This is a genomic window from Rhizobium sp. N731, from assembly GCF_001664145.1.
GTDB lineage: Bacteria > Pseudomonadota > Alphaproteobacteria > Rhizobiales > Rhizobiaceae > Rhizobium > Rhizobium esperanzae.
The window spans coordinates 3,211,867-3,268,838 of record NZ_CP013601.1 but is presented as its reverse complement, the minus strand read 5'-3'; the positions used below and the strand labels follow the sequence as shown (position 1 = coordinate 3,268,838).

General features: G+C 61.7%; 52 protein-coding genes (2 of these 52 only partly in view). 27 read left to right on the top strand and 25 right to left on the bottom strand.

Annotated elements, in window-relative coordinates; genetic code table 11:
- The 3 genes from AMK02_RS16045 to xylF all read right to left on the bottom strand — a co-directional run.
- On the bottom strand, positions 1–141 hold the beginning of the coding sequence (locus tag AMK02_RS16045; RefSeq protein WP_064804315.1) for an ATP-binding cassette domain-containing protein. It extends 642 nt beyond the left edge of the window; only the first 141 of its 783 coding nucleotides appear in the window; the start codon lies at positions 139–141; the stop codon falls past the left edge of the window.
- 14 nt (positions 142–155) lie between these two features.
- Positions 156–1,469 carry a sugar ABC transporter permease gene (locus AMK02_RS16040; RefSeq protein WP_064804314.1) on the bottom strand — a complete coding sequence of 438 codons (1,314 nt, stop codon included), beginning with the start codon at positions 1,467–1,469 and terminating at the stop codon, positions 156–158.
- Between the two features lie 261 nt (positions 1,470–1,730).
- The gene (xylF, locus tag AMK02_RS16035; RefSeq protein ID WP_064804312.1) at positions 1,731–2,771 is read right to left on the bottom strand and encodes a D-xylose ABC transporter substrate-binding protein; all 1,041 of its coding nucleotides are present in this window, start codon (positions 2,769–2,771) and stop codon (positions 1,731–1,733) included.
- Between the two features lie 272 nt (positions 2,772–3,043).
- Between xylF and AMK02_RS16030 the strand changes: the two genes are divergently transcribed.
- Complete coding sequence (locus tag AMK02_RS16030; RefSeq protein WP_064804310.1) at positions 3,044–4,267, top strand: ROK family transcriptional regulator; 1,224 nt, start codon at positions 3,044–3,046, stop codon at positions 4,265–4,267.
- A gap of 356 nt (positions 4,268–4,623) precedes the next feature.
- Positions 4,624–5,574 carry an IS110 family transposase gene (locus AMK02_RS16025; protein WP_064800413.1) on the top strand — a complete coding sequence of 317 codons (951 nt, stop codon included), beginning with the start codon at positions 4,624–4,626 and terminating at the stop codon, positions 5,572–5,574.
- 155 nt (positions 5,575–5,729) lie between these two features.
- Here AMK02_RS16025 and iolG read toward each other — a convergent pair whose 3' ends face one another.
- Positions 5,730–6,722 (bottom strand): inositol 2-dehydrogenase, encoded by a 993-nt coding sequence (gene iolG, locus AMK02_RS16020; RefSeq protein WP_064804308.1) that lies wholly within the window; start codon positions 6,720–6,722, stop codon positions 5,730–5,732.
- A 157-nt stretch (positions 6,723–6,879) separates the two neighbouring features.
- Here iolG and AMK02_RS16015 point away from each other — a divergent pair, with 157 nt between their 5' ends.
- Positions 6,880–7,155, top strand: coding sequence for a hypothetical protein (locus tag AMK02_RS16015; protein ID WP_064804307.1), 276 nt, complete (start codon positions 6,880–6,882; stop codon positions 7,153–7,155).
- 188 nt (positions 7,156–7,343) lie between these two features.
- Here the strand turns inward: AMK02_RS16015 and AMK02_RS16010 are convergent, their stop codons facing one another.
- The 3 genes from AMK02_RS16010 to AMK02_RS16000 all read right to left on the bottom strand — a co-directional run bounded on the left by AMK02_RS16010 (position 7,344) and on the right by AMK02_RS16000 (position 10,084).
- A complete protein-coding gene (locus AMK02_RS16010) occupies positions 7,344–8,213 on the bottom strand; it encodes a Hint domain-containing protein (protein WP_064804305.1) in 870 nt (289 codons plus the stop codon).
- A 304-nt stretch (positions 8,214–8,517) separates the two neighbouring features.
- A complete protein-coding gene (locus AMK02_RS16005; protein WP_064804303.1) occupies positions 8,518–8,979 on the bottom strand; it encodes a hypothetical protein in 462 nt (153 codons plus the stop codon).
- A gap of 97 nt (positions 8,980–9,076) precedes the next feature.
- Positions 9,077–10,084 carry a LysR family transcriptional regulator gene (locus tag AMK02_RS16000; protein WP_064804301.1) on the bottom strand — a complete coding sequence of 336 codons (1,008 nt, stop codon included), beginning with the start codon at positions 10,082–10,084 and terminating at the stop codon, positions 9,077–9,079.
- A 271-nt stretch (positions 10,085–10,355) separates the two neighbouring features.
- Between AMK02_RS16000 and chvE the strand changes: the two genes are divergently transcribed.
- The 8 genes from chvE (at position 10,356) to AMK02_RS15960 (ending at position 19,471) form a co-directional block, all read left to right on the top strand.
- Positions 10,356–11,420, top strand: a complete 1,065-nt coding sequence (chvE, locus tag AMK02_RS15995; RefSeq protein ID WP_004668889.1) for a multiple monosaccharide ABC transporter substrate-binding protein — start codon at positions 10,356–10,358, stop codon at positions 11,418–11,420.
- 96 nt (positions 11,421–11,516) lie between these two features.
- Complete coding sequence (mmsA, locus tag AMK02_RS15990; RefSeq protein ID WP_064804299.1) at positions 11,517–13,055, top strand: multiple monosaccharide ABC transporter ATP-binding protein; 1,539 nt, start codon at positions 11,517–11,519, stop codon at positions 13,053–13,055.
- Positions 13,052–14,263, top strand: a complete 1,212-nt coding sequence (mmsB, locus tag AMK02_RS15985) for a multiple monosaccharide ABC transporter permease (protein WP_064804297.1) — start codon at positions 13,052–13,054, stop codon at positions 14,261–14,263. Before mmsA ends, mmsB begins: the two co-directional genes overlap by 4 nt.
- Positions 14,264–14,378: 115 nt before the next feature.
- Positions 14,379–15,374: an AraD1 family protein gene (gene araD1, locus AMK02_RS15980; RefSeq protein WP_064806272.1), complete on the top strand. Its 996-nt coding sequence runs from the start codon at positions 14,379–14,381 to the stop codon at positions 15,372–15,374.
- 66 nt (positions 15,375–15,440) lie between these two features.
- On the top strand, positions 15,441–16,874 hold the full coding sequence (locus AMK02_RS15975) for an aldehyde dehydrogenase family protein (RefSeq protein ID WP_064804295.1): 1,434 nt from the start codon (positions 15,441–15,443) through the stop codon (positions 16,872–16,874).
- Positions 16,875–16,935: 61 nt separating this feature from the next.
- On the top strand, positions 16,936–18,675 hold the full coding sequence (gene araD, locus AMK02_RS15970; RefSeq protein WP_064804293.1) for an L-arabinonate dehydratase: 1,740 nt from the start codon (positions 16,936–16,938) through the stop codon (positions 18,673–18,675).
- 146 nt (positions 18,676–18,821) lie between these two features.
- Positions 18,822–19,064 (top strand): type II toxin-antitoxin system Phd/YefM family antitoxin, encoded by a 243-nt coding sequence (locus AMK02_RS15965; RefSeq protein WP_170965846.1) that lies wholly within the window; start codon positions 18,822–18,824, stop codon positions 19,062–19,064.
- The gene (locus AMK02_RS15960) at positions 19,061–19,471 is read left to right on the top strand and encodes a type II toxin-antitoxin system VapC family toxin (RefSeq protein ID WP_064804290.1); all 411 of its coding nucleotides are present in this window, start codon (positions 19,061–19,063) and stop codon (positions 19,469–19,471) included. Before AMK02_RS15965 ends, AMK02_RS15960 begins: the two co-directional genes overlap by 4 nt.
- Before the next feature lie 20 nt (positions 19,472–19,491).
- Here AMK02_RS15960 and AMK02_RS15955 read toward each other — a convergent pair whose 3' ends face one another.
- From AMK02_RS15955 to AMK02_RS15945, 3 genes are read right to left on the bottom strand one after another with little or no spacing between them, the layout of a single operon-like run.
- Positions 19,492–20,316 (bottom strand): transglutaminase family protein, encoded by an 825-nt coding sequence (locus AMK02_RS15955; RefSeq protein WP_064804289.1) that lies wholly within the window; start codon positions 20,314–20,316, stop codon positions 19,492–19,494.
- A 12-nt stretch (positions 20,317–20,328) separates the two neighbouring features.
- On the bottom strand, positions 20,329–21,270 hold the full coding sequence (locus AMK02_RS15950; protein ID WP_064804287.1) for an alpha-E domain-containing protein: 942 nt from the start codon (positions 21,268–21,270) through the stop codon (positions 20,329–20,331).
- Positions 21,270–22,679, bottom strand: a complete 1,410-nt coding sequence (locus AMK02_RS15945) for a circularly permuted type 2 ATP-grasp protein (RefSeq protein ID WP_064804285.1) — start codon at positions 22,677–22,679, stop codon at positions 21,270–21,272. Before AMK02_RS15945 ends, AMK02_RS15950 begins: the two co-directional genes overlap by 1 nt.
- 428 nt (positions 22,680–23,107) lie before the next feature.
- Between AMK02_RS15945 and AMK02_RS15940 the strand changes: the two genes are divergently transcribed.
- Positions 23,108–24,007, top strand: a complete 900-nt coding sequence (locus AMK02_RS15940; protein ID WP_064804283.1) for a DMT family transporter — start codon at positions 23,108–23,110, stop codon at positions 24,005–24,007.
- 133 nt (positions 24,008–24,140) lie between these two features.
- Here the strand turns inward: AMK02_RS15940 and AMK02_RS15935 are convergent, their stop codons facing one another.
- The 5 genes from AMK02_RS15935 to AMK02_RS15915 all read right to left on the bottom strand — a co-directional run bounded on the left by AMK02_RS15935 (position 24,141) and on the right by AMK02_RS15915 (position 31,117).
- Positions 24,141–25,349: an MFS transporter gene (locus AMK02_RS15935; protein ID WP_064804281.1), complete on the bottom strand. Its 1,209-nt coding sequence runs from the start codon at positions 25,347–25,349 to the stop codon at positions 24,141–24,143.
- A 58-nt stretch (positions 25,350–25,407) separates the two neighbouring features.
- Positions 25,408–26,397, bottom strand: coding sequence for an AraC family transcriptional regulator (locus tag AMK02_RS15930; protein ID WP_064939111.1), 990 nt, complete (start codon positions 26,395–26,397; stop codon positions 25,408–25,410).
- Positions 26,398–26,975: 578 nt separating this feature from the next.
- A complete protein-coding gene (locus AMK02_RS15925; RefSeq protein WP_064804279.1) occupies positions 26,976–28,706 on the bottom strand; it encodes a DEAD/DEAH box helicase in 1,731 nt (576 codons plus the stop codon).
- Between the two features lie 246 nt (positions 28,707–28,952).
- Positions 28,953–30,068, bottom strand: a complete 1,116-nt coding sequence (locus AMK02_RS15920) for a DNA alkylation repair protein (protein ID WP_064804277.1) — start codon at positions 30,066–30,068, stop codon at positions 28,953–28,955.
- Positions 30,069–30,088: 20 nt separating this feature from the next.
- Positions 30,089–31,117, bottom strand: coding sequence for a LacI family DNA-binding transcriptional regulator (locus AMK02_RS15915; RefSeq protein WP_064804275.1), 1,029 nt, complete (start codon positions 31,115–31,117; stop codon positions 30,089–30,091).
- A gap of 162 nt (positions 31,118–31,279) precedes the next feature.
- Between AMK02_RS15915 and AMK02_RS15910 the strand changes: the two genes are divergently transcribed.
- On the top strand, positions 31,280–32,227 hold the full coding sequence (locus AMK02_RS15910; protein ID WP_064804273.1) for a dihydrodipicolinate synthase family protein: 948 nt from the start codon (positions 31,280–31,282) through the stop codon (positions 32,225–32,227).
- Between the two features lie 182 nt (positions 32,228–32,409).
- Positions 32,410–33,795, top strand: coding sequence for an MFS transporter (locus tag AMK02_RS15905; RefSeq protein ID WP_064804271.1), 1,386 nt, complete (start codon positions 32,410–32,412; stop codon positions 33,793–33,795).
- 107 nt (positions 33,796–33,902) lie between these two features.
- On the opposite strand, the gene AMK02_RS15900 is transcribed toward AMK02_RS15905, so the two are convergent.
- Positions 33,903–34,211: a hypothetical protein gene (locus tag AMK02_RS15900; protein WP_064804269.1), complete on the bottom strand. Its 309-nt coding sequence runs from the start codon at positions 34,209–34,211 to the stop codon at positions 33,903–33,905.
- A gap of 337 nt (positions 34,212–34,548) precedes the next feature.
- On the opposite strand from AMK02_RS15900, the gene AMK02_RS15895 reads away from it, so the two are divergent.
- The gene (locus tag AMK02_RS15895; protein ID WP_064804267.1) at positions 34,549–37,968 is read left to right on the top strand and encodes a response regulator; all 3,420 of its coding nucleotides are present in this window, start codon (positions 34,549–34,551) and stop codon (positions 37,966–37,968) included.
- Between the two features lie 26 nt (positions 37,969–37,994).
- Here AMK02_RS15895 and mnmD read toward each other — a convergent pair whose 3' ends face one another.
- Positions 37,995–38,723, bottom strand: a complete 729-nt coding sequence (gene mnmD / locus AMK02_RS15890; RefSeq protein ID WP_064804265.1) for a tRNA (5-methylaminomethyl-2-thiouridine)(34)-methyltransferase MnmD — start codon at positions 38,721–38,723, stop codon at positions 37,995–37,997.
- On the opposite strand from mnmD, the gene AMK02_RS15885 reads away from it, so the two are divergent.
- From AMK02_RS15885 to AMK02_RS15850, 8 genes are all read left to right on the top strand, one after another.
- On the top strand, positions 38,722–39,900 hold the full coding sequence (locus AMK02_RS15885) for an NAD(P)/FAD-dependent oxidoreductase (protein ID WP_064804263.1): 1,179 nt from the start codon (positions 38,722–38,724) through the stop codon (positions 39,898–39,900). The two genes, mnmD and AMK02_RS15885, sit on opposite strands and share 2 nt — an antisense overlap.
- Before the next feature lie 114 nt (positions 39,901–40,014).
- Positions 40,015–40,722 carry a DUF1045 domain-containing protein gene (locus tag AMK02_RS15880; protein WP_064804262.1) on the top strand — a complete coding sequence of 236 codons (708 nt, stop codon included), beginning with the start codon at positions 40,015–40,017 and terminating at the stop codon, positions 40,720–40,722.
- Between the two features lie 113 nt (positions 40,723–40,835).
- The gene (gene puuE, locus AMK02_RS15875) at positions 40,836–41,759 is read left to right on the top strand and encodes an allantoinase PuuE (protein ID WP_064804260.1); all 924 of its coding nucleotides are present in this window, start codon (positions 40,836–40,838) and stop codon (positions 41,757–41,759) included.
- Positions 41,759–42,259 carry a 2-oxo-4-hydroxy-4-carboxy-5-ureidoimidazoline decarboxylase gene (gene uraD, locus AMK02_RS15870; protein WP_064804258.1) on the top strand — a complete coding sequence of 167 codons (501 nt, stop codon included), beginning with the start codon at positions 41,759–41,761 and terminating at the stop codon, positions 42,257–42,259. Before puuE ends, uraD begins: the two co-directional genes overlap by 1 nt.
- Entirely contained in the window at positions 42,256–42,618 is a 363-nt protein-coding gene (locus tag AMK02_RS15865) for a HepT-like ribonuclease domain-containing protein (protein WP_064804256.1), read from the top strand. The genes uraD and AMK02_RS15865 overlap by 4 nt, the downstream gene beginning before the upstream one ends.
- Positions 42,602–43,123 (top strand): ureidoglycolate lyase, encoded by a 522-nt coding sequence (locus AMK02_RS15860; RefSeq protein WP_189636974.1) that lies wholly within the window; start codon positions 42,602–42,604, stop codon positions 43,121–43,123. Before AMK02_RS15865 ends, AMK02_RS15860 begins: the two co-directional genes overlap by 17 nt.
- Positions 43,120–43,476 carry a hydroxyisourate hydrolase gene (gene uraH / locus AMK02_RS15855; protein ID WP_064804252.1) on the top strand — a complete coding sequence of 119 codons (357 nt, stop codon included), beginning with the start codon at positions 43,120–43,122 and terminating at the stop codon, positions 43,474–43,476. Before AMK02_RS15860 ends, uraH begins: the two co-directional genes overlap by 4 nt.
- Entirely contained in the window at positions 43,477–44,217 is a 741-nt protein-coding gene (locus AMK02_RS15850) for a metallophosphoesterase family protein (protein WP_064804250.1), read from the top strand.
- 21 nt (positions 44,218–44,238) lie between these two features.
- Here the strand turns inward: AMK02_RS15850 and AMK02_RS15845 are convergent, their stop codons facing one another.
- The 4 genes from AMK02_RS15845 to AMK02_RS15830 all read right to left on the bottom strand — a co-directional run bounded on the left by AMK02_RS15845 (position 44,239) and on the right by AMK02_RS15830 (position 48,601).
- Complete coding sequence (locus AMK02_RS15845) at positions 44,239–46,005, bottom strand: flotillin family protein (protein ID WP_064804248.1); 1,767 nt, start codon at positions 46,003–46,005, stop codon at positions 44,239–44,241.
- On the bottom strand, positions 46,002–46,649 hold the full coding sequence (locus AMK02_RS15840) for an OB-fold-containig protein (RefSeq protein ID WP_064804246.1): 648 nt from the start codon (positions 46,647–46,649) through the stop codon (positions 46,002–46,004). Before AMK02_RS15840 ends, AMK02_RS15845 begins: the two co-directional genes overlap by 4 nt.
- A gap of 5 nt (positions 46,650–46,654) precedes the next feature.
- A complete protein-coding gene (locus tag AMK02_RS15835; RefSeq protein WP_145924233.1) occupies positions 46,655–47,794 on the bottom strand; it encodes a PspA/IM30 family protein in 1,140 nt (379 codons plus the stop codon).
- A gap of 195 nt (positions 47,795–47,989) precedes the next feature.
- Complete coding sequence (locus AMK02_RS15830; protein ID WP_064804242.1) at positions 47,990–48,601, bottom strand: CDP-alcohol phosphatidyltransferase family protein; 612 nt, start codon at positions 48,599–48,601, stop codon at positions 47,990–47,992.
- A gap of 195 nt (positions 48,602–48,796) precedes the next feature.
- Between AMK02_RS15830 and AMK02_RS15825 the strand changes: the two genes are divergently transcribed.
- From AMK02_RS15825 to AMK02_RS15815, 3 genes are read left to right on the top strand one after another with little or no spacing between them, the layout of a single operon-like run.
- Positions 48,797–50,581, top strand: coding sequence for a bifunctional alpha/beta hydrolase/class I SAM-dependent methyltransferase (locus tag AMK02_RS15825; protein ID WP_064804240.1), 1,785 nt, complete (start codon positions 48,797–48,799; stop codon positions 50,579–50,581).
- A 10-nt stretch (positions 50,582–50,591) separates the two neighbouring features.
- Positions 50,592–51,920, top strand: coding sequence for a phosphatase PAP2/dual specificity phosphatase family protein (locus AMK02_RS15820; RefSeq protein ID WP_064804238.1), 1,329 nt, complete (start codon positions 50,592–50,594; stop codon positions 51,918–51,920).
- Positions 51,917–52,381 carry a hypothetical protein gene (locus AMK02_RS15815; RefSeq protein ID WP_064804236.1) on the top strand — a complete coding sequence of 155 codons (465 nt, stop codon included), beginning with the start codon at positions 51,917–51,919 and terminating at the stop codon, positions 52,379–52,381. The genes AMK02_RS15820 and AMK02_RS15815 overlap by 4 nt, the downstream gene beginning before the upstream one ends.
- Here AMK02_RS15815 and AMK02_RS15810 read toward each other — a convergent pair.
- From AMK02_RS15810 to AMK02_RS15800, 3 genes are all read right to left on the bottom strand, one after another.
- On the bottom strand, positions 52,362–53,504 hold the full coding sequence (locus tag AMK02_RS15810; RefSeq protein WP_064804234.1) for an alpha-hydroxy acid oxidase: 1,143 nt from the start codon (positions 53,502–53,504) through the stop codon (positions 52,362–52,364). The two genes, AMK02_RS15815 and AMK02_RS15810, sit on opposite strands and share 20 nt — an antisense overlap.
- 102 nt (positions 53,505–53,606) lie before the next feature.
- Entirely contained in the window at positions 53,607–54,917 is a 1,311-nt protein-coding gene (gene guaD / locus AMK02_RS15805) for a guanine deaminase (RefSeq protein ID WP_064804232.1), read from the bottom strand.
- Complete coding sequence (locus AMK02_RS15800; RefSeq protein WP_064804230.1) at positions 54,914–56,152, bottom strand: urate hydroxylase PuuD; 1,239 nt, start codon at positions 56,150–56,152, stop codon at positions 54,914–54,916. The genes guaD and AMK02_RS15800 overlap by 4 nt, the downstream gene beginning before the upstream one ends.
- A gap of 336 nt (positions 56,153–56,488) precedes the next feature.
- Here AMK02_RS15800 and AMK02_RS15795 point away from each other — a divergent pair, with 336 nt between their 5' ends.
- On the top strand, positions 56,489–56,821 hold the full coding sequence (locus AMK02_RS15795) for a hypothetical protein (protein WP_011426364.1): 333 nt from the start codon (positions 56,489–56,491) through the stop codon (positions 56,819–56,821).
- Between the two features lie 43 nt (positions 56,822–56,864).
- Here the strand turns inward: AMK02_RS15795 and AMK02_RS15790 are convergent, their stop codons facing one another.
- On the bottom strand, positions 56,865–56,972 hold the 3' end of the coding sequence (locus tag AMK02_RS15790; protein ID WP_064804228.1) for a LysR substrate-binding domain-containing protein. It continues 789 nt past the right edge of the window; the window shows 108 of its 897 coding nt (coding positions 790–897); the start codon falls outside the window, past its right edge; its stop codon occupies positions 56,865–56,867.

Genomic DNA, 56,972 nt, shown 5'->3' with positions numbered 1-56,972 from the left:
TTTGCCGGCGCCGTTGTGGCCGAGCAGGGCGACGACTTCGCCGGGGTAGAGATCGACCGAGGCATTGTCCACGGCATGGATGCCGCCGAACGAGATCGAGATGTTTTTCAGTTCCACGAGGGGAGTGCGTTGATCAGCCATATCTGGAGCTCCTCTCACTTGGCACGGGCGCGGTAGACGGTGTCGAGCCAGACCGCCACGACAAGGACGGTGCCGACGACGACGCTCTGCAGCGGTGTGTCGACATGCGCCAGCACCATGCCGGATTGCAGCGACTGCATGACGAGCGCGCCGAGCATGGCGCCGGCGATCGTGCCGGTGCCGCCGGCCAGCGACGTCCCGCCGATCACGGCGGCGGCGATGGTGTAGAGCTCGTCGAGCGTGCCCTGCGAGTTCGTTGCGGCGTTGAGGCGGGCGGTTGATATCGCGGCTGCGATTGCGGCCAGAATGCCCATCAGCGCGAAGATGCGCACCGTCACCCAGCGGGTCTTGATACCGGCGAGTTCGGCCGCCTCGGGGTTGCCGCCGATCGCGAAAACATAACGGCCGAAGCGCAGGCGGGTGGCGATGAAGGTCATGATGATGCCGACGACGATGGCGATCAGCACCGGCACGGCGATGCCATAGGGAATATCGAGGCCGGTCTCGGGCCAGGGGATATTGTTGGTCTCGGCATATTTCTTGGCGATGTTGATCGGCCAGTAATAGCTGTTGGCGATCGAGACGGCCCCGAGGATCAGGAAGCAGCTGAGGATCGCGAGAAAATATTCCGCCCAGATCGGCCGGCGCGGAAAGCCGAAGCGGCGGCGCTGATGGCGCGAGCCGATGATGCTGGCGATGACGAAGAGGCAGGCGGCGATGCCGACGATCCAGCTCCAGGTGGCGCCGATCGAGCCCTCCGCGCCCCCGCCCATGATGCGGAAGGTCTGGTCCATGGGGGCAACCGTCTGGCCGCTGGTTACAAGCCAGGTCGCGCCGCGCCAGACGAGCAGGCCGCCGAGGGTGACGATGAAGGAGGGAACGTTGAGGAAGGCGATGATCATGCCCTGGAAGGTGCCGATCAGGCCGCCGGCGATGAGGCCGACGAGCAGCGTGATCACCCAGGTGAGGGGGCTGTCGAAGCCGATATATTCCGGCAGGATCTTCGCCTGCGTCACGCCCATGATCATGCCGCAGAGGCCGAGCACGGAACCGACCGAAAGGTCGATGTTGCGGGTGACGATGATCAGCACCATGCCCGTCGTCATGATCGCGATGTCGGTCGTCTGGACCGAGAGGTTCCAGAGATTGCGCGGGGTCAGGAACAGGCCGCCGGTGATGATGTGGAAACCGATCCAGATGATGATGAGCGCGCCGATCATGCCGAGCAGGCGTGTGTCGATCTCGGTTGCGCGGAAGAAGCGGGTCACCGCATTGGCTTCCGCCGTTCGCGGCCCGCTTGATGTCGTTGATTTTACCATTTCGGCCATGGGTTTTGCCGTTCCCCCATTGTGTTTGGACGGCTGCGCCGGGGTGCCTGAAATTGTCGGCGGCGTCATCGTCTGTTCTTCAACTGACCATCGCGATGCTTCCGGAAACCGTGGCGTGGCGACGCGACATCCTTCCGGCAGGGAATGCAAATCCGCGATGGTGCGGCGAGGCGGAGAAAACTTCGTCGTTGGAATTCCCGTCCGCATCCGGCGCCGCAGCGGTTTCCGCTGCGGCGCCGGTTATTCTAATTCAAAGTTCACTTATTTGCAGGCAGCAACCGTGCCGGCCTTCACACCCTGGCAGGCTTCAGCCTTGGAAATCCAGCCGGCGTCGATGACGACGTTCAGATTGTCCTTGGTGATCGCGAGCGGCTTCAGGAAGACAGACTGCATTTCCACGCCCTTCGGGCCGCCCTTGAAGGCCTGTGCGCCGTCGATCTTGCTCATGTCCTTGCCGCCGGCGAGGTCGAGAGCGATTTCGGCGGCGCGCTTGCCGAGTTCGCGGCTGTCCTTCCAGACGGAAACCGTCTGCGTGCCGAGAGCGATGCGGTTCAAGGCCGCCTTGTCGCCGTCCTGGCCGGAAACCGGAACGGAGCCGGCGAGGCCCTGGGCGTCGAGCGCTGCGATCGCGCCGCCGGCCGTCCCGTCGTTGGAGGCGACGACAGCGTCAACCTTGTTGTTGTTGGCGGTCAGGAACTGCTCCATGTTGCGCTGGGCGTTCTCCGGCAGCCAGCCGTCCGTATAGGCTTCGCCGACATTCTTGATCTTGCCGGCGTCGATCGCGGCCTTCAGCACTTCCTGCTGGCCCGAGAACAGGAAATCGGCGTTCGGGTCGGAGGACGAGCCCTTGATAAAGACGTAGTTGCCTTCCGGCTTCGCCTTGAAGACGCCCTGAGCCTGCAGGCGGCCGACTTCCTTGTTGTCGAAGGTGATGTAGAAGGCGGCCGGATTTTCGATCAGGCGGTCGTAACCGACGACCGGGATGCCTTCAGCGGCGGCCTTTTCGATTGCCGGGCCGATCGCGTCGGAGTCCTGGGCAAGGATGATCAGCGCGTTGGCGCCCTGCGAGATCAACGATTCAACGTCGGTCAGCTGCTTGGCGGCAGAAGACTGCGCGTCAGCGGAAATATACTTGGCGCCCTTGGCTTCGAGAGCCTTCTTGATGGCGGCTTCGTCGGTCTTCCAGCGCTCTTCCTGGAAATTCGACCAGGAAACGCCGACGACGAGATCGGCAGCCATGGCGGCAGTATGCACGGAAACGAGAATGGCAGCCCCTGCCATCAGTTTCATAATAGACTTCATAATTGTCCTCCCGAGTGAGTTGCGACCGGCCCAGCCCATGCTTCCTCCGGCCACCGCGAAAGCTGCCGAGATTTTTTTCTCGACAGTCGAGAAATTAACTGTCAGAGATTTTTTCAACTGTCAACTCTGCATCGCCGGCTTAATTGGCTTGCGCAAAAGCGACCGGAGATGCAGGGGAAGGTGAGGGCGATGAAGAGCATGATGCCGAAAACCGTGAACGGTTTTCGGGCGGCGTCATGGTCTCACGAGAGCAGGAGGAGAGGGCGGCATCCATGCTGACCAAGTCGAGCACGGAGCTGGTCCGGCAGAGAAACAGCGTGCTCGTGCTGTCCGTGCTGCGGCGCCACGGCGCGCTCGCCCATACCGAAATATCCGATTTCACCGGCCTGTCCTCGGCCACCATTTCGGCGATCACCGCCGATCTGGAACGCGCCCACATCATCGAAAAATCCGAACAGCAGGCGGCAAGCGGCCGCGGCCGGCCGCGCGTGCTTTTGCGCCAGCGGCGCGATTGCGGCTATCTGATCGTCGTCATCATCTCTTCGGATGCGGTGCAATATTCGCTTGTAGATTATGCCGGCAAGCTGATCGACCGTTTCAGCGAGGAGCGCTCGCATGATCCGGCGGGTGCCACCCGCTTCGTCGCCGCGGTGCAGGCCGGGCTTTCGCGCATTCTCGATCGTTCCCGGATCTCCCAGGACAAGGTGCTGCTGATCTCGATCAGTTCCAAGGGCCTCGTCCATTCCGCCGAGCCGGTCCTTCTGTGGTCGCCGATCTTCGGCAGCGACCAGATCGATTTCGAATCGGCGTTGCGGCCGGACTGGCAGGCCAAGGTCATTCTCGACAACGAGACGCTGCTCGTTGCCGCCGCGCTCGGTGCCCGCGAGGAGATCGCCAAGGGCGCCGATTTCCGTTCGCTCGCCGCACTTTCGCTCGGGCACAGCATCGGGCTCGGAATCGTCCGGCGCGGCGGCCAGACCGGCCAGGAGATCTCGGCTCCTAATTTCGGCCATATGCTGCACATGGCGGGTGGCGGTCTCTGTCGCTGCGGCACCCGCGGCTGCATCGAGGCGTATGCCGGCTTCTACGCCATCCTGCGCAGCGCCTTCGAAGTGCCGCTCGATACGATCCCGGCGAAATTCGTCCCCGTCGCCGAACTCGACAAGATCGCCGCCCGCGCCCGCCAGGGCCACCGCACCTCCACCTTCGCCTTCCGCCAGGCGGGGCTGGCGCTCGGCAACGGCCTGTCGCGCATGCTGAGCCTCACCGAACGCATGCCCATCGCCATCACCGGCCCCGGCACCCGCTACTACGACCTGCTGCGCCAGGGCATCGAAGAGGGCCTCGGCCAGTCGCATATCGTGCGCATGGAAGGCATGCCTGAGATCCGCGTCGTCCCCGAAGAACCCATCCTCGTCTTCGAAGGTCATCTCAACCGGGCGCTCTCGGTGATCGACCAGGATATCGTGGTCTCGGGCGTTCAGGGCGGGGAGTAGTGGTTCCCCCTTCGCCCCAGCGGGGAGAAGGTGCCCGAAGGGCGGTTGAGGGGGCCACAACCGCCGACAGAGATTTCTTTAAGTCTCTGTCATAATATTGCTTTGGGCCTTGGAGCAGCTGGCAGCCTTGTGTCCGCGGCCCCCTCATCCGACCCTTCGGGCCACCTTCTTGGATGAGCAAAATGTAGGATACTGATGCCTGCCGGGCGGGTGGCCGCCCGCCCGGCAGCTGGTTGTCGGATCGTCACCTTCTTAGCCGTTAGGGGCTGTGGGGAGCAGGATCGCAACCGGCTCTTCATCTGGCCCGTGTGGTTGCAGGAACCTTGGGGTTCGTATCCAAGACAGGGACGACGAAGATGACCGATAATAGCATGATTTGTGCCGGAATCGATGTCGGCAAAAGCCATCTCGACATTGCCCTCCATCCCGGCCGCGCAAGGCTGAGGGTCACTTATGACGCTGCTGGCCTGAAGGCGCTTGACGCCTTTCTTCAAGAGCATGACGTCAGCCGCATCGGCTTCGAAGCCTCCGGCGGCTATGAATGGCGGTTGCTGGCGCATCTGCGGGCCGGCAAGCGGCCGGCGGCGCGTCTGCAGCCGGCGCAATTGCGCTTCTTTGCCAAGAGCCGGCTCAAGCGAGCCAAGAACGATCGCCTCGATGCCGTGCTGATTGCGCTCTTCACGGCAAGTCTCGAGCAGTTGCCGGCGCTGCCGGATGCACGCCTCGACAAACTGGCGGCCGAACTGACCTATCTGGAACAGATCGAGCAGCAGATCGCCCTGATCAAAACCTTTGCCGAGACCGCCTTGTCGGAGGCGATCAAGCGCCGTCATGCGCGCGAGGTCGCCCGCCTCGAAACCTGCCGAAAGGCCCATCTGCTGCGGCTCGAAAAGATGGTTCGCGACGATTGTGACCTTTCGCAACGGCTCGATCTGCTGACCTCTATTAAGGGCATCGGGCTGCGCAGCGCCCTGTGCCTGATCATTCGGCTGCCCGAGCTCGGCCATGCCAGCCGCGCCGAGATCGCCGCCCTTGCCGGCGTCGCACCCTATGACGATGATAGCGGAAAATATCATGGCAGACGCCGCATCCAGGGTGGTCGCGAACGCCTGCGAAAGAGCCTGTTCATGTGCGCGTTTACGGCAACCCGGCACAATCCGGATCTCGCCTCTTTCTACGCCCGCTTGCGTCAGAACGGAAAGGATCACCTGTGCGCCGTCATAGCCGTCGCACGCAAACTCATCGTTCTCGCCAACACAATCCTCTCTCGAAAGACCGAATGGACGCCACAATACCAGCAAAAATGAAACATGGTTGCTCCCCGCTGGGGCGAAGGGGCCAGGCTCCGTCGAACTCTCCCTTTCCCTGTAAGGAGGGGCCTTATTGAGCCTGCCCCACAAACGCAAAACGGCCGGGCAGAGCCCGGCCATCTCATGCACGACTTCCGGTCGGGAGAGGACCGTCAGCCGATCTTGATCAGCTTGCCTTCCTTGACCGACTGGACGGCGGCGTCGGCGAGCGCCAGTGCTGCCAGGCCATCGGCGCCGGAGGGCGCAATCTTCGTGCCCTTTTCGATCGCGGCGATGAAGGCGGCGATCTCGTTGGCATAGGCTTCGGTGTAGCGGGTCATGAAGAAATCATGCAGCGGCGGGCGGGTGTAGCCGTCGCCGTTCGCCACTTCGATCGAGACCGGGCGCTGGTTTTCGGCTGCCGCCATGCCCTTGGAACCGTGTACTTCGATGCGCTGGTCGTAGCCATAGGTGGCGCGGCGGGAGTTGGAGATGACGGCCTGTTTGCCGGATTTGGTCTGCAGGATCACCGAGACGCTGTCATAGTCGCCGGCTTCGCCGATCGCCTTGTCCACCAGCACGGCAGCGGTCGCCAGCACCGAGACCGGCTCTTCGCCGAGCAGGAAGCGAGCCATGTCGAAATCGTGGATCGTCATGTCGCGGAAGATGCCGCCCGAGCGCTTGATGTAATCGACCGGCGGGGCGCCTGGGTCGCGCGAGGTGATCGTCACCATCTCGACATCGCCGATCTTGCCGTCGTCGATCACCTTGCGCACGGCCATGAAATGCGGGTCGAAGCGGCGGTTGAAGCCGACCATCAGCTTGGCGCCGGTCTCTTCCACCACCTTGATGCAGGCCTTGACACGGGCGACGTCGAGATCGATTGGCTTTTCGCAGAAGATCGCCTTGCCGGCGCGGGCGAAGCGCTCGATCAGGTCGGCATGGGTGTCCGTCGGCGTGCAGATAACGACGGCGTCGATGTCTTTGGCGGCTTCGATTGCCTCGATGGTGCGGACTTCGCAGCCATAGGCCGAAGCGATCGCTTCCGCCGCCTGCGGAAAGGCGTCCGCGACGGCGACCAGCGTCGCATTGGCATCGCCGCTGACGGCCTTGGCGTGAACCTTGCCGATGCGGCCGGCGCCGAGAAGACCAAATCTTACAGTCATTCCAATCTCCCTTGAATTCGGAACAAATAAACCGAATTGCCAAAAATCTGAAATTTTCATTCCATCATCTTTGCGTCGCGTCAAGCCCGCGACTCTTTCACATTTGCAAGATTCAAACTAAAGGACAGTGCGACAAAATGCGACCGTGGGGACAGACATGCAACTGATCGATCCGAACCATCCGGCATATCAGCGCCTCTGGGTGCGTGTCGGCATCGTTGCCGTCTGCTTCGGCTGGGCCACGGTCGAGATTATCGGCGGCGATCCCTTCTGGGCGGTGATCTCCGCGGCGGCCGGTGCCTATGCCTTCTATATGCTGTTCTGGACCTTCAAGCCGCAGGCGGCCGAGCCGGTTGTGCAGCCTGATGCCGAGGGAGAGGAAGAGCCCGAGACATCCGCGGAAAAGCCTTCGAAAGGCGAGCTGGCGGAATAATCAGCGGGCGATTCGCCGCAGCGGGTAGGCGATCGGCTAGCATCGTCCGCTTGGTCTCAGCCCAATAATCGAAGCGCGCCGCGCTCGTTCCGATGCGCGCCGCGCTTGACATCTTTGTTCGATATTATCGCAAGACCGGCGCACGGTTCCGCGTGCAGCGAGCCCGGTCTCCGCGCAGTCCCGTCCTGTCAGAGTGACAATTCCCTAGCTTGCGCGTCGATCTTTTCGCAGGCATTCCCGAACGGATCGCGGATCGGTACCAGCGGCGAGACGCTGAGCAGGAGAAGCGCTTTCAAATGTGACCAGCCGCCTCCGAGCAACGGCGCAAAGGGTGTCATCACATTGCGTTCCTCTCCATAGAGACGCTCGTACTCTGCAAAATTGCAGAAGTTCTCGTGATTGCTGTCCTGCAGGCGGAAGGACTCGGCCGCAGCACCTTCGGCTAGGATAACTTCGTGCGTATCGAGCATGACGGCATAGTAGTCGATCGATGCGTCGGTGGCCGGAGTGACCGGTGCGATCGTCGTGCCGTTCACGAGCTCCTTCACCTGGATCAGAATGCCGTCCAGGTACAGCGCATGACCAGGCGACAGATAGAGATCCGAATGTGGGGTGTGCCCGTCCAGTGCGTGGCGGCAAACCCGGATCGGCGCGACGTCTTTTTGCCAGCGTGCGCCGCTCTTCCTGAAGCTTTGGCGGCCGACCCACTTGACCGCACGGGTGCTGCCGTCCGGAAGGGCAACGCGATCGCCGATGCTGAGATCCTCGACGGGCTTCTCACCGCCATCCGTCAGGATCGCCGTTCCCCGCAGGAAGCAATTTGCGCCGCTGCCGCCATGGCCACCTCTTCCGCCTGGGCCACCGCTCCCGCCGGAACCTCCATGTCCACCGGAGCCGCCACGTCCCCAACGGCGACCCATCGCTTTGGCCGGAGAGGTGGAAATTGCCGTTGCCATGGCCGCCACGCCGGCGAGGCGAGCACCGGCGGCTGCGGCTACGCCTAGAAAATGTCTGCGCGCAGTGTTGCGCGGCTGCTTCGGATCTTCCGTAGATGACATGTGGGCGATCTCCTGAAAACATTTCAACCGCTCGATGCTACAACGTGTTGTATCGCATTCAATTTCGCCAGTTAGAGCGGTGCCCTATGAAAATGACGTAGGCATGGATTAGGCGGTCGCGAAATACGCTATGTCAGATATCAAAAAGCGGGAGGTTTATATGCTACCGCAGCGCGAAAGAATCGAACTGAGTACCGTCGTGACCGGTTGAATCGCCGGAAAACAGCACATATAGCGTGCGCGTACCGAGCCGGATGGCGGCTCCTCCATGGCGTCGGAGTGTTTACCCGCGCTCGAGATAGCTTCAGCTATGTGGCAGGCGGCGCATCGCCTCGTCGATCAGCAGATTGGCGATCATCATGCGCCTGTTGGCATTGTCGCGGAAAGGCTCTGCGACGCCGTCAGGATGATTGGCCTTGGCAAAGGTGCGCCGCTTCTCGTTCAGCGTCTGTTGGGTATCGGCGGCAGCGATCGCCAGTTCGACGGCGATCTCTTCCGGAGCAATGCGGGCGAGATGGTCCGGCATGACGGGTTCCGGCTCCGGCGGAAGAGCCTCCTCGGCCGCAGGCTCGCTGCCGAGATTGTCGAAATAAGCGTCGCCGATCCGCTGCGAGGCGACCGAGATGCCTTCCATGACATCGAATGCGAGGCCGGTGGCAAGCCCGGATACGCGGTGGGCAGCCGGCGCGTGCGTCTGTTCGGCCGGTTCTTCCTCCGCCTTCAGCCGCTCGAGCACTGATTGAAATACCGATTGTCCGAACAGCATGCGCCTTCCTCTCGACGACATAAGATCTGGGCAAGATGGCGCAGAGCTTGCGGTTAAATCGATGGAGCATGATCTCGCCCGAAAACCGCGTCGCGCTCTAGCCGCCCTGCTTGCGGCTCTCCTCGAGGATGATGTCGTAGAGCAGCTTGGCGCTCGGCGGCAGCGCCCGTTCTCTCGCCGTGATCAGGCTGTAGGGCTTGACGTTGATGTCGAAATCGATCGGCAGCATGCGCACGTCGGACGCCTTGGCACCTTGGCTTGCGAGGAAATGGGCGACGTCGACGGCGACGGGGGCGATCGCATCGGTTTCGCAGACGATGGCGCAGGTGAGCAGCAGCGAGGAGGTGTTGACGATGTTCTCCGGCAGCGCCACGCCGCGCGACAGGAAGATGTCTTCGATCGTGCGGCGCAGCAGCGTGCCCGGCGGCTGGAACACCCAGTCGTAATCCCTGACGTCGGAAAGACTGCTCGTCTTCTTTCTTTTGAGGAGCGGATGGCGGTTGCGCACGATCAGGCAGGCCCGTTCGATGCCGATCTCTTTCACCTCGAACAGGCGCGGGTTGAGGTCGTCGGGAATGCGGCCGATGATGAAGTCATGGCGGGCGGCAAGCAGCTCGCGGGCGAGCACGTTGCTCGTCTCCACCTGGATGTTGATCTCGATGCCGGGATAGGCCTTGCGCACCCTGTTAATCGCCGGCACGACGAGGCTCATGGCCGGCGCCGTCACCGCGCCGATGAAGACCGAGCCGCCCTTGCCGCTCTTCAATTCGCCGATCTCGCGGCTCGCCTCGCGCAGCTCCAACAGGATCTTGCGGGCACGTCTGGCGAGCGCCGCGCCGAAGGTCGTCAGCACCACGCCGCGGGCGACGCGTTCATAAAGCGACGTCTTGGTGATCGCCTCCATTTCCGACAGCATGCGCGATGCGGCGGGCTGCGAGATGTTGAGCACATCCGCGGCTGCGGAAATCTGTCCACTATCTTCGATTGCGACGATGATGCGCAGGTGATTCAGCTTAAGTCCCGAACGAAGAAAGCTGTCGTCGCCGAAATTGTCGCTGTGGATATCGACGTGATCCATCGAAATTGGCTCTGAAACGATCGTCATGGTTGCAGCCTCCCCACTGCGCTCCATCAAAAGTAATACTTTTTAACGATATACCAAAATTGTTATGCACATTACCACTTATTCTATTTGACAGTTATAGGAATCCATACCAGTTTGCCGCCGTGTGCTGGTTGGCACTCAACACGTGTGAGATCGTGGAGGAGACCTACTTCGTTTCTCACCATCTGAAGTAACTATCCAATACGGAACCTGCCACAGTTTCGGGGCGGGCGGTTTTCCGTCCGCTGCTCTATTAACAAGGGAGAGAGAAATGAAATCCATTATCTCATTGATGGCTGCGGCTGCCTTCGGCGTCGCTTCGTTCGTTGCACCGGCTATGGCCGCCGACAAGGGCACTGTCGGTATTGCCATGCCGACCAAGGCTTCGGCCCGCTGGATCGACGACGGCAACAACATCGTCAAGCAGCTCCAGGCTGCCGGTTACGGCACGGATCTGCAGTATGGCGACGACGACATTCCGAACCAGCTTTCGCAGATCGAAAACATGGTTACGAAGGGCGTCAAGGTTCTCGTCATCGCTTCGATCGACGGCACCACGCTTTCCGACGTTCTCCAGAAGGCTCACGATGCCGGCATCAAGGTCATCGCTTATGACCGTCTGATCCGCGATTCGGGCAACGTCGACTACTACGCCACCTTCGACAACTTCCAGGTCGGCGTTCTGCAGGCTAACTCCATCGTTGACGGCCTCGGCCTCAAGGATGGCAAGGGCCCGTTCAACATCGAACTCTTCGGCGGTTCGCCGGACGACAACAACGCCTTCTTCTTCTATGATGGCGCAATGTCCGTCCTGCAGCCCTACATCGACTCGGGCAAGCTCGTCGTGAAGTCCGGCCAGACCGGCATGGACAAGGTCGGCACGCTGCGTTGGGATCCGGCAACGGCCCAGGCCCGCATGGACAACCTGCTCTCGGCTAACTACACCGACGCCAAGGTCGACGCCGTCCTGTCTCCCTATGACGGTCTCTCGATCGGCATCATCTCCTCGCTGAAGGGCGTTGGTTACGGTACGGCTGCCCAGCCGCTCCCGATCGTCACCGGTCAGGACGCTGAAATCCCGTCGGTCAAGTCGATCATCGCTGGCGAACAGCACTCCACGATCTTCAAGGACACCCGCGAACTCGCCAAGGTCACGGTTGCCATGGTCGATGCCGTCATGTCCGGCAAGGAGCCTGAGGTCAACGACACCAAGACCTACGACAACGGCGTCAAGGTCGTTCCGTCCTATCTGCTGAAGCCGGTTGCCGTCGACAAGACCAACTACAAGCAGATCCTGGTCGACAGCGGTTACTACACCGAAGACAAGCTGAAGTAAGTTAAGCTGGAGGCCGGAGCCTGCGCTTGCGGGTTCCGGCCTTCGATTTTATGATTACCCATCCATTGACGGGCTGGGGACGCTGGAACTTTGACTATGGACAATACCATCCTCGAAATGCGGAGCATCACCAAGACGTTCCCGGGCGTCAAGGCGCTGGAGAACGTGAACCTCAAGGTTCGCAAGGGTGAAATTCACGCATTGGTAGGCGAAAACGGGGCCGGCAAATCGACCCTGATGAAAGTACTATCGGGTGTTTACCCCACCGGAAGTTATGACGGCGACATCGTCTATGAAGGCGAGACGCGCAACTTCAAGGCGCTGAGGGACTCCGAAGAAATCGGCATCGTCATCATCCACCAGGAATTGGCGCTCGTGCCGTTGCTGTCGATCGGCGAAAACATCTTCCTCGGCAACGAGAACGCCAAGAGCGGCGTCATCAGCTGGGACGAGACCTTCAACCGTACCAAGCAGCTGCTCAAGAAAGTCGGCCTGTCCGAATCTCCGAACACGCTGGTGACCGACATCGGTGTCGGCAAGCAGCAGCTCGTCGAGATCGCCAAGGCGCTGTCGAAGAGCGTCAAGCTGCTCATCCTAGACGAGCCGACGGCGTCGCTCAACGAAAGCGATTCCGATGCGCTGCTCACCCTGCTGATGGAGTTCCGCAAGCAGGGCATCACCTCCATCATCATTTCACACAAGCTGAACGAGATCCGTAAGGTCGCCGACCAGATCACCGTCCTGCGCGACGGCATGACCGTCAAGACGCTCGACTGTCACGCCGACGAGATCAGCGAAGACATCATCATCCGCAACATGGTCGGCCGCGATCTCGAGGATCGCTATCCCCCGCGTTCGGTGCCGATCGGCGAAACCATTCTCGAAGTGAAGAACTGGAACGCCTATCACCAGCAGCACCGCGACCGTCAGGTCCTGCACAATATCAACGTCACCGTCCGCAAGGGTGAAGTCGTCGGTATCGCCGGGCTGATGGGGGCAGGGCGCACCGAATTCGCCATGAGCCTGTTCGGCAAGTCCTATGGCCACAAGGTCTCGGGCGAGGCGCTGATGCACGGCAAGCCGGTCGATGTCAGCACTGTGCGCAAGGCGATCGACGCCGGTCTCGCCTATGTCACCGAAGACCGCAAGCAGCTCGGCCTGGTGCTCAACGACACGATCCTGCACAACACGACGCTTGTCAATCTGAAGGCGGTGTCGAATGCCTCGGTCATCGACAGCGTCAAGGAATCGCGGGTTGCGACCGATTATCGCTCGAAGCTGCGCATCCGCTCCTCCAGCATCTTCCAGGAAACAGTCAATCTTTCCGGCGGCAACCAGCAGAAGGTGGTGCTGTCGAAGTGGCTGTTCTCCGGCCCCGATGTCCTGATCCTGGACGAGCCGACGCGCGGCATCGATGTCGGCGCGAAATACGAAATCTATACCATCATCAACCAGCTTGCCGCCGATGGGAAAGGCGTTCTGATGATCTCGTCGGAAATGCCCGAACTGCTTGGCACTTGTGACCGCATCTACGTGATGAACGAAGGACGCATCGTCGCTGAACTGCCGAAGGGAGAAGCAAGCCAGGAAACCATCATGCGCGCTATCATGCGCTCAGGGGAGAAGAAACAATGACGCCGATCAATCAACCCATCGCTGAGCAGGGGCGTGTCGTCTCGATCGGGGACTATATCCGCGGCAACATCCGCGAATACGGCATGTTCATCGCACTCATCGCGATCATGGTGTTTTTTCAGTTCTCGACCGGTGGCGTTCTCTTCAGGCCGCTCAACCTGACCAATATCATTCTGCAGAACTCCTTCATCGTCATCATGGCGCTCGGCATGCTGCTGGTCATCGTTGCCGGCCATATCGATCTGTCGGTCGGCTCCGTCGTCGGCTTCATCGGCGCCATCGCCGGCGTGATGACGGTGCAGTGGCATACCAACTATGTCCTGGCGGGTGTCGTGTGTCTTGCTCTCGGCGCGGTCGTTGGCGGCATTCAGGGCTATTTCGTCGCCTATCACAAGATCCCGTCCTTCATCGTCACGCTCGCCGGCATGCTGGTCTTCCGCGGCTTGACGCTGTTCGTGATGACGGCATCGGGCACCGGCACCAGCATCGGTCCGTTCCCGCCGGAGTTCCAGCTGATCAGCATCGGCTTCCTGCCCAACCTTGTCGATATGGGCGGCATCAACTCGACCTCGATCATCCTGACGGTCGTCGGCGCCGTGACCCTCTTCTATCTGGCGTGGCGCAAGCGCCTGTCGAACGAGAAGCATGGCAACGACGTCGAGCCGATGGGCTTCTTCCTTGCCCAGAACATCATTGTCTCGCTCGCCATCCTGGGGCTCGGCTATCAGCTGTCGATTTATCGCGGCTTCCCGAACGTGCTTGTCGTCATGCTCGTCCTCGTCGCTGCCTATGCCTTCATTACCCGTCGCACGACAATCGGCCGGCGCATCTACGCCATGGGCGGCAACGAGAAGGCCACCAAGCTTTCCGGCATCAATACCGAGCGGCTGACCTTCCTGACCTTTGCCAATATGGGTCTGCTTGCGGGTCTCGCTGGCCTCATCGTCGCGCTGCGCCTCAACTCGGCGACGGCCAAGGGCGGTTTCGGTCTCGAGCTCGACGTGATCGCCGCCTGCTTCATCGGCGGCGCATCGGCTCAGGGCGGCGTCGGCAAGGTGACGGGTGCGGTGATCGGCGCGCTTATCATGGGCATCATGAACAACGGCATGTCGATCCACGGTCTCGGCACCGATTCGCAGCAGATGGTCAAGGGTGCGGTGCTTCTCGCCGCCGTGTTCTTCGACGTCTACAACAAGAACAAGGGCTGAGCGCCTAAGCGCAGCCAGGCATTCGCAGTCATATGAATGATGGATTCCGGCTCCCGTGGGAGCCGGACAGGCGGAGCTTTTTCTGAGACTCGCCGAAACGAGAAGGATTGAAGTCGTGCTTATTTCCCAGATCAAGGGTGCCAACGGAGAGATCGTCGTCGCCGTGCGCGAGCAGGGCGGCGCGGCCAGGTCGGTCAACAATGCCGGTAGCGTCTATGCGCTGGCGATGGAAGCTGCCGACGGCGGCAAGTCGCTTGCCGCTGTTATCGAGGCCCATGGTTACGGCGAGGCCGTCGACCTTGAAAAAGCCTATGCGGAAGGCCGTTTTCTGCCGCCGATCACCCATCCCGACGCCGCCCACCTGCATCTGACCGGCACCGGGCTCACCCATCTCGGCTCGGCCGCGACCCGCGATTCCATGCACAAAAAGACCAGCGAGGCGGCCGAGGAAACGCTGACCGACTCGATGAAGATGTTCAAGATGGGCCTGGAGAACGGCAAGCCCAAGGCTGGCGAAAGAGGCGTGCAGCCCGAATGGTTTTACAAGGGCAACGGCTATGGCACGGCTGCCCCCGGCGCTCCGCTCGTCTCGCCCTCCTTCGCGCTCGACGGCGGCGAAGAGCCTGAAATGGCCGGCATTTACGTCATCGCCAAAGACGGAACGCCGTTCCGCATCGGCTTTGCCCTCTCGAACGAGTTTTCGGACCACGTCACCGAACGGATCAACTATCTCTATCTGGCCCACTCGAAACTGCGCCCGGCCGCCTATGGTCCGGAAATCCGCATCGGCGCCGCGCCCGACGATATCCGCGGCACATCGCGCATCAAGCGCGGCGACAATGTGATCTTCGAAAAGCCGTTCCTCTCCGGCGAGGCGAACATGTCGCACACCTTTGCGAACCTCGAATATCACCACTTCAAATACGGCATCTTCCGTGTCCCGGGGGACGTGCATGTCCATATGTTCGGCACCGCGACCCTGTCCTTTGCCGACGGCATCAAGGCGGAAGAGGGCGATGTCTTCGAAATCGAAGTCGCCGAATTCGGCCTGCCGCTGCGCAATCCGCTGAAGGTGGCGGCCGAAGAAGAGATTGCTGTCAAGCAGCTCTGATTTTCGAGGCCTGGCTGCGTCCGTGGCCGGCCGTGATGTAAACGGTAAAGGAGGCTTGTTCAGCCCATGACCATTTATCAAAACCTGATCGCCGGCGAGTGGGTCGGCACCAACGCGACGAAGAACATCAATCCGTCGGATACGAACGAGGTCGTCGGCCTCTATGCCGATGGCAGCGCTGAGGATACGAGAAACGCCATCGCCGCTGCCAAGGCCGCCTTTCCGGCTTGGTCGCGCTCGGGCATCTGGGAGCGCCACGTCATCCTGAAGAAGACCGGCGACGAGATCATGGCGCGCAAGGACGAGCTCGGCGCGCTGCTTGCCCGCGAAGAGGGCAAGACCCTGCCGGAAGCGACCGGCGAAGTCATTCGCGCTTCGCAGATCTTCGAATTCTTCGCAGGCGAAGCCCTTCGTCTGGCCGGCGAGGTCATCCCGTCGGTTCGCCCGAATATCGGCGTCGAGATCACCCGCGAAGCGCTCGGCGTGATCGGCATCATCACGCCGTGGAACTTTCCGATCGCCATTCCCGCCTGGAAGATTGCTCCTGCGCTTTGCTACGGCAACACCATCGTCTTCAAGCCGGCCGAACTGGTGCCCGCCTGCTCCTGGGCGATCGTCGATATCCTCAATAGGGCAGGGCTGCCGAAGGGCGTTCTGAACCTCGTCATGGGCAAGGGCTCGGTCGTCGGCCAGGCGATGCTCGAAAGCCCCGACGTTCACGGCATTACCTTTACCGGTTCCACCGGCACCGGCCGGCGCGTCGCTGCCGCCTCCATCGAGCATAACCGCAAGTTCCAGCTGGAGATGGGCGGCAAGAACCCGATGGTCGTGCTTGACGATGCCGATCTTTCCGTCGCCGTCGAAGCTGCCGCCAACTCCGGCTTTTTCTCCACCGGCCAGCGCTGCACGGCCTCGTCGCGCCTGATCGTCACCGAAGGCATCCACGACAAGTTCGTCGCGGCGCTGACCGAGAAGCTGAAGACGCTGGTCGTCGACAATGCGCTGAAGGCCGGAACCCACATCGGCCCCGTCGTCGACGAGCGACAGCTGAAGACCGACACCGACTATATCGAGATCGGCAAAAAGGAAGGCGCCAAGCTCGCCTTCGGCGGCGAGGTCATCTCGCGCGAAACGCCCGGCTTCTATCTGCAGCCGACGCTGTTTACCGAAGCGACCAACCAGATGCGCATTTCGCGCGAGGAAATCTTCGGACCCGTCGTCTCGGTGATCCGCGCGAAGGATTACGACGAGGCGCTTGCCCTCGCCAACGACACGCCATTCGGCCTTTCTGCCGGCATCGCCACGACCAGCCTGAAACATGCGACGCATTTCAAGCGCAATTCGGAAGCCGGCATGGTCATGGTCAACCTGCCGACGGCAGGCGTCGATTTCCACGTTCCGTTCGGCGGCCGCAAGGGGTCGTCCTATGGCCCGCGTGAGCAGGGCAAGTATGCGAGCGAATTCTTTACTGTGGTCAAGACGGCCTACACGCTGGCTTGAGACATATCCGATGACCCGGGCCGTACGAGGCGGCCCGGCAATCACCTGAAGGACGGAGATTATGAAGAAGAAAGCGGAATGGCCGCGCAGGCTGAGGTCGCAGGAATGGTACGGCGGCACGAGCCGCGACGTGATTTATCATCGCGGCTGGCTTAAGAATCAGGGTTATCCGCACGACCTGTTCGACGGACGGCCTGTCATCGGGATCCTCAACACCTGGTCGGATATGACCCCCTGCAACGGCCATCTCAGAGAGCTCGCCGAGAAGGTGAAGGCGGGTGTGTGGGAGGCCGGCGGCTTCCCGCTCGAAGTGCCGGTGTTCTCGGCATCGGAAAACACCTTCCGCCCGACCGCGATGATGTACCGCAATCTTGCGGCGCTGGCGGTAGAAGAGGCGATCCGTGGCCAGCCGATGGATGGCTGCGTGCTGCTCGTCGGCTGCGACAAGACCACACCGTCGCTGCTGATGGGCGCGGCCTCCTGCGACCTGCCGTCGATCGTCGTCACCGGCGGTCCGATGCTGAACGGCTATTTCCGCGGCGAACGCGTCGGCTCCGGCACGCATCTGTGGAAGTTCTCCGAAATGGTGAAGGCCGGCGAGATGACGCAGGCCGAGTTCCTCGAAGCGGAAGCTTCGATGAGCCGTTCGTCGGGCACCTGCAATACCATGGGCACGGCTTCGACGATGGCGTCGATGGCCGAAGCGCTCGGCATGGCGCTGTCAGGCAATGCCGCGATCCCCGGCGTCGATTCCCGCCGCAAGGTCATGGCGCAGCTGACCGGCCGCCGTATCGTGCAGATGGTCAAGGACGATCTGAAGCCCTCGGAGATCATGACGAAACAGGCCTTCGAGAACGCCATCCGCACCAATGCGGCGATCGGTGGATCGACCAATGCCGTCATCCATCTGCTCGCCATTGCAGGCCGCGTCGGCATCGACCTGACGCTCGACGATTGGGACCGCTGTGGCCGCGACGTTCCGACGATCGTCAACCTGATGCCGTCGGGCAAGTACCTGATGGAAGAGTTCTTCTATGCCGGCGGCCTGCCGGTCGTGCTGAAGCGCCTCGGCGAGGCGGGCCTCCTGCACAAGGATGCGCTGACAGTGTCCGGCGAAACCGTCTGGGACGAGGTCAAGGACGTCGTCAACTGGAACGAGGACGTGATCCTGCCGGCCGAAAAGGCGCTGACCTCTTCCGGCGGCATCGTCGTGCTGCGCGGCAACCTCGCGCCCAAGGGCGCGGTGTTGAAGCCTTCGGCTGCTTCGCCGCATCTGCTGGTGCACCGGGGCAGGGCGGTCGTGTTCGAGGACATCGACGACTACAAGGCCAAGATCAACGACGACAATCTCGACATCGACGAGAATTGCGTCATGGTGATGAAAAACTGCGGGCCGAAGGGTTATCCCGGCATGGCCGAAGTCGGCAATATGGGCCTGCCGCCGAAGGTGCTGAAGAAGGGCATCCTCGACATGGTGCGTATATCAGACGCCCGCATGTCCGGAACCGCCTACGGCACCGTCGTGCTGCATACCTCGCCGGAAGCGGCGGTCGGCGGCCCGCTCGCGGTCGTCAAGACCGGCGACATGATCGAGCTCGACGTTCCGAACCGTCGTCTGCATCTCGACATTTCAGACGAGGAACTGGCGCGCCGTCTTGCCGAATGGCAGCCGAACCATGATCTGCCGACATCGGGCTATGCCTTCCTGCATCAGCAGCATGTCGAAGGAGCCGATACCGGCGCCGATCTCGACTTCCTCAAGGGATGTCGCGGAAACGCGGTGGGCAAGGACAGCCACTGAGCAGGGTTTGCCGATCTGGAATCGCGGAAGAGGCGGGGCTTTTGCTCCGCCTTTTTGTTGAAGATTTCCTTCGAACCGATCGCGCTCGAACTTGTTGAATGCAGATATAGTGCTATATGCTGTACAGGTGTACAGGAGGTATGGTCATGTCAAAGGTGGTCGGTGCTGCGGAATTCAAGGCGAAATGTCTGAATCTGATCGATCAGATGCGCAGCGACGATGAATCCATCGTCATCACCAAGCGCGGAAAGCCGGTTGCCGTGCTTTCCCCGGCGCGCGACACAGGCGAACGCAAGAGTATCATCGGCGCGATGAAGGGCAGCGTATTGCACTATGACGATCCTCTGTCTCCGGCCGTTGAGCCGGAGGATTGGGACGCCCTCCGTTGATCGTCATCGACACGCATATCCTCGTCTGGGCGATGCAGGACGATGCGCGCCTCGATTCGCAAGCCCGGCGCATCATCAATGAGATGACGGAGAAAAGCCGTATCCTGATTTCGGCGATCACACCTTGGGAAATCGCCATGCTCGTGCAGAAGGGGCGCCTGGCGCTCGGCGACGATGTCGGGCGATGGATCGACAGCGCTCTGTCGCTCCCCGGGCTTCAGCTCGCGCCGATCGAGCCTTCCATCGCGATAGACAGCGTTCGGCTGCCTGGAGAGTTTCATGCCGACCCCGCGGACCGCATCATCACCGCCACAGCCCGGTTTCATCGCATACCTTTGCTGACGGCGGATCAGGCAATCCTCAGCTATGGAGCGCGGGGTCACCTCCAGGTCGTTGCGGCTGGATAGACATGGCTTCCCGGCGTCGCTCAGCTCTGGCTCTGGCTTTGCATCTGGCCGCTGTCCTCTACCTTCACGGTGACCGACAGTGTTTCCCCCGGCGTGCCGATGCGCATGCCTGAGATCGGGGCGGCGTCGCGGTAGCAGAGGCCCGATGCGACGCGAACATATCGTTCATCCGGGCAGATTTCATTGGCCGGGTCGAAGCCGACCCAGCCGAGGCCGGGAATATGGGCTTCGGCCCAGGCATGGGTCGCCGCCTGTTCGACCTTTTCTTCCATCATCAGATAGCCAGAGACATAACGCGCCGGCACCTGCAGGGCGCGGGCGGCGGCAACGAAGATGTGCGCATGGTCCTGGCAGACGCCGCTTTTCTTCTCCAGCGCCTGTTCGGCCGTCGTCGCGGTGTCGCTGGTGCCGGGCCGGTAGTCGACGGTTTCGTGGATGGCGGCCATCAGCGCATGCATACGGCCGAGTTCGTTATCGCCGCTGACGCCTTTGATCAGTTCCTTCACCAGCTTGCCGCCCTTGGTGAGCGGCGTCTCGCGCAGGAAGAGCCAGAGCGGGCAGAAGCCGGTGTGCGGGCCGATGACGCCGTTGAGATCCGCGGTTTCGACCTCGCCTTCGGCGAGAATGCGCGTCACCTGCTGCTCGCCTTCCAGCGAGACCAGGTTGACGTGGTTGCCGTACTGGTCGTCATACTCCACTTCGGGCGTGGCGCCCTCGACCTTCAGCGACCAGGCGAGCATCTTCTGGCCTGAAGTCGCCGGCGGCGTCAGCCTCAGCCGTTGCAGGGAGAATTTCGCCGGTTCGTCGTAGCGGTATTCGGTGAGGTGGCTGATCTTCAATCTCATATTGTGATCCGCTTAAACGTAGAACCGGTAGCCATCGGAAATTTCCATGCCGAGCTGGTTGTTGCGCGAGACGAAATCCTCCAGGAACTCATGCAGGCCCTGATCCATGATGTCGCGGATTGCCCTCGTCTGCAGCGTGGTGCGGATTGCATCCGCGGTATCGTGGGCGGGGAGCCGCTCGCCATAATCCTGGGCGAGATAGCCGAGATTGCTGACGATCTTCTCATAGCAATAGGCAAGCGAGCGCGGCATCTGGACATTGAGGGTGAGGAAATCGGCAATGTTCATTGCCCGGTATTCGCCGTCATAGGCCCAGCTATAGGCACGGTGCGCGGAGACCGAGCGCAGGATCGATTCCCACTGGACGTTGTCGAGCGAGGAGCCGACCGCCGAGACCGAAGGCAGCAGCACGTAATATTTCACGTCTAGGATGCGGCTCGTATTGTCCGCCCGCTCGATGAAGGTGCCGATGCGGGCAAAATTATAGAGCTCGTTGCGCAGTGTCGAGCCATGGAAGGCGCCGCGGATGAGGCCGGCGCGGCGCTTGATGACGTCGATCACCTCAGGCAGGTCGGCGGCCTTGACGCGCTTTTCGAGCAGCGCCTTCAGCTCGATCCAGCATTCGTTGGTCGCTTCCCAGGTCTCGCGTGTCAGAGCGGTGCGCACCATGCGGGCATTGTTGCGGCCGAAGTCGATGCAGGACATGACGCTCGACGGATTGGAACGATCGCGCAGGAGATAATCGATCGCGTCGGCATTGGTCAGCTTGGCGTGGCCCTCGTCATAGGCCTCGCGAACGCCGGCACTTTGCAGCACCCCGTCCCAGTTGTCGTCGCCGGCGCTGCTGCGGGTGAGCGACATGCGTAGCCCGGCATCGACCAGACGGGCGATATTTTCGGCGCGCTCGATGTAACGGAACATCCAGTAGAGGCCGTTTGCGGTTCTTCCGAGCATCAGTCCTCCAGTACCCAGGTGTCTTTGGTGCCGCCGCCCTGGCTGGAATTGACCACCAGCGAGCCCTGCTTCAGCGCCACGCGGGTAAGCCCGCCCGGGATAATCTGGACCTTGTCGGAGACGAGCACATAGGGGCGAAGGTCGACATGGCGCGGCGCGATGCCCTTGTTGACGAGGATCGGCACGGTGGAGAGCGACAGCGTCGGCTGGGCGATGTAATTGTTCGGCTTGGCCTTCAGCTTCTCGGCGAAATCGGCGCGCTCCCTTTTTGATGCCGTCGGTCCAACCAGCATGCCATAGCCGCCGGAGCCGTGCACTTCCTTGACGACCAGCTCCTCCAGGTGCTCCAGCACGTATTTCAGGCTTGATGCTTCCGAGCAGCGCCAGGTCGGCACGTTTTCGAGCAGCGCCTTGCGGCCGGTATAGAATTCGACGATCTCCGGCATGTAGGAATAAATCGCCTTGTCGTCCGATATGCCGGTGCCCGGCGCATTGGCGATGGTGATGTTGCCGGAGCGGTAGACATCCATGATGCCGGGAATGCCGAGGGCGGAATCGGCCCGGAATGTCAGCGGATCGAGGAAATCGTCGTCGACGCGGCGGTAGAGCACGTCGATCGCCTCGTAGCCGCGGGTCGTGCGCATCTTCACCTTGCCGTCGATGACGCGCAGATCCGAGCCCTCGACCAGTTCGACGCCCATCATGTCGGCCAGGAAAGAGTGTTCGTAATAGGCCGAATTGTAGATGCCCGGGGTCAGCACCGCGACGCGCGGCTTGCCGGTGCAGCCGGGAGGAGCAAGCGAGGCGAGGCTCTGGCGCAAGAGGTAGGGATAATCCTCGACGCGCTGCACCTTGTTCTCGTGGAAGAGCTCCGGGAACATCTGCATCATGGTTTCCCGGTTTTCCAGCATGTAGCTGACACCGGAAGGCGTGCGGGCATTATCCTCCAGCACGTAAAACTGGTCTTCGCCTGTTCGTACGATGTCGGTGCCGACGATATGGGTGTAGACGCCGCCAGGCGGGCGGAAGCCGATCATCTCGGACAGGAAGGCGACATTGTTTTCGATCAGTTCGCGCGGGATGCGGCCGGCGCGGATGATCTCCTGCTTGTGATAGATATCATCCAGAAAGGCGTTGAGCGCGATTACCCGCTGCTCGATACCCTGGGCCAGCTTGCGCCATTCGCGGGCGGAGATGATGCGGGGAATGATGTCGAAGGGGATGAGCTTTTCGGAGCTATCGGCGTGGCCGTAAACGGCGAAGGTGATGCCGGTCTTGCGGAAGATATTTTCCGCGTCGCGGGACTTGGCAATCAGATGCGACCGGTCTTGGCTGTTGTACCACTCGAAATATTTTTCATAAGGCGGGCGGGGGCTCTCGTCCCCGGTAATCATTTCATCAAATGCCAAAGGTGCGGCTCCCCTTTTTTGTTCATTTGAATACAACGCAAATTGCAATGCAAGAACCATGCGCAGTTCGGGGAAAAGATTTTGCGGTGCGGGAAAGGGTGAAAATTCGGGCGTTTGGAGCAGTGCGGGGAGACGTGCAGGATGGTTGCTTCGTAGAGACTGCGCAAAATGTGAGCATTTGATTGGCTTTTGGTCGGTCGCGGTGGGTTAAAGGTGCAGGCGCAACTGCACATGCTATTAATTCCTGTGACGAGGAGAGGGTGTGCCGTGTGGCGCCCCCCTCTATTGGACTCACAGGGACGCGGGTCGCGCTCATCCCTCCACCTCAACCATCAGCAAAATTTCAAATAAACATCAATGCTTCGCCTTTGACTGCGGCTGCAGCGTGCGGCTATCAGCACGGCAACTCTTTGTCTTCGAGCTGCCCCATGTCCCTCGACCGTTTTGCCCCCGCCGTCTTCGTTCTGCTCTGGTCCACAGGCTGGGTCGTGGCGAAATTTGCGGCGCTGCATTCCGAGCCCTTTACCTTTCTTTCGATACGTTATGCGCTGTCGGCTTTAGCCTTCCTGGCCTTTTGCCTAGTGACCAAGGCGCAATGGCCGAAAAGTCGGACGACATGGTTCCGCGCGATTTATTCCGGCTTTTTCTTGCACGGCTTCTATCTCGCCGGCCTCTGGTGGGCGATCGCCAATGGCGTGCCGGCCGGCATCTCGGGCATCATCGCGGCGCTGCAGCCGTTGCTGACGGCGATGGCGGCGCCCTTTCTCGTCGGTGAGCGGCTGCAGAAGACCCAGCAGCTCGGCCTCGCTCTCGGCTTCATCGGTATTGCCATCGCGATTTCGCCGAAGCTCTTCGATCCGGCGACGGCCGATCTCAACCATGCCGCGCTACCGCTGGCGATCAACCTCATCGCCATGGGCTCCGTCACCTACGGCACGCTTTACCAGAAGAAACACCTGCAATCCGGTGACCTCAGGACCATCGCGACGCTGCAATATGTCGGCGCTCTCATCCTCACCCTGCCGCTGTCGCTGATTTTCGAACACCAGCATTTCGACGGCACCGCGCAGGCCTACGGCGCGCTTCTCTGGTCGGTCTTCGGCCTGTCGATGGGCGGTGTCGGGCTGCTGCTTTACCTGATCCGCCGCGGGCAGGTCTCGCGCGCCGCCTCGCTGATCTACCTGATGCCGCCGGCCGTCGCGCTCGAAGCCTTCATCGCGTTCGGGGAGCGGCTGACGCTGCCGTTGATTCTGGGCACGGTGATCGTCGTGACAGGCGTATATATGACAAACCGCAGGGTCGTTCAGCAGGCGCAGGCGAGCGTATAGGCTGATGGCTGCGCCAAGGTCGAACAACCGGATGGCCTGAACCTCAACTGACCGTGGTCGCCGGCGATTGCCGACGACCTCATATCCAGAGTGCCGTAGGGCGCTACTCGGCCCATCAAGTAGGAAGCAACGATCAGCTGCGGGGCTGCAGCAGCGCCAAGGCAACCGTTGACGCAGCCAGGAGAGCGGTGAGAGTCAAGGGTCCCACAGCGCCGTAGTGGTCGACGATGTAACCTCCAAAAACCGCGCCGATGCTGATGGCCACCTGAAAAGAAACGACCATCAGACTACCGGCCGCCTCGAGAGCGTCGGGGGCCGCGCGGGAAAGATTGGTCGGTAGCACTACCGGCGCCATGCCGAAGGCAAAGCCCCAAAGCGTGACGAGCGCGAACGCGGCGCCGGTATGAGTGCCCCAAAGCACCAGAGCGAGCGCTGCAAAGGACATCAATACCGCGGTGACAGCCAGTGCTATGCGGATGCTCGCGTCGGCCATCCGGCCACCGGCAACATTGCCGATCACGGATGCGACGCCAAACCCGAGCAGTGCCAGGGCGATCGATCTGGTTTCAAGGAGCGTCACTTGTTCGAGGAAAGGACGCACATAAACCGACCCGGCAAAATGCCCGGTCATCAGCAAAAGGATAGCAAGCATTCCCAGTTGAATGCCGCCCCGTCGTGTCAGCCGGAAAACATCCGCGAGACTGTTGCTTGTGTTTGCAGGGAGCGTCGGCAGGCTGAGGAGCTGCAGCAGCATGGCAAGCGCGGCAAGCCCGGCTGTCATCGCCATGGCGCTGCGCCATCCAAGCCAATCGCTGATCAAAGCACCCATTGATGGTGCAGCTATCGTGGCGAGCGAAACGCCGAGGGTGACGATAGCCATGCCCCGACCTGTCGCGCTGGCGCCGACCAGCCTCGCCACGACGGCCACTGAAAGCGCCCAAAAGCCGCTGAGCGCGATGCCCAACCCGGCCCGGCCCAACAGCAACAGCCAAAAATCGGTCGCCAACGATGCAAGAATATTGGAGCCGACCGCCAACGCACTGAGACCGACCAGCACCGCCTTGCGGTTCAGTCTGCCGATGAGAACATTGCTCAGCAGGGCCGCCACGGCGCCGACGGAAGCGGTGGCGGTGACGACCTGTCCGGCCGTTCCCTCGGAAATGCCGAGATCGCGCGCCATCGGCGTCAACAGGCCCGCCGGCAGGAATTCAGCAGATACCAATGCAAAGCTGGTGGCCGCCATCGAAACAACAGCAAACCAGGTCGCCGCGCTCCACGCGGATGGTTCAGTCGTCTCCAGGCCAATTGCCGCCCCGTCGAATTGTGATGTTGTGTCCGTCATAGATGGATCTCCTGTGTTCGGAGATTTCATAGACGAAGTTTTCAGGATGATCTGTGTCTTAAAATCCGAAATCCATATCCGTTCGTCCGGAACTTGTGCGACGCACAATTCCCGGTGAAACGTTTGTGACGCGCTTGAAGGCGCGCGCGAAAGACGCCTCGGATTCATAGCCCAGGCGGGAGGCAACCTCAGCAACCGACAGGCCGTTTTGCGCCAACAAATCGCGGGCAAGCTGCATACGCAGACGGGCGAGATAATGTGCCGCGCCTTCTCCCAAAATAGCACTGAAGCGCTCGGCGAAAATCGAGCGCGACTGGCCTGCCACACCAGCGAGGCTTTCGAGGGTCCAGTTATGACCGGGATCCCGGTGCATGGCCGCCAACACACGACCGATATTGGGATCGCGGATGGCGGCGAGCCAGCCGGTGGTCGAGGCTCCGCTGCAATTGACCCAGCAGCGGATAAGTCGGGCTGCGAGCAAGTCCGCCATACGCGACAAGACCGTCGCGCTTCCCATCTGGGGCTGTGTCGCCTCCGCGGACATAGCGGCCAGCAGGGGCCCTACGACCGAGTCGTTACCGGCCACATCGCAGCCCTTTATGATTGGCGGCATCAGGGCGATCAAGGGGTTAAGCGCATGGGCGCCCAAAGTCATAGAGCCGCAGAAGAGAGTGCTGGTGGCACCCGTTCCTTCACGTAGGACGTCGCAGACGTTGCTGCCCAATTTTGTAATCTGACAGCTTTTAAGCGAGTCGCCCTCAACATTCGGCGCGCTCGCCAATCGATGTGCGATGCCTTGCGGCAGCAGCACCAGGTCGCCATCATTCAATTCCTGCCATCCTTCGACTTCGGTATGGATCCAGCACGGACCCTGGCTGACGAAGTGAAAACGAAGCAGTTGTTGCTGCGGAAAGGCGATGCTCCATGGATGCCTGAGTTCGCAGCGGCCATAGTTCACCCCACTCAAGCGAAAGTCTTGCAGGACTTCGCTCAGGGCATCCATTGGGATAGTCGACGGCGACAGCGGCGGGGACGGATGGTCAAGCATGAAGCCAATTTAGGGCTCAAGCGTCCGGCAATCAAGCGGGCTGGTGGCGGCGCGGTGTTTGCTAGGCGGGTACGATAGCGGGCTGTCAACCGGCCAGAGGCCATATCTCTCGAATAAGAGCGGTGAGCGGGCGCCGGCAAGGCTCCGGCGCGATCGTCAACTGCTCTTCGCTCGGCGGCCTGGTCGGCCTGCCCAAGCGCGCCGCCTGGGCGGACAGTCCGATGCCATGGATGAAAGCATGAAACAGCAGCCGATCGGCCGGCTCGGACGTGTCGAATAGGTCGCCGCTGCTGTGCTCTGGCTATGCAGCCCAACGGCGAGCTTCATCATCGGTTTCGCGCCACCGTCGATGGCGGCTTTACGGCGCATTGATTCCTCAGGCTTCCGCCACCGCTGCGAAGGAGGCTTCGATCTCCTCAACTGTGTGCGTACAGGAACCGGGAAACCTAACCGCATGCTGCCGTTTGCGGTATTGCCATCACCGCAATGAGAAAAAGGCCGGACATCCCACCAGATGCTCCGGCCTCCCAATATTAAGACCGAAAGTTCGGCCTTTTCTCCTTTAAATCAATCGGCGCTCAGGCGCGTTCGCGGCGCTGGCCACCGTTGCGGGAGCCCGCGCCGCCGCGGCGGTTGCCGCCATTGCCGTCGCGGCGCTGTTCGCCGCCCTGTGCCTGATGCGGTCCGCGATCTTCGCCGTGCTTGCGGGCCGGGCGGCCGTGAGCGTGGCGGCCGTTGCCGCGGTGATGGCCGCTCGGTTCGCCACTGGCATGATGGCCATTGGGGCCGTTATGCGCAGGGCGCTGCGGCTTTGCCGGGCGGAAATCGGAGGTCGATGCCAGATCGTTGTCGGGGCCGAAATCCGGGGCCGCTTCGCCGCGGCGCTGACCGCGGAAGTCCTCGTTGCGGTTTGGGCGCTCGGGACGCGGACGGCGCTCACGGCGTTCCTCGCCGCCGGCACGGATTTCGCTGCCTTCGCCGTCGCGGCGCGGGCGGCGTTCCTGGCGGCTGCCGCGATGTTCCGAACGGTTGGCATCGCCACGGCCTTCGCCGCGGCCCTGGCCGCCGCCGCGATTGCGGTTGTTGCCATTGCCGTTGCCGCGGCGCGGGCCGCCAGCGCTGATATGTGCCGGCGGTTCGCCGCTTGCGACCGTGATGTCGATGCCCATCAGGCGTTCGATATCACGCAGCAGCTTGGCTTCGTCGGGGGCGCAGAAGGCGATGGCAATACCGTCGCGGCCGGCGCGCGCCGTGCGGCCGATACGATGGACATAGGCGTCCGGCACCTCGGGCAGGTCGTAGTTGTAGACGTGACTGACGGCCGGGATGTCGATGCCGCGGGCGGCGACGTCGGTGGCGATCAGCGTCTTGATGCTGCCGTCGCGGAAGGCCTTCAGCGCCCGCTCGCGCTGACCCTGGCTCTTGTTGCCGTGGATCGAGGCGACGGAATAGCCGATATTGTCGAGGTGCTTCATCAACTTCTCGGCGCCGTGCTTGGTGCGCAGGAAGACGATGGCGCGGCCGTCGGGGTTTTCGGTCAGCGACTTGCGCAGCAGTTCGGTCTTGTCGTTCTTGCCGGCGACGAAATGCACATACTGCTCGACCTTGTCGGCAGCCTTGCCCGGAGGCGTGACTTCGACCTTGACGGGATCGACGAGATATTCGCCGGCGAGATCGGCGATCGCCTTCGGCATGGTGGCCGAAAACAGCATGGTCTGGCGCTTCTTCGGCACCAGCTTGGCGATCTTGCGCAGGTCGTGCACGAAGCCGAGGTCGAGCATCTGATCGGCTTCGTCGAGCACGAGATAACGCACTGTCGTCAAGGTGATGGCGCGGCGGTTGACGAGGTCGAGCAAGCGGCCTGGCGTGGCAACAAGGATGTCGGTGCCCTTTTCGAGCTGCAGCTGCTGCTTGTTGATCGACACACCGCCGACGACGACGTTGATGCGCAGCGGCGACTTGCGGATGAACTTCTTCAGGTTCTCGGCGATCTGGTTCACCAGCTCGCGAGTCGGCGCCAGGATCAGTGTCCGCGTCGTACGGTTGTCGGGGCGGCGCTCGTCAGCGAGCAGCTTTTCGATGAGCGGCAGGCCGAACGCGGCGGTCTTGCCGGTGCCGGTCTGGGCAAGGCCGATCAGATCGCGGCCTGATATGAGGAGTGGAATGGACTGTTCCTGGATCGGCGTCGGCGTTTCGATGCCGAGCTGGAACAAGGTGGCGACGATCGGCTTGGAGACACCAAGCGATTCAAAATTAGTCAAGGTATAACCTTTCGGGGCGCCACAACGACTAGCGCCGGAACGCACCATGCGATCCGGTTTCATTCTGGCGTCAAGAACCCCGCGTGAAGTGGGAACTTGCAAGTTGGAAAAAGCTTTCCAGCGCTTCTGACCGCTTCTTGGGAGTGCGGCCTCAATCGAAATGCGCTTTTGTCCCTTCTTCCTGCGTTTCGTATTTTCTAGCAGGGGCACGCTCACGCGGCGGCCGGAAGGGTGAAAGCTGAGCCGCATTTGGGCTAGTTTGCGCTGAAAGTCAAGTGCAGTGCACAAAAAGCCTTAGCTCGGGTCGCGCGACGGCATCATCAGGATGAAGCTTTCAGACGCGCTCTCCGCGCCATTCACGAGGATGGCGATGCGGTGTTGCCCGGGATAATAGCGCCGCGTCGTGATCGGCCGCATGGCGTGGCGGCGCTCGATCGCCTGGCTCTGTCCGGGAGCAAGCATGATCGTCTTGCACTTGAAGACCTTCGGCGACAGCGAGCCGTCAGCCTTCATATGGTGGATGGCGTAGTCGATCATCACCGATTGCGCGGCCTTGCCGACATTGGTCACCCGGATCTCGAAATCCAGCCCTTCGCCGAACATTACCTCGCCGCTGATGAGGCGCAGTTCGCTTTCGAGCGACGCGGCTGCGCCGAAGCCGAAATTGGCGAGCGCCTGAGCATGGCCCTTCTTCAGGAGCGTGCGCGAGGCATGTTTCAGCAGCCGGCGGCGTTCAGCGGAGGCGTCCTGGATATGGCCGGCGATGAATGCGGCGACCAGATCCGGATGATCCTTGGCGATATCGTTCAGGCTGTTGGCGACGGAGCGGCGCACATAATCTTCCGGATCGTCCATCAGCGCCGTCAGAATCGGCAGGATTGGCGCGGGATCCTTGACGAGCTGCGGCAGGCGCATGGCCCAGGGCAGACGCGGCCGCGTTCCTTCGCTCGCCAGCCGGCGCACATGCTGATCGGGATCGTCGACCCAGCCGGAAATGACCGCGAGCGCGCGCTGCTGGTCGCGATGGATGAAGGGACGGATACCGAATTCGGCGGTGAAATGCGGCGTCAGCGCCTTGAGCAGATCGAGGCCAAGCTCGAAATGATCGAGGCCGCGCGCAGCGATGAATTGGTTGACCGGTAGCAGCATCCAGCCGGACAGTCCTGGCCTGGCTAATGTAGGCAGGCTCGCCTTCAGGATGGCGGCTGCTTCAATAAAATCGTCCGGAAGGGTGGCAAACAGCGCGTCGCGGATCAGCGCCGAACGTTCCATCAGCTCCAGCGCATCTAGCCCATCGGTCGCCAACCGCATGAAACGCTCCTCGTCGAAGGCCGGAGCGTTGGCGGCGATGCGGTCGGCCATATCGCCGACCAGCCCCGAATGCAGCAGGTTCTTGAGCGGTTCCGGCATGCTGATCCTCTCGCGATCTTTCAGCGCAGCGGCGCTGTCGATTTCCTGGGAATGAGTGTCGGAGCCGAAATCCGGATGCGGTCGTCGACGGAACCGCCATCACCCGCAAGGAGATCAAGGGCATTTGCAGCGATCTGCTCGAACGGGACGCGCAACGTCGTGAGCGGCGTAGGAAGGTGGCTGACGATCGGAATGTCGTTGTAACCGACGATCGAGATATCCTGCGGTATGGAAAGGCCAAGTTTGGTCAACCCCGACAAGGCGCCGATGGCGGTATTGTCGTTGACGGCAAAAATAGCGGTGGGGCGTGGGCTGAGGTTCATCAGCGTCTCGACGGCGACGGCGCCGGACTCGATGCCGAATGTCGAGGGGATGATACAGGAGGGATCCACAGCCAGTCCCGCTTCTTTGAGTGCTTGGCTGAAACCCTCCACGCGACCTCGCGAACTGGAGGCATAAGACGGGCCGGCAATGACGCCAATCCTGCGATGGCCGAGGTCGAGCAGGTGGCGCGCCGCGAGGTAGCCGCCCAGCCTGTCATCGCCGACGGAGGAGAGGCTGTGGCCGTCGGTTCGCAGCGCCAGCACATAGGGAACACCACGTCTCGCCAGCTCGTCCGGAAAGTCGTCATCTTCCCGCGCCGTGGAAAGGATCAGTCCATCGACGCCGCGTCTCAGCAGAGACTCGGCGGCAAGCCGGTCGGCCTTCGGCTTGTCGTCGGTGGTGGCGACGATAGCGAAGCGGCCGGTACGGCTGCAGGCTTTCGCCAGCGCTTCGTAAAGCATGGCCATGACCGTATCCGTCAGCCTCGGCACGATCACGCCGACCGTCATGGTGTTGCCGCGCCTGAGGCTCGCTGCCGAAACGTCCCTGACGTAGCCAAGCTCTTCAGCCACCTTGCGAACGCGCCGGGCGGTCTCGCTGTCGGAGCGGGGAAGCCGCTCGTCCAGGATGCGGGATACGGTGGATTTGGAAACGCCGGCTGCGGCAGCCACGTCAAGAATGGTGACGCGGCTTTGTCCGGGAGTTTCGTCCGCCTTTGAATTCATTGAAGCTTTTCCATTCGAGTCGCGGCAGTCCGGCGCCGTATGCGAACATGCACTAAAAAAAGAATTGACTCCAGATAATTCGAGAACGATAGTGGGAACGTTCCCAATAACGATCCCGTCGCTGATCGTGAATGAACAGCGATCGCAAAGGAGGAGATCAAGATGCAACCAATGGATCTGCGCGGGCTAAGCCCGGCGCCTGTTACCGCTTTCACCCGCGACGGCGAAGTCGATCACAAGGCCAACGCAAAGATCGCCAAATGGCTGGTTTCGATGGAAGGGGTCAAAAGCCTCGTCATTCTCGGCCATGCCGGCGAGGGCACTTTCCTTACCGAGGAGGAGAGGCTCGCTCTTATCCGTACTTACGTCGAGGCGGTCGACGGCGCCGTGCCGATCATTGCCGGGATCACCGGCGAGGGTACCAAGGTTGCTGCGGAAGAGGCGAAAAGGTGCAAGGCTGCCGGCGCCACTGGTGCACTGGTCTATCCAAACCATGGCTGGCTGCGCTTCGGCTTTCAGAAGGGCGCGCCTCAGGATCGCTACAAGGCGATCTGGCAGGAATCCGGCCTGCAGTGCATCCTGTTCCAGTATCCGGACGCCACCAAGGCATCCTACGATCTCGATACGCAGGTGGCCATCGCCACGCAGGAAGGCGTCGTCGCCACCAAGAACGGCGTGCGCAATATGAAGCGTTGGTACGTCGAAATTCCGGAACTGAAGAAGGCCAACCCCGATCTTCAGATTCTGAGCTGCCACGACGAATGGCTGCTGCCGACCATGTTCGACGTCGACGGCCTGCTGGTCGGCTACGGCAATATCGCGCCGGAACTGCTGATCGACTTGATCAAGGCAGGCAAGGCGCAGAACTATCCGGAGGCGCGCAAGATTTTCGAACGCCTTCTGCCGGTGACGCGGGCCGTCTATCACCGCGGCTCACACATGGAAGGCACCGTGGCGCTCAAACTCGGCCTCGTGCATCGCGGTATTCTCGACCATGCGACGATCCGCGAGCCGCTGAAGAATCTCGGCGAAAGGGCCGAAGCGGAAATTTTTGCCGCCTTCGATGCCGCCGGTATTGGCCGCGTCGACCAGCTTCTGGCTGCCGAGTGATGCATTCGACGCTTCTGCGCATGGCGCAGGAGCGTCATTGCGATGGGAAGGAGAAGCCGTGGACGGCATCTCCTTTTGAAGCCCATGGTACTGACAGGACAAGCTGACACGCAGCAATAAACATCGAACAGAAGCGCCCCTGGCCGGGAGAGTGGTAGCCACGGGGCGAGAAGGAGGAACCAATGAATGTCATGCAGCCTATGCCGGCCGAGGCGGCGAATGCCGCTGATCAACAGGCCGAAATCAGCGCTCGCCTGGAGCGTCTTCCCATCACCCGCGAGGTCTTCTGGGCGCGCAATATCATCGGTGCAGCCACGTTTTTCGACGGCTATACGGTGATCGCTATCGCTTATGCCATGCCTGTGCTGGTGCGCGAGTGGGGGCTCAGCCCCTCACAGACCGGCATGATCCTGTCGATGGGCTATCTCGGCCAATTGATTGGCGCCGTCCTATTCGGTTGGCTCGCCGAGAAGATCGGCCGGCTGAAAGTTCTTCTGTTCACGATCCTGCTCTTCGTCAGCATGGACGTCGCCTGCCTGTTTGCCGCCGGCGCCGGCATGATGATGGCCTTCCGGTTCGTCCAGGGGATCGGCACGGGCGGCGAGGTGCCTGTCGCCAGCGCCTATATCAATGAGCTGATCGGATCGAAGGGGCGCGGCAAATTCTTCCTTCTCTACGAGGTCATGTTCCTGCTCGGCCTGGTCGGCGCCGGGCTGATCGGCTACTTCATGGTGCCGGTCTACGGCTGGAAGGCGATGTTCGTCGTCGGCCTCGTTCCCGCAATCCTGATGATCCCGTTGCGCTGGTTCCTGAAGGAGTCACCGCGCTGGCTGGCCGCAAACGGTCGCTACCAGGAAGCCGACGCGATCGTCACCCGTATGGAAGAGAGTGCACGCGCAGCCGGCAAGGAGCTGCCCGAGCCGAAGCGGGTCCAGGCGCCGGTCCGCCGTACATCCGACTGGCGGGAGCTGTTCCAGGGCATCTATCTGAAGCGGACGCTTTCCATCTGGGCCATGTGGTTCACCGCCTATACGGTCGCCAACGGCACGATCACCTGGCTGCCGACGCTCTATCGGCAGGTCTTCAACCTTCCGCTGCAGACTAGCATTTTCTATGGGTTCCTGACGTCACTGGGAGGCGTGATCGCTGCCGTCATCTGCGCGCTGCTCATCGACAAGGTGGGACGCAAGCGCTGGTACACCGGCGCACTGCTTCTGGCTCCGCTGCCCCTTCTGACCCTCGCATGGCTAGGCGCAACCTCCGCCATTCAGGTTCTGGTGCTTGGCGGTCTTGCCTATGCCATCGTCCAGACCGTCACCTTCTCGCTCTATCTCTATTCGGCGGAAATCTACCCGACGCGTCTCAGGGCGCTCGGAACAGGAACCGGCAGCGCCTGGCTTCGCCTGGGCTCGTCGACCGGCCCGATCATCGTCGGCACGCTGATGTCTTCGCTGGGCATCCAATATGTGTTCGCGAGTTTCGCAGCCATTCTGATCGTCGGGGCGATCGTGACGATGCTGTTTGCCGTGGAAACCAAGGGCCGCGTTCTGGAGGAGCTTTCTCCGTAACGGATGCAGCTCTGGTGGAAGCAATCGATCTGGCAGGCGAACGCCCGCCAGATCAGCTTGTTGGCTAGCGCCGCCGGGAGGTCAAGCGGCGCCGGGTGTGGATTGCTCTATTCCGGGCATACCTTGACGCGATAGGGCTCGCCCCAGCGATCGTACCGCCATTCGATATGGCAGTAATGCGGCCGGTAATAGGTTCGGTAGACGGGATAAGGGCGATCGACAGGGTAGGCCGGATAGACCGGATAGGCGGGGCGAGCGGCTTCCGACAGCAGGGCGCCGCCGACGACGCCGGCGGCGAGGCCGCCCCAGAAGGCATCGCGCGGATGGGCATCGGCGGTGGTGGCGGTGGCGAGCGAGGCGCCGGCAAAGGTCAGCGCGATCAGGCCCGTCGCCATGGTCTTATGAAGAACGGACATGGTATTTTCCTTGATTTAGACTGGCTTCTATAAAGCCATGGCCAGACTCCGCCCGGATCGCGGCGGAGCGATGGCTGCACAAAGGCGGCACGCATTAAATTTTCGTCATGATTTCAACGGATCACAAGGCGGCAAGGCATTGATCGCGCGTTGTGGGGCGCAGCCGATGGCGACATCTTGTCTCCTGCGAGTCCGGACCGCCAAACGAAGATACTTCAGCTCATCGATCTGGCTTGCAAATTTCGTCTGCTGAAATTTATGGTTAAAACCTTGTTAAAAGCCTTGGCGTTATAGTCTTTGTCGCTGATATTCCATTCATTGCGGGAGCGACAATTTCTTGAAATCAGCCGGGGACATTCTGGAATTGGCTTGCCGCCGGATCGCAGATCTGGACACCCCGGCCTATGTCAAGAACAGCGAGCTGCGCTATATCGCCGTCAACGGGGCCTATGCCGATTTCCTCGGCCGCGAGATTTCCGATTTCATCGGCAGGCGCAGCCGTGAACTCTTCGACCGCCCCGAGGAAGAGGACCGCGAGGACAAGGAGCGCCGCGCGCTGGTGTTCGGCACCGAGGAAAACGCCATCTGTTACGATGCCGAGGGCCTTGGCCACCAGCGCATCCAGATCGAAAGCTTCTCGCCGTCGCCGGAGCGGATTTATGTGCTCGGCATCTTCGAAGCCCGCGAACGCCGTGCCGTTGCTCTTGGGGGGATTGCCGGCAACCCCGAGATTGGCGGTAGCTCCAGGACTGTAAACGATTCCGGAAATGCCGCCGACCTCGCCCAGGTGCGCGAGGCGCTGGAAAATCTCAGTCATCCGATCGGCATCTTTGCGGCGGACGGACGCCCGCTGGTCGTCAACGCAGCCTATCGCAACGGCGCGACGCCCGTGGCCGCCGGCGAATCGGCCTGGGGAGAGAGCGTCAACGAACTCGACGTTCTCCGCACCGTCCTGGAGGACCTGCCGGTGGCGGTTTTCGTTCGCGACGACAAGCACCGCCTGGTCTATGCCAACAAATATTATGAGACCTTCAGCGGCCGCGCCCGCTCCGAGTACCTGGGAATGACCGAACACGAAATGTTCGGGCCGGAAGGTGCTGAGGCGATCTACCAGGAAAACCTGCTGGCGCTCAGGGACGGCATTTCGGTGGAGCTCGAGAGCGAGATGCCGAGCAATAGCGGCCATGTTTATCCCGTCATCTCGCGCGTCAACCGTGTCATGACGGCGGATGGGCGAACCTATGTCGTCGGCTCCTTTTCTGACATCTCACCGCTCAAGGAACGCGAAAAGGCGCTGATTGAATCGCGCAAGCAGCAAGAAATACTGCATCGGGACATCGAGAGCATTCTGCGTTCGCTGCCGATCGGCGTGCTGATCCTCGATAACGACCACCAGATTCTCTACGTCAACGACGAATTCTACAGCATCTGGGAACTGCCGCTCGACGATCGCTTCGACGGCCGCCCGTTCATCGACGTCATCCGCCGTAATGACGAGCTCGGCCGCTACGACGGGACGCAGACGCCGGAAGAGATCTACGCCTTCCGCAAACATCTGTTCGAAGCCGAAGAGCCCGAGCCGATCGAGCTTGGCTGGGCGGGCGGCAAATCCGTGATCTTCGACAGCCGCCGCATCTCCAACGACCGCATCCTGCTGACCTATGCCGATATTTCGGCGGTGCGCGACCGGGAAAAGGAAATCCACGAGACGCGCGCAGCCCTCGAACGGCTCGGCGAAATGATGCGCGACGCGACGCACGCCATGTCGCAGGGTCTTGCCATCGTCCAGGACGGCATCATCAAGATGTCCAACGAGGCGATAGCCGACATCCTACAGATCCCGCCGCACTATATCGAGGCCGGCCAGGGCTGGCTCGGCATGTTCGAATTCTGCGCGGCGCGCGGCGATTTCCACGATGCGGCGGATGAGATCCTGCAGGAGTGGCGGGCGAATATCGCGGCCAGGCAGCCGATTTCCACCGTCTTCCATGTCGGCGGCGAGCGCTGGGTGAATATGGATGCGACGGTCAGCCGGGGACAGCATTGGGTGGCGCTGTTCACCGACGTCACCGAACTCAAGAGCCGCGAGGAGGAACTGCGCCAGCTCCTCTCGCGCGCCGAAGCCGCCGACCGCGCCAAGTCCGAATTCCTCGCCAATATGAGCCACGAAATCCGCACGCCGATGAACGGTGTGCTCGGCATGGCGGAGCTGCTGGCCAAGACCAATCTCGACACGCGCCAGAAGACCTTCATCGATATCATCGTCAAGTCAGGCAATGCGCTGCTGACGATTATCAACGACATCCTCGATTTCTCGAAGATCGATGCCGGGCAGATGAAACTGCGCAAAGCCGCCTTCGATATCACCGAAGCGGTGGAGGATGTGGCGACGCTCCTCTCCTCGCATGCCGCCGAGAAGAATATCGAGCTCCTGGTGCGGGCAGCACCAGACCTGCCGGCCGCGGTGATCGGAGACGCCGGGCGTTTCCGCCAGATCGTCACCAATCTCGTCGGCAACGCCGTCAAGTTCACCGAGCGCGGCCATGTCTTCGTCGATGTCGGCTTCGAGACGATCGCTGGCGGGGAGATCATGGCGATCATCCGCATCGAGGATACCGGTATTGGCATTCCCCAAGAAAAGCTCGACTCGGTCTTCGACAAGTTTTCGCAGGTCGACACCTCGTCGACCCGCCGGCATGAGGGAACGGGGCTCGGCCTTGCGATCACTGCCGGCCTCGTCGATCTCTTCGGCGGCTATATCAATGTCGAGAGCGAATGGGGCAGGGGCTCGGTCTTCACCGTCAACCTGCCTTTTGCGGTGGCGGCCGCCCGCCTCGAACCGAAGCCGCTGCCGATCAATGTGCAGGGCGCGCGCATCCTCGTCGTCGACGACAATGAAGTGAACCGACGCATCCTGACCGAGCAGCTTTCACTCTGGGGCTTCGACGGGGTGGCTGCCGAGGGTGGCGGCACCGGTCTTGCAATCCTCGAGGCAGCGGCCGATCTCGGTATCACCGTCGATGCCGTCGTGCTCGATTATCACATGCCCGACATGAACGGCGCCGACGTCGCGCGCCGGCTGCGCGCCGATCCCCGCTTCGTCGAGCTGCCGATCATCTTCCTCACCTCGATGGATATTTCGGGCACGGAAAAGGAATTCGCGGCGCTGAACGGCCATGCGCATCTGATGAAGCCGGCACGCGCCAACGTGCTGCGCAACACTGTCGTCGAGGTCGTCCGCGCCCGCCGCGTCAAACAGGCCTCGGAAGCCGAGATCGCCCGGCTGCGGGCGGAAGCGGCCGTGCCGGCGCCTGCGCTTGCAACTGCACCCGAGCCGCAAAAGCGGGCGGCCGAATTCGTCGATGTGCTGGTTGCCGAAGACAACGAGGTCAACCAGATCGTGTTTACCCAGATCCTGCAGTCGACGGGGCTTTCCTTCCTGGTCGTCAACAATGGGCAGGAGGCGGTCGCCGCCTGGGAAAGCCACACGCCGCGCATCATCATGATGGACGTCTCGATGCCCGTCATGAACGGCCATGAAGCGACCCGGACGATCCGCGAGAGGGAAAAGGGGCAGGGCCACCGGGTGCCGATCATCGGCGTCACCGCCCATGCGCTCGAAAGCGACCGCGAAGCCTGCCTCGACGCCGGCATGGACGATTACATGTCGAAGCCGATCAGCCCGGAACTTCTGGAGGAGAAGATCCGGCTATGGCTCGGCAAGGATGAACTGCAGCCGGAGCGCACCAGCTACTGATCGCCATCAAATGGCAGTCGCAGGATTTATCGGGCGGGCACCTTGGTGCCGCAGAGCATTTCGCGCTTGCCGGCGAAGCCCGTGCGGCGTTCCACGGCAAAGCCGGCGGCGATGAGGTTGCGTCGCACGAAGCCGGCCGCGGCGTAAGTTGCGAAGGTGCCGCCGGCCACGGTCTTTTCGTTAACCTCACGCATCAGCTCTTCCGACCACATGTCGCCGTTGCGCGAGGGCGCGAAACCGTCGAGATACCAGGCGTCGAAGCCGGGTTTTGCCGCGGCGACGCCGTCGAGTGCCGCGCTGCAGACGACGCTGAGCCGCGTCTGGGCATCGAGATCGAGCGAGACGGTTCCGGCAGGCGTTTGCGGCCAGGCCGCCGTCAGCGCCTCGCGTTCCACATCGATCTCCGGCCAGTGCGAGAGCGCCCGGCCGATCTCTTCGCCGCGCATCGGATGAAGTTCGAAGGAGATGAAATGAAGGTGCTGGCCGTGTTCACGGTGAAGCTTCCATTGCCGCCAGGTCTCGGCGAAGTTCAAGCCGGTGCCGAAGCCAAGTTCGCCGATGACAAAAGCCCGCCGGCCGTTCCAACGCTCCGGCAGGCCGTTGCCGGCGAGGAAGACATGGCCGCATTCCAGACGGCCATCGGTCTGGCAATAAAAATGATCGCCAAAGGCGGTGGAATAGGGCATATCGCCGTCGCGCCATTCGAGCGGCTGCGGCGCGCCCGCGCCAATCTGATCGGGGTTCACGTCTCTCATGGAAAAAGCCGATAGTCCTGCACCGGCGTCCGGTCAATCTTCTTGCGACTTGCTGATCGTCGGCGGCGGCATCATGGGTCTCTGGGCGGCCGTTCATGCCGAACGCTGCGGTATGAGCACCATCCTCGCCGACGCCGGTAGATTGGGCGGAGGCGCGAGCGGCGGCCTGCTCGGCGCGCTGATGCCGCATATGCCGGACCGGTGGTCGGAGAAAAAGCAATTCCAGTTCGATGCGCTGGTCTCGCTCGAAACCGAAATCACCGCGCTGGAAGCCGAAACCGGGCTTTCGGCCGGCTACAACAGGTCCGGGCGGCTGATCCCGTTGCCGAAACCGCATCTCAACCGCATCGCCCGCGGCCATTCCGAAGATGCCGAGCGCCACTGGCGGGCTGGCGAGCGCCGCTTCCACTGGCATGTGCTCGACAGGCCGGATGTCGAGGGCTGGGTCGAGGCCTCTGCCGGCGAGAGCGGTTTCGTGCACGATACGCTCGCCGCCCGTGTTGCGCCCCGCTCGTTGATCTCAGCGCTGGTCGCCTTCCTGCGGCGGGCAAGGCAGGTGCGCATCATGGAAAATGCCGTTGTCGCCGATCTCAATCCCGATCGCGGGACGGCCGAGATCGGCGGCGAAATCATCACGTTCGGCCGCTGCATCCTGGCCGCCGGCTATCGGTCCTTTCCCGTGCTGCAGGGGCTGACGCCGGGCTTGAAGCAGCCGCTCGGCCAGCCGGTGAAAGGGCAGGCGGCGCTGTTGAAAGCAGATGTCGACCCGGCGTTACCGACGATCTTCCTCGATGGACTCTATGTCGTCGCGCATGAGGGCGGGCATGCGGCGATCGGCAGCACCAGCGAAAACCGTTTCGACGACCCCCTCTCGACCGATGCCCAGCTCGACGCGTTGATCGAGGCGGCGCGGGCGATCGTGCCGGCGCTCCGCAGCGCCCCTGTCATCGAACGTTGGGCGGGGCTTCGCCCAAAAGCCATCGACCGCGATCCAATGATCGGCCGCCACCCCATCCATCCCCGACTGATCGCGCTGACCGGCGGTTTCAAGGTCAGCTTCGGGCTGGCTCACCGGCTGGCGGAGGCTGCGGTTTGTATCGCAGGCGATAGAGATTGCCAATTTCCGCTGCCGGAAAGCTTCGCGATTTTAAGCCACATCGCGGTCGCTTCACGTTAAACGTGAATTAGATACAGCTGCCTTTCGTTATTCTGTCATGCAAATCACCTATCTGCTTGCGCATCGGCAGCACCGGATTTTACCGGTGCTCACTTCCTTGATGGAGGAAATTGCATGCGCTATGCCATTTGCTTCACGCCTCCGGCGAGCGATCCCCTGTCGCTCATGGCCGCCAATTGGCTTGGCCGAAACGTGTTTTCGGGCGATATGGTGGAGCCTCCGGCCGTCCGCGGCCTCGGCATCCATGAGATCGCCTTTTATACCGCCGTACCGCGGCGCTATGGTTTTCACGGTGTTTTGAAGGCGCCTTTTCACCTGTCCGCCGACGCATCCGAGTCGCAACTCTTGCGCGATCTCATGCGGTTTGCCGGGACATACGCCCCTTTCCAGATTCCACGTCTCGAAATCGCCCGGCTCGGCAATTTCTACAGCCTGATGCCGAGCGCCCCCTGTGAGCAGATCCAGTATCTGGCTTCGGCGATCGTTCAGGAGTTCGATCGTTTCCGGGCGCCGCTGAGTGAGGCCGATATCGAACGAAGCGATCCCGATGGGTTGTCGGCGGCGCAATTCGCCAATCTGCATCGTTGGGGCAATCCTTACGTGATGGAGGAGTTCCGCTTCCATATGCCAGTGACAGGCCCCATCAACGCGATCGATATGTCCCGCATCGAGCCAGTGCTGGGAACGATCTTCGAGGCCGTCCTGAGGGAGCCGGTGATGGTTTCGAATGTGGCTTTGATGATCGAGGAGGGCACTGGCGGTCCCTTCCGCGTTCACTCGCTCCACCCGATGGGCAAGGTCAGCGCGCGCAGGATCGCCTGAGCAGATGTCGATCTAAGTGGTTGTGTCGAAAAGAGAAATCCTGCTGTGCAGTTTCCGTCTCGACATTCCGGCTGCGGATGATACCGTTCCTTCGTCTTTCAGAAGGTGATTTGATGGTATCCGAGACCTACCCGCGCAATCTCGTCGGCTACGGGCGTCAGACGCCCGATCCGAAGTGGCCGGGCGACGCGCGCGTCGCCGTGCAGTTCGTCATCAATTACGAGGAGGGCGGCGAAAGCTGCATCCTCGAAGGCGATCCGGCGTCCGAAAACCTGCTGTCGGAGATCGTCGGCGCGGCCGCCTGGCCGGGGCAGCGCAATCTCAACATGGAATCGATCTACGAATATGGTTCGCGCGCCGGCTTCTGGCGGCTCTGGCGGATGTTCACCGGTCTCAAGGTGCAGGCGACCGTCTACGGCGTGACGCTGGCGATGGCGCGCAATCCCGAAGCCGTCGCCGCCATGAAGGAGGCCGGTTGGGAGATCGCCAGCCACGGTTATCGCTGGCTGGAATACAAGGATTTCCCCGAGGATCTGGAGCGCAAGCACATTCTCGAAGCCGTGCGCCTGCATACCGAACTCACCGGCGAACGGCCCTACGGGATGTATCAGGGCAAACCTTCCGACAACACGCTGCGACTGGTGCAGGAAGAGGGCGGTTTCCTTTATTCCTCCGATTCCTACGCCGACGACCTGCCCTACTGGGTGAAAGGCGTCGACGGGAAGCCCTTTTTGATCATCCCCTATACGCTCGAAACCAATGACATGCGTTTCGCCACGCCGCAGGGTTTCAATGCCGGCGACCAGTTCTTTACCTATCTCAAGGATGCTTTCGACACGCTTTATCAGGAAGGCAAGGACGGCAGCCCGAAGATGATGTCGGTCGGCCTGCACTGCCGTCTCGTCGGGCGTCCGGGCCGGGCAGCCGCTCTGAAGCGCTTCATCGAATATGTACTGAAGCATGACAAGGTCTGGATTCCGCGCCGCATCGAGATCGCCGAGCACTGGCACAAGCATCATCGGCCGGATGCGCTCTAATGCTGTCGCGTGAGGATTTCGTTTCCCGCTTCGGCGGCGTCTTCGAACATTCGCCTTTCATTGCCGAACGCGCCTATGATGCGGGCAGCGTGACGGAGCCGCTGACGGCATCAGCTGTGCATGCAGCGCTCACCGCCGCCTTCCGTGCGGCAAGCCGTGAGGAGCGTCTCGGCGTGTTGCGTGCCCATCCCGATCTTGCCGGGCGTCTGGCGATAGCGGGTGAACTCACGGAAGACAGCCGGAAGGAGCAGGCCGGCGCCGGTCTCGATCGGCTGAGCCCGGCCGAACATGCCCGCTTCACCGAACTTAATGCGGCCTATGTCGAAAAATACGATTTTCCCTTCATCATCGCCGTCAAAGGACTCGACAAGGACGACATCCTTTCGGCCTTCGAATTGCGGATCGGCAATGGCCGGGATGAGGAATTCGCGACCGCCACGACACAGGTCGAACGGATCGCGCTGCTGCGCCTGACATCGATGTTGCCGGAGGGCAAATGAGCGAGCCTCGTGCTATCGACTATCTCAATGAAATGCAGAAGGCGGCAGCCGAAGCGCTATACTTCGTGGGCGGAATGGATGAGGCGGCCTTCGCCGAGGACAATCTCACCTTCAAGGCGGTCGCCTTCTGCCACTTCACCATAGGCGCGGCTGCGTCCCGACTGCTCGTAGCCCATCCGGAATTCGCAACCGAGCATCCCACTCTGCCGTGGACGAAAATCTGCGGAACGGGCAATCGTATCCTGGAAGACGTCTTCGCCCTCGATGCCTCCGACATCTGGGATGCAACCTATCGCACGCTGCCGGAACTTCTCATCGAGATCGACGCCATTCGTCACTGGCATGCCGAAGGCGAGTGAACCATTGTCCGATTTTCTCGACATCCGCCCGCTTACCAGATCGGTATTCGCCCCTTTCGGCGAGGTGATCGAAGCCGATCCAGCCTCGATGCGGCTCATCAATGGCGGCACTACCGAGCGCTTCCATGCACTGGCCGCGGCGGAGGCGGCGGGCGAGGGAGCGCGCGTCATCATCAATCTCTTTCGCGGCCAGCCGCGCAGCTTCCCCTATGACGTCGACATGATGGAGCGCCATCCCTTCGGCAGTCAGAGTTTTTCGCCGATTTCGGGCCGGCCCTTCCTCGTCGTTGTCTCCGAGGACGAGGGCGGACGTCCGGGAAAGCCGCAGGTGTTTTTCGCGCGAGGGGACCAGGGCGTGAACTACCGCCGCAATGTCTGGCATCATCCGCTGATGGCACTCGGCCAGACCTCCGATTTTCTGGTCGTCGACCGCGACGGCCCTGGCAATAATCTGGAGGAATTCTTCTTCGAAACCCCCTATGTCATCAAAGAGCCAGCCCCATGACCGGACTGACGACACATGTTCTCGACACCGCCCTCGGCACGCCGGCCAAGGGGCTCAGGATCGATCTTTTCCAGCTCGACGGCGAGATTCGCAGACATCTGAAAACGGTTGAGACCAATGCGGACGGCCGGGTCGATGGTGGCCCGATCCTTGCCGGCGAAAATTTTCACGTCGGCACCTACGAGTTGGTCTTCCACGCCGGCGAGTATCTCAGGGCCTGCGGCACGCCGTTGCCGCATCCGGCCTTCCTCGATCTGGTGCCGATCCGCTTCGGCATTGCCGATGTCACGGCGCATTACCATGTACCGCTCCTGCTTTCGCCTTACGGCTATTCAACCTATCGCGGCAGCTAAATGAAGTTTGCTGCGATCGCTGATATTCACGGCAACCATATGGCGCTCGAGGCGGTGCTTGCGGACAGCCGGGCTCAGGGCATCGAGGAAGTCGTCAATCTTGGCGACTTCTTCAGCGGGCCGCTGGAGGCTGGACGGACGGCCGATATGCTGATTCCGCTCGGGCTGACCTCTGTTCGTGGCAATCATGATCGCTATCTGATCGAGCAGGATCCGGCAGCCATGCATGTCTCGGATGCCGCCGCCCACCGGCAGCTGACGCCGTCCCATCTCGATTGGCTGCGGGATCTGCCGTTCGATGTCGTCTATCGCGGCGAGGCCTATCTCTGCCACGCGTCGCCGAAAGACGACAATCTCTACTGGCTGGACTCCGTATCGCCGGAGGGGCACGTCTTCCTGAAGCCGATCGAAGCGATCGAGGCGCTCGCCGAAGGCATCGACCTGCCGCTGATCCTCTGCGGCCACAGTCACATTCCCCGTGCCGTCCGACTCTCGGACGGCCGGCTGATCGTCAATCCCGGCAGCGTCGGCTGCCCTGCCTATGACGACGTGCTGCCCTATTATCACAAAGTCGAAGCGGGCCATCCGCTGGCGAGCTATGCCATTCTGGAAAAGACGGCGGCCGGATGGATGTGGCAGTTCCGAGCCGTCGCCTATGACCACATGGCGATGTCGGCACTGGCCGCCGAAAGGGGCCGTGCCGACTGGGCGAGCGCGCTGGCGACAGGCTGGGTGCGATAGCTCGAACCTGCCTGCGTTGGATTATTCCTTCTTCGGCGCCTGAGGGGCCATCGGCGTTGCCGGGGCTGCGGCCGATGCTGCCGGCTTTGCCGAAGCCGTGGCCGGGATTGCAGGCCTTGCCGGAGGTGCAGCCGGCTTTGCCGGTTTTGCGCCATCGAGATTGCCAAGGAGGGATGAAATGGCGTTATCGCCGTCGAAGCCGGCTTCCTTCAACAATTTGTCGAGGATCGGCTTGTTGGCCTGATAGGAGAGCAACTGGCCGGCCAGCCCGTCGCCGAGACCGATGCCGCTTTCACCGTTCGCGCCGTTTCCGCGGCCGAGCATGCCGCCGGTGTCGAAGATGCGGATATCGGAGATCTTCTCGATCGGCTTGACCGCCTCGGCGAGCGCCTCGGGAATGATGCGGATACGCTCACGGGTGATCTCGAACTCGATGATGGTCTGGCTGAGCTTGTTGCGGGCCTCGTTGAGAAGCGCCTCGCTTTCAGCCTGAGCCCGGCCGGTTTCGAGGATACCCTTGGCCTTGATGATCGCCGCATCGGCTTCCGCGGTCGCAAGCGTCTTGATGGCTTCCGCCTGATCGATCGCGGCCTGTTTCTCGGCCTCCGCGCCGACGGTGACGGCGGTGGCTTCGGTTTCGGCGGTTTTACGCGCGTCGATCACGGCGATCTGCTTTTCGCGTTCGGCAATTTCGATCGCCTTGGCGGTGCCGACCTTTTCCTCTGCCGCGATCGCCCGGGCGCGGGCCATTTCGGCAGTCGCCTTTGCCTCGGATTCTTCGCGGCTCTTGTTGGCTACGGCGATGGCGCTTTCCTGGGCCACGATCTGAAGGTCACGCTTGGCTTCGGTATCGCGCTGCTGGACGGCGCGGGCGGCATCGATGTTTGCGCTTTCGCGGGCTTGCTTGGCGGCGGCCTCGCGTTCGGCGATCGCTTGTTCGGAGGCGATGCGGGCCTCCTCCTCGGCGCGTTTGGCCGCCTGTTCCTGCTGTGCGGTTTCGGCGCGGGTCGCGGCGGATTTGTTGGCGATGTCGCGTTCCTGATTGAGCTCGGCTTCGCGCTTCGTCCGCTCGATCGCCAGCGATTGCTGGCGGGCCTCCAGATCCTTCTGGGCGATGGCGACTTCGGTGTCGCGAACGATTTCGTTTCGCTCCTTCTTGCGGCCCTCGGTGATGCGGGTCAGCGCCGCAAGACCTTGGGCGTCGAAGAAGTTGTTGGCATTGAAATGCTTGATGTCGGTCTGGTCGAGACGCGTCAGTGACACGGATTCAAGCTCGAGACCGTTCGACTGGAGGTCGGCGCCGACGGCTTCCTGCACGGCCTTGACGAAATCCATGCGCTGCTCCTGCAGCGCGTCGAGGTTCATGGTCGCAGCCACGGAGCGAAGGCCATCGACGAATTTCGCCTCGATCAGGATGCGAAGCGCCTCGGCATCGTTGGTGCGGCTGCCGAGCGTCTGGGCGGCCAGCGCGATCGAGGAGCCGTCGGGTTTGACGCGGACGTAGAATTCGGCACCGATATCGACGCGCATGCGATCCTTGGTGATCAGCGCATCGCCTTCGCCGCGGCGGACTTCGAGGCGCAGCGTCTTGAGGTTCACCCGGGCGATCGAGTGGAAGATCGGCAGGACGACGGAACCGCCGTCGAGCACGACCTTCTGGCCGCCGAGGCCGGTGCGCACATAGGCCTCATCGCGGCTGGAGCGCGTATAGAGAGAGGCGAGGACAAAACCGATGCCAAAGATCAGAACGATGCCGATACCGGCCGGTAGAATAATGTCATACATCATGGCTGCTCCCTGAAAGATTGATTGTCCGCTCCGGCGGCATCCGCCAGTGCAGGAATGGCGATAAATACATCTGCCTTGCGATCGACGAGGAGAACCTCGGTGCCGACCTTGAGAGGGCCCTGGTCTCTAGCGGCCTTGGCTCTCAGCACGTGCCAGTTTCCATGTTGGTCTTTGACGCGGACGCGCCCCGGCAGTCCCTGGTCGAGCGGGCCGAGCGATACTTCGGCGGTCCGGCCGATCAACGTGTCGAGATCGACTGCATAGGTCTCGTCGTGCGGCACGATCCGCGCCACTGTTCTGCTCGACGCCCTGACCATGGGGACGGCGACCAGGATGGCGGGAATGGCGGCGACGGCGGCGGGAAACGGCGCCCAGAAGGCGTTGGCGACGGCCTGTATGGCAAAGCCCGTCATGGCGAAGAAGCCGAGCGCCAGCATGATGAGGATGAGCAGGGGAACGCCGCCGAGATTGAGCCAGGAGAGATAGCCCGAAAACCCGTCATGGCCATGGAAATCCGGTTTTCCCAGAAATTCCATGATCGAAAAACCCATGACGGTCGCAAGCATCTCGATTGCGGTCAGGCCTGCGAGCACGGCGGCGGCGATGGCGAAGGGAGCACATTCGGGGGCGAAGAGAAGTGCCATCGGCGTTACCGGTTATCCGCCTTGAAGCGTGCGAGGCGCGCCTCGATCGCCTGTTCGCGGTGCAGCCGGTCAAGTTCGTCCAGTTCGGAACTATGGCCATGGTCGCCTGAAGGAACGCCGGTCAGCCGCGAGACCGCCGCCGCAGCCCGGGCAGCATCGGCGCCCGGCGCGGGCCGGCTGTGACCGGGTGCGGTGTCTTCGGGATGCCTGGCGATGCTGCGCTTGAAATCGGCAAGGCGGGCGTCGGCCTCGCGGCGCGTGGCGAGCACGGCCTGCAGGGCTTTCTGACCTTCGTCCAGTTGTTGCCTGGCATCGGCCAGGGCCTTGTCGAGCGCCGCGATCTGGGATTCGAGATCGATCTGGCGGGCGACGCCGGCCTTTGCGAGATCGTCGCGCCCGGAGGAGACGGCGAGGCGAATCTTCTCATCGAGCGCACTCATGTCTTCGACGATTTCGTCGCGGCGGCTCTGGATGCGGTATTCCTCGGCGCGCGCCTTGCCGAGATCGGTGCGGGCCTCGTCCGCTGCCGCATCGATCTCGCGGATCGCCTGTTCGATGACGGCGATCTTGTTAACGCCTTCCGCCCTGTCGATCGCCGCATTGGCGATGCCCGCGATCAGGCGGCCCATGCGTGAAAGAATGCCTTCATTCGTCATGTTTTCCTCCATCCGTGCGGAATTCGGCGTGACGCCGATGTGAATCTCGTAGTGATCGGGGCCGGCAACGAGATAGGCCGGAAAAATGCTCTCCCATCCCCTGGAATAACCGGCGACGTCGAAGGGCACGGCAACGCGCCCGTGCACCGTAGCGATGGTCAGGTCCGCAGGTCCTTTGATGGCGAAAAGCTTGTCGTCGAGCGGCATCTGCGGCGGATCGGCGATCACGCCGCGATTGGCGGCGAAATCGCGAAGCCCGAGCGTCACCAGCCGTGCCGGCAGGCCCGTCTGTTCGCGGACGGTTTCATAGGCAAGCTCATGCAGGACGACGAGATTGGCGCCCGCCTTGTCGTCGATGATTTCGGCGAGAATGTCGATCATCCTGCGATAGGCGGCAATGGTGTCATCCAGCGCCTGCCGGGCCTGGTCATCAGGCGCCAGCGTGTAGCGCAGCAGCGATGGGTGAGATGTCTTACCTGTGTTCGCCATAGTATAAAACATAAAGCACCGCTTTTGTGCTTTCAAGAGGTCGCGCCAAAAATACAACCTTGTTTTACAATGTAGGCACCGGGAGAGAGGCTTGGAAGAAGCGCTTGCGAAGCAACTCGAAAGAAACAGTGTTCGACGTAGTTTCCGGAATACATTGCCGATGGAAGAACCAGCGGCCAGTCGGGGGTCCGCGCTCTACCGGGCGGCCCTGTGCGCCTCGCGAATACCGGCGCCGATACGGTTGATGATGGTCCATACGAGAAGTAGAGCCACCATTGCCCAAAGCCAGAAGGTCCATGCTGCGAACGTACCGCCAACGGCGACAAAGAGGCCGAGGGCGCCGAAAAGCACCGCACGGTCGCTCTTGCCCAGCGGCCCGTCGTAACGCCGGCTTGCCCCGACCGTTTGACCCAGGACACCGGCAAATTCCGTCAGCGCCGAGAGGAATATGACGGCCATTGCCGGCATCATACCGTTCGGATCGATGAGCGCAAACGGCAGATACAGGGCGGCATCCGATATGACGTCACCGATCTCGTTGAGATAAGCGCCCAAAATGCTCTTCTGCCCATGTTCGCGTGCGAGCATGCCGTCAATGGCATTGAGGCCCATGCGCAGGAGAAACCAAACAGGCACCAAGAGAAAACAACGCGGAAGCGGAGCGATGCTCAGAAAAAGGCCAAGTGCAACCGAGACGGCGGCAGCAACTAAAGTCACCTGATTGGCGGTAATGCCTCGCACCGCCAGGGAGCGCACCAGAGGGCGGAGAATATCCTGAAATCGGGACTTCAATTGGTAAACGGACATGCTACCTCAGTGGAATTTTGTGGCATGGTAATAGTCTATCGGCTCGGACGTGCAGATCGTCGTACTTGTGAGGAAGTCCACGTCATGTCGATCTTCGCAAGGACTTACATTTGCAGCTAGACTTTTGCAATAAAAGCAATTCACTGTTGCCGCCATTGGTTGCAACCCATCCATTAATCAGAATTGGAGAAGACCGTGCTGCAAACTGCCGATAGTGAGCAATCGTCCTCGACGGTCAGATCAATGCGTGAATCCGAATTTGTCTCGCATGACGGAACTCGACTGTTTTATCGGACGTGGCCCGCGACCGGCGCTGTAGCGAAGGGCGCGATCATTCTTCTCCATCGCGGCCACGAGCATAGCGGCCGCGTCGCCCATCTCGCCACCGAGCTCGGCCTTGGTGATTTTGCCTTCTACGCCTGGGACGCACGCGGCCACGGGCGTTCACCGGGAGAGCGCGGCTATTCGCCATCCTTTGCCGCCTCGGTGCGAGATCTCGATTGCTTCGTCCGCCATGTCAGCGAGACCAGCGGTACTTCGGTCGAAGACATCGCCGTCATTGCGCAGAGCGTCGGCGCGGTGCTGGCCAGCACCTGGGTGCACGACTATGCGCCGCCGATCCGTGCGCTCGTGCTGGCCTCACCGGCCTTCAGCGTCAAGCTCTACGTTCCGTTTGCGAGGGAAGGCATTGCGCTCTGGGAAAAGCTGAAGGGAACGTTCTTCGTCAATTCCTATGTCAAGGCGAGGTATCTGACGCATGATCCCGAACGCATCGCCTCTTATGAAGCGGACCCAATGATCACCCGGCCGATTGCCTCCAACATTCTGGTGCAGCTCTATGAGGCGGCAGCCCGCGTCGTCAGCGACGCCCGCGCCATCACCGTTCCGACCCAGTTGCTGATCTCCGGCAGCGACTGGGTGGTGCGACACGCGCCGCAGCACCGGTTTTACGAAAACCTCGGCAGCCGCATCAAGGAACGGCATGTGCTTGCTGGCTTCTACCACGACACGCTTGGCGAAAAGGACCGTGCGATTGCGCTCGCCGAGATCCGCCGTTTTGTCGATGCGCGTTTCGCCGAGCCCCGGACGCCCGCCGACCTTCGCACCGCCCATATCCAGGGCTATACCAAGGACGAGGCCGACCGGCTGGCGAGCCCGCTGGACGCCACATCCCCACGCGGCGTCTACTGGGCGCTCAGCCGCCTCAACATCAGGCTCGGCGCACTGGTCTCCGAAGGCATAAGGACCGGGGTCAAGACCGGCTTCGATTCCGGCTCGACGCTCGATTACGTCTACGAGAACGAGCCGCGGGGGCTCGGTCCCGGCGGGCGGTTGATCGACAAGGTGTTCCTCGAGGCGATCGGCTGGCGCGGCATCAGGCAGCGCAAGCTGCATTTGCAGGAACTGATCGATCAAGGGCTGCAGCGTCTGAAAGCAGCCGGCCGCAGTACCCATATGCTCGACATCGCGGCCGGTCACGGCCGTTACGTCCTCGATGCGATCGAGACGGCTGCCGTGCGTCCCGATAGTGCGCGGCTGCAGGATTATTCCCCGATCAATGTCGAGGCCGGCCGCAACAGCATTGCCGCGCGTGGGCTTGGTGATTTCGTGAGCTTCCGCCAGCAGGATGCCTTTGACGGCGAGGGCTTGGCTGCAATCGTGCCGGCTCCGGATCTGGCGATCGTCTCCGGCCTATATGAACTCTTTTCCGACAATGCGATGATCGCCGCTTCGCTCGACGGGATCGCTCGCGCGATGCGGCCCGGTGGCCTGCTCGTCTACACCAACCAGCCATGGCATCCGCAACTGGAGATGATCGCCCGCGCGCTGACCTCCCACCGTGGCGGTCAGGCGTGGGTGATGCGGCGGCGCACGCAAGAGGAAATGGACCAGCTGGTCGCCGCGGCCGGTTTCCGCAAGATCGAACAGCGCATCGACCAGTGGGGCATTTTCACCGTCTCTCTGGCCGAGAGAGTTTGAGGGCAAAGCCTTGGGGCAGGCACGTTCTCCTCTTTCGCAGACAGCGCCGGTCCTGAAGCGGGCGGCGCTCTGGCTCGCCTTTCTGGCGCCGTTCTTCTATCTGAGCTATGGCGGCGCCAACTGGCTGGCGTCGCAACGCGCTCATGTGCCGAACATCGCCTTCGCATGGGAAAGCGCCATTCCGTTCTTCGGATGGACGATCATTCCATATTGGTCGATCAATCTGTTCTACGGGCTCTGCCTGTTCATCAACACGACGCCGCGCGACGTGGATAGGCTCGCGCGGCGTTATCTAACGATCCAGTTGATCGCGGTCGCTTGCTTTATCGCGTTTCCGCTCGAAGCAATCTTCGTGCGGCCGGCAACGAGCGGCCTGCCGGGTTTCATGTTCGCCGTCCTCGGCGGCTTCGACAAGCCGTTCAACCAGGCGCCGTCGCTGCATATCGCGCTGCTGGTGGTGATCTGGGACCATCTGCGCGGCTGGCTGCCGCGGAGGATGCGGCTTCTCTGGCATTTCTGGTGCTTCCTCATCGGCGCCTCCGTGCTGACGACGTGGCAGCATCACGTCATGGACATACCGACGGGCGTGCTGCTCGGCCTGCTTGCCACCTGGCTTTTCCCGCGCAATGCGGTTTCCCCTCTCGCCAATTTCGCTTTGAGCGGAGATCCGAAGTCGCGCCGACTCGGCATCTACTATCTGTGCGGCACCGTGGCGTTTCTCGGCCTTGCGACGCTCTTTACTCCTCTGTCGGCGGCAGCACTTCTGTTGCTCTGGCCGGCCGTTGCACTGGCGATCGTCGCGGTCGGATATTTCGGCGCCGGTCCGCAAATATTCCTGAAACGCGCCGATGGCCGAGCCGCACTGACCAGCCGCTGGCTGTTGGCACCCTACCGGCTCGGCGCTGTCATCAACGTTTGGCTCTGGACCCGGAAAATGCCGTCATCCGTGGTGATCGCTGACGGCGTCCATCTCGGCCGTTTTCCGCGTCGCCACGAGGCCGACCGTTTTGCCACGGTGATCGACATTACCGGTGAACTTCAGCGCCCAAGCGGGACGCTTGCGCGTTGGTGCAGCTTTCCGACCCTTGATCTTACGGGCCTCGACAAGATTCAGATGCGAGCAGCGGCGAACCTCATCGAGATCGCGCGTCACCAGGGGCCGGTCCTCGTCTGCTGTGCGCTCGGTTTCCAGCGGAGCGCCGGCGTCATCGTGCATTGGCTGCTCATCAGCCGACGTTGTGAAAATCCGGCCGAAGCGCTGCGGCTGATCGAACGGGCGGGGCGGCGTGTTCATCTGCCCGAAGAAAGCATCCATGCGGTGACGGAGGGCTTGCAATGACGCAGTGGAATGCCACGGCCTCGGCGGCGGCGCGAAGTCTCGGCCGCAATTCGATCGCCTGCGGGCTGACGGCGCTGTTGCCGCTGACCGCCGGCCCGATCCTCGCGGGATATCGAGGCTTCGCTCCCGCGCTCGGCTGGCTCTTGATGCTCTTTTTCTGCGGGATCGTCCTTGCGCTGGCGATCCATCTCCTCTTCGATGCGCTGTTGTTCCGCCTCGCGTCGAGCCACGAGACAGAGGCTGCAGGTCTCGCCGCTGTAGACGACGTGCTGTCCCGAATGCAGCTTCGCAAGTTTGACGGGGCCGCGCGTGGCCTCGAGAGGCGGATTGCCGGATCGCGCCGCATCGTCTGGCGGCAGCGTTTTGCGCTCGCCATCTATCTCGTGATTTTCGCGATCCTTCTGTTCAATGCGAGCGACGGCCAGGCGCTGCCGACTTCTCTCAGCTTCGCCCTGATATGATCGACGCGTTTACGTCGTTGATGTCGCGCTTGCCGCAGAGCGCCATGGTGATGTCCATCTCCTTGCGAATGATGTCGAGTGCCAGCGTGACGCCGTCCTTGCCCATGGCGCCGAGCCCATAGAGGAAGGCGCGGCCGATATAGGTGCCCTTCGCGCCGAGCGCCACGGCCTTCAGCACGTCCTGGCCGGAGCGGATGCCGCCGTCGAGATGGACTTCGATGCGATCGCCGACAGCCTCGACGATCGCAGGCAGCATGCTGATCGACGAGGGGGCGCCGTCGAGCTGACGGCCGCCGTGGTTCGAGACGATGATCGCATCGGCGCCGGTATCGGCCGCAGCCTTCGCGTCTTCCGGATCGAGGATCCCCTTGATGATCAGCGGGCCGCCCCATTGCTCCTTGATCCAGGCGATATCAGCCCAGGACAGCCGCGGGTCGAATTGCTCGTGCGCAAACTTGGGCACTGAGGCGACATTGGCAACGTTCTTTGCATGGCCGACGATATTGCCGAAGTATCGGCGTTTCGTCTGCAGCATATCAAGGCACCAAGAAGGCCGGGTTGCCATCTGCCAGATATGTTTCGCGGTCAATTTCGGCGGGGCCGAGAGACCGTTGCGCAGGTCCTTATGGCGCTGGCCGAGGATCTGCAGGTCGGCCGTCAGCACCAGCGCCGAGCATTTCGCCGCCTTGGCGCGGCGGATGAGGTCGAGGACGAAATCCTTGTCCCTCATCACATAGAGCTGGAACCAGAAGGGACGCGTCGTCACTGAGGCGACGTCCTCGATCGAGCAGATGCTCATCGTCGAAAGCGTGAAGGGAACGCCGAATTCTTCCGCCGCGCGCGCCGCCAGCATCTCGCCATCGGCATGCTGCATACCGGTCATGCCGGTCGGCGCAAGAGCAACCGGCATGGACACTTTCTGGCCGATCATCGTCGTTTCGAGCGTGCGATTGGTCATATCCACCAGCACGCGCTGGCGCAGCTTGATCTCACCGAAATCGCTCTCATTCGCCCGATAGGTGGATTCCGTCCAGGCGCCCGAATCCGCATAGTCGAAAAACATTTTCGGCACGCGGCGCTGCGCGAGCTTTTTCAGATCGGCGATGGTGAGCGGAGTGGCCATGAATGGAACCCTTCACATCTGAACGCGGCTATCGTCCGTAGCATGAAATTCGCATGAGTTTATGGGGAATCTGCCGTGTCAGGCTTGGGAGCAACAGAGGCATCATCGAAGCACCGCTTTCAAAGCGACGCCCGCCACGTAAGTCTCCGCGATCGACCGGTCGTCACCCATCGTCTGCATGAGGAAGAGTTCTTCGGGCAGGGTCTTCACCGTTTCCATCTTCAGCGCCATGGCCGGGGTCGCGGCCGCGTCGAGGACGACGAGGTCGGCTTCGGTGCCGGGTTCCAGCGTGCCGATCCGGTCGGCGAGCGACAGCGCCTCGGCATTGCCGCGGGTCATCAGATAATAGCTTTCCAGCGGGTTCAACCGTTCGCCGAGCAGCTGCTGGATCTTGTAGGCCTCGTCCATGGTTTTCAGCATCGAATAGCTGGAGCCGCCGCCGATATCGGTGGCGACGCCGATGCGGACCGGTTTTTGGCGCCGCGTCAGCGCCTTCAGTGGAAACAGGCCGGAACCGAGGAAAAGGTTCGAGGTCGGGCAATGGACGGCGACGGCGCCGGCCTCGCTCATGACGTCGGCCTCGCGTTCGGACAGGTGGATGGCGTGGCCAAAGAGGCTTTTCGGCCCGAGCAGGCCGTAGCGGGCGTAGATGTCGGTATAGTCGATCGCCTCAGGATAGAGCTCGCAGGTGAATTTGATCTCGTCGTGGTTTTCCGAAAGATGCGTCTGGATGTGCAGGTCGGGAAATTCGCGGGCCAGCGCCGAGGTCGCCTCCATCTGCGCCGGCGTCGAGGTGATGGCGAAGCGCGGGGTGATGGCAACGTGGTTGCGGCCTTTGCCGTGCCAGTCCGCTATCACCTGGCGGGTCTCGTCATAACCCATCTCCGGCGTGTCGAGCAGGCCCTGCGGGGCGTTGCGGTCCATCATCACCTTGCCGCCGACCATGCGCATGTTGCGCTTCATCGCCTCGGCGAAAAAGGCGTCAGCCGAGGTCTTGTGCACGGAGCAGTAGGCGACCGCCGTCGTCGTGCCGTGGCGGATCAGTTCATCGTAGAAATGTGTGGCGATCCTTTGCGCATGCGCGCTCTCGACGAAGCGGCATTCCTCCGGGAAAGTATAGGTGTTCAGCCATTCGAGCAGGTTGGCGGCATAGGAGGCGATCACCTGCATCTGCGGAAAATGCAGGTGCATGTCGATGAAGCCGGGCATAATGAGATGCGGGCGGTGGTCGATCTCGGCCGCGCCCTCGGCGGCTTTCGCCTTGACGTCGGCATAGGGGCCGATTGCTGCGATCAGCCCGTCCTCGATCAGCAGGCCACCGTCTTCCTCGTAGAGATAACTCTGGCTGTCGGCGAGACTCAGCGGCGCGCGATGGAAAGAGAGGAGGCGGCCGCGGAGAAGTGTCGTCGTCATTGTTTCTTGCCTTCGACTGCGCTTTCGAACCAGGCGACGAGCAGCCTGCGTTCGTCCGGCGTAATATCGGTCACGTTGCCGGGCGGCATGGCATGGCTGCGGCCCGCCTGTATATAGATTTCTCGGGCACGGGCGGCAATTTCTGCGTCGTTTTCGAGCATCACGCCCTTCGGCGGCCGCACGACGCCTTCATAGGCGGGCTCGGCGGCATGGCACATGGAACAGCGCGTCGAGACCAGTTGCTTGACGGCCGGAAAATGCGGATTTCCGGCGAATTGCTGGAAGGGGGGCGCGACTGCGGCCCCATCCGTCTCGCCCGTCAGCTGCTTCGGCACGGTCGAAAGCCACATCATCAGGATGAAGAGGATGACGGTGACGATCCATGTCCAGGTCGGGCGGCCTTTTCTCGCGTGGGTGGTGTTGAACCAGTGGCGGATGGTGACGCCCATCAGGAAGACCAGCGCCGCGATCACCCAGTTGAACTGTGTTCCGAAGGAGAGCGGATAATGGTTCGACAGCATGAAGAAGATGACGGGCAGGGTCAGGTAGTTGTTGTGCAGCGAACGCTGCTTGGCGATCTGGCCGTATTTCGGATCGGGCGTACGGCCGGCGATCAGATCGGCGACGACGATCTTCTGATTGGGGATGATGATCATGAAGACATTGGCCGACATGATCGTCGCGGTGAAGGCGCCGAGATGCAGGAAGGCGGCGCGGCCGGTGAAAAGCTGCGTATAGCCCCAGGCTATGAAGACGAGCACCACATAGAGCACCGCCATCAGACCCCATGTATTTCGTCCAAGCGGCGACTTGCAGAGCAGGTCATAGACGAGCCAGCCGAAGGCGAGCGATGCCAGCGAGATCAGGATTGCAACCGGCGGGCCGATATCGAGCACATGCCGGTCGATGAGGAAGAGGTCGGCACCGCCGTAATAGACGATGCAGAGCATGAGAAAGCCGGAGATCCAGGTGAAATAGCTTTCGTATTTGAACCAGGTCAGGTGCTCCGGCATTTGCGCGGGCGCCACCAGATATTTCTGGATGTGATAGAAGCCGCCGCCGTGGACCTGCCATTCCTCGCCATAGGCGCCGGGCGGCAGATGCGGGCGTTTCACCAGTCCGAGATCAAGCGCGATGAAATAGAAGGACGATCCGATCCAGGCGATCGCGGTGATGACATGGAACCAGCGCGCCGCGAAGGCCAGCCACTCCCATGCTATGGCATATTCATACATCGAGTTCCCCTATCTTCCTCCGACTCGTGACATTGCGAAAATTTTGCCGGGGAGGGAAGAGAAGATTGAAGAACCGCACATGCCTGTCGGTTTTCGTAATGGCGATAGCTCAAGGGAGCAACGGAATGATCAACGGAACGCACATCGTCGATATGTCGTTCCGTGCCTAAAAGCTGCCGAGAAGGCCGTGCATTATTACTGTCTCATATTGGATTTGCTAAAATTAGCGGATCTTGAAACTAGGATGCGCGGATACAGTTAGATTTGCAGGCCGCCGGCATGAAATAATAAGAACCGTTGGATATCGGCGGCGCATTCATCGACGGAGAGATGCCCATGCGCAGCATTCTGACGTGTGTGATGATGGCATACGCATCGTTGGCGATGGCTCACGATGCACCTTCGGGGTGGAGTTATGACCCCTATTGTTGCAATGGCGACAGTCATAATGGCGATTGCCAGATGATTCCGTCGAAAAGCGTCGCGGTGACACCAAACGGATATCGTGTGACGCTGATGCCGGGCGACCACAGGCTGGTGACGCATGCTCACGTTTTTCTGCTGCCGATGACGAAGGCGATGCAGTCCGGCGATGGTGATTATCACCTCTGTCTGTTCCCCAACGAGAACACGCCGCGCTGCTTCTACGCGCCGGAAATGGGGTTTTGAGCAAGTCCGGTTCGGCGTGATTGGCCCTGACGTGTTTGCCGGATTAACTTCCGGCGGCTTTCATCTCTTCCAGGATCCAATTGCGGAAGGCCTTGATCTTCGGCACGTTGCGGCGATTTTCAGGATAGGCGAGCCAGTAGGCTTTGCCGTC

Excerpts from the sequence above, each read along its gene's own strand:
- AMK02_RS16015 (WP_064804307.1), top strand. The coding sequence starts at position 6,880 with ATGCAACTGATCGATCCGAACCATCCGGCATATCAGCGCCTCTGGGTG.
- AMK02_RS15885 (WP_064804263.1), top strand. The coding sequence starts at position 38,722 with ATGGAAAAAGCCGATAGTCCTGCACCGGCGTCCGGTCAATCTTCTTGC.
- AMK02_RS15920 (WP_064804277.1), bottom strand. The coding sequence starts at position 30,068 with ATGCCGGAACCGCTCAAGAACCTGCTGCATTCGGGGCTGGTCGGCGAT.
- AMK02_RS16005 (WP_064804303.1), bottom strand. The coding sequence starts at position 8,979 with ATGCTGTTCGGACAATCGGTATTTCAATCAGTGCTCGAGCGGCTGAAG.
- AMK02_RS16000 (WP_064804301.1), bottom strand. The coding sequence starts at position 10,084 with ATGACGATCGTTTCAGAGCCAATTTCGATGGATCACGTCGATATCCAC.
- AMK02_RS15800 (WP_064804230.1), bottom strand. The coding sequence starts at position 56,152 with ATGTATGAATATGCCATAGCATGGGAGTGGCTGGCCTTCGCGGCGCGC.
- AMK02_RS15905 (WP_064804271.1), top strand. The coding sequence starts at position 32,410 with ATGAATGTCATGCAGCCTATGCCGGCCGAGGCGGCGAATGCCGCTGAT.
- uraH (WP_064804252.1), top strand. The coding sequence starts at position 43,120 with ATGACCGGACTGACGACACATGTTCTCGACACCGCCCTCGGCACGCCG.
- puuE (WP_064804260.1), top strand. The coding sequence starts at position 40,836 with ATGGTATCCGAGACCTACCCGCGCAATCTCGTCGGCTACGGGCGTCAG.
- AMK02_RS15965 (WP_170965846.1), top strand. The coding sequence starts at position 18,822 with ATGTCAAAGGTGGTCGGTGCTGCGGAATTCAAGGCGAAATGTCTGAAT.
- AMK02_RS16040 (WP_064804314.1), bottom strand. The coding sequence starts at position 1,469 with ATGGCCGAAATGGTAAAATCAACGACATCAAGCGGGCCGCGAACGGCG.
- AMK02_RS16010 (WP_064804305.1), bottom strand. The coding sequence starts at position 8,213 with ATGTCATCTACGGAAGATCCGAAGCAGCCGCGCAACACTGCGCGCAGA.
- AMK02_RS15935 (WP_064804281.1), bottom strand. The coding sequence starts at position 25,349 with ATGACGGACACAACATCACAATTCGACGGGGCGGCAATTGGCCTGGAG.
- AMK02_RS15955 (WP_064804289.1), bottom strand. The coding sequence starts at position 20,316 with ATGAGATTGAAGATCAGCCACCTCACCGAATACCGCTACGACGAACCG.
- AMK02_RS15910 (WP_064804273.1), top strand. The coding sequence starts at position 31,280 with ATGCAACCAATGGATCTGCGCGGGCTAAGCCCGGCGCCTGTTACCGCT.
- xylF (WP_064804312.1), bottom strand. The coding sequence starts at position 2,771 with ATGAAGTCTATTATGAAACTGATGGCAGGGGCTGCCATTCTCGTTTCC.
- AMK02_RS16025 (WP_064800413.1), top strand. The coding sequence starts at position 4,624 with ATGACCGATAATAGCATGATTTGTGCCGGAATCGATGTCGGCAAAAGC.
- AMK02_RS15845 (WP_064804248.1), bottom strand. The coding sequence starts at position 46,005 with ATGATGTATGACATTATTCTACCGGCCGGTATCGGCATCGTTCTGATC.
- iolG (WP_064804308.1), bottom strand. The coding sequence starts at position 6,722 with ATGACTGTAAGATTTGGTCTTCTCGGCGCCGGCCGCATCGGCAAGGTT.
- AMK02_RS15975 (WP_064804295.1), top strand. The coding sequence starts at position 15,441 with ATGACCATTTATCAAAACCTGATCGCCGGCGAGTGGGTCGGCACCAAC.
- AMK02_RS15835 (WP_145924233.1), bottom strand. The coding sequence starts at position 47,794 with ATGGCGAACACAGGTAAGACATCTCACCCATCGCTGCTGCGCTACACG.
- AMK02_RS15940 (WP_064804283.1), top strand. The coding sequence starts at position 23,108 with ATGTCCCTCGACCGTTTTGCCCCCGCCGTCTTCGTTCTGCTCTGGTCC.
- AMK02_RS15850 (WP_064804250.1), top strand. The coding sequence starts at position 43,477 with ATGAAGTTTGCTGCGATCGCTGATATTCACGGCAACCATATGGCGCTC.
- AMK02_RS15950 (WP_064804287.1), bottom strand. The coding sequence starts at position 21,270 with ATGCTCGGAAGAACCGCAAACGGCCTCTACTGGATGTTCCGTTACATC.
- guaD (WP_064804232.1), bottom strand. The coding sequence starts at position 54,917 with ATGACGACGACACTTCTCCGCGGCCGCCTCCTCTCTTTCCATCGCGCG.
- AMK02_RS15830 (WP_064804242.1), bottom strand. The coding sequence starts at position 48,601 with ATGTCCGTTTACCAATTGAAGTCCCGATTTCAGGATATTCTCCGCCCT.
- AMK02_RS15860 (WP_189636974.1), top strand. The coding sequence starts at position 42,602 with ATGCCGAAGGCGAGTGAACCATTGTCCGATTTTCTCGACATCCGCCCG.
- uraD (WP_064804258.1), top strand. The coding sequence starts at position 41,759 with ATGCTGTCGCGTGAGGATTTCGTTTCCCGCTTCGGCGGCGTCTTCGAA.
- AMK02_RS16030 (WP_064804310.1), top strand. The coding sequence starts at position 3,044 with ATGCTGACCAAGTCGAGCACGGAGCTGGTCCGGCAGAGAAACAGCGTG.
- AMK02_RS15810 (WP_064804234.1), bottom strand. The coding sequence starts at position 53,504 with ATGGCCACTCCGCTCACCATCGCCGATCTGAAAAAGCTCGCGCAGCGC.
- AMK02_RS15925 (WP_064804279.1), bottom strand. The coding sequence starts at position 28,706 with ATGGTGCGTTCCGGCGCTAGTCGTTGTGGCGCCCCGAAAGGTTATACC.
- AMK02_RS15815 (WP_064804236.1), top strand. The coding sequence starts at position 51,917 with ATGACGCAGTGGAATGCCACGGCCTCGGCGGCGGCGCGAAGTCTCGGC.
- chvE (WP_004668889.1), top strand. The coding sequence starts at position 10,356 with ATGAAATCCATTATCTCATTGATGGCTGCGGCTGCCTTCGGCGTCGCT.
- AMK02_RS15900 (WP_064804269.1), bottom strand. The coding sequence starts at position 34,211 with ATGTCCGTTCTTCATAAGACCATGGCGACGGGCCTGATCGCGCTGACC.
- AMK02_RS15795 (WP_011426364.1), top strand. The coding sequence starts at position 56,489 with ATGCGCAGCATTCTGACGTGTGTGATGATGGCATACGCATCGTTGGCG.
- AMK02_RS15880 (WP_064804262.1), top strand. The coding sequence starts at position 40,015 with ATGCGCTATGCCATTTGCTTCACGCCTCCGGCGAGCGATCCCCTGTCG.
- AMK02_RS15930 (WP_064939111.1), bottom strand. The coding sequence starts at position 26,397 with ATGCTTGACCATCCGTCCCCGCCGCTGTCGCCGTCGACTATCCCAATG.
- AMK02_RS15915 (WP_064804275.1), bottom strand. The coding sequence starts at position 31,117 with ATGAATTCAAAGGCGGACGAAACTCCCGGACAAAGCCGCGTCACCATT.
- araD (WP_064804293.1), top strand. The coding sequence starts at position 16,936 with ATGAAGAAGAAAGCGGAATGGCCGCGCAGGCTGAGGTCGCAGGAATGG.
- mmsA (WP_064804299.1), top strand. The coding sequence starts at position 11,517 with ATGGACAATACCATCCTCGAAATGCGGAGCATCACCAAGACGTTCCCG.
- mmsB (WP_064804297.1), top strand. The coding sequence starts at position 13,052 with ATGACGCCGATCAATCAACCCATCGCTGAGCAGGGGCGTGTCGTCTCG.
- AMK02_RS15840 (WP_064804246.1), bottom strand. The coding sequence starts at position 46,649 with ATGGCACTTCTCTTCGCCCCCGAATGTGCTCCCTTCGCCATCGCCGCC.
- mnmD (WP_064804265.1), bottom strand. The coding sequence starts at position 38,723 with ATGAGAGACGTGAACCCCGATCAGATTGGCGCGGGCGCGCCGCAGCCG.
- AMK02_RS15865 (WP_064804256.1), top strand. The coding sequence starts at position 42,256 with ATGAGCGAGCCTCGTGCTATCGACTATCTCAATGAAATGCAGAAGGCG.